This window comes from Methylophaga sp. (assembly GCF_048266885.1).
In the GTDB taxonomy this organism is placed as follows: domain Bacteria; phylum Pseudomonadota; class Gammaproteobacteria; order Nitrosococcales; family Methylophagaceae; genus Methylophaga.
Window position 1 is genome coordinate 56,996 of sequence record NZ_JBLWYR010000010.1, and the last position, 50,686, is coordinate 107,681.

The following is a 50,686-nucleotide window of genomic DNA, read 5'->3' on the forward strand; positions in this document are numbered from 1 at the left end:
CACGCTCCCCAAGGATTTTGGCCTTTATTAAATAATGGTGAATTAGCCGCTTTGTTCAGCTTTATCTTTTTATATTTGTTTGTCGCTGGTGGCGGTGTTTGGAGTCTTGATAACGTGCTTAAACGTAATTCATAAAATCGATTAAATACAGTTCGTGAAAATGCAAAAAAGCCAGTTGTTCAATACAACTGGCTTTTCCTTCAAGTACATTTATTTCAGAAACTACATATTTTGAAATAACGCTAATGCTGCGGCATATTCCTCACTGTTTTCATCCAGCTCGACAACACTGATACCCGTATCAATTCCCAATTTACGGAATGCCATAACCTTATCTCGGGTATTTGGATCCAGCGCTTTATTGGTATTGAAATAACTTTGTAAATTGGCAACTTGAACCACATCGGTTAAATCGGGGCCATTTTGGCTGTTGCGATTTAAGTTGGCATGTTCAGCTGCGACAGTAATAAGGTTTTCCGGGAAGTCCCAACTTTTAAGAATCGCTTCACCGATTTTCGGATACAGGTTGTCGATTAAAATATCTAATCGGCGGCTGTCTTCAAGAAGTTCCGGCATATCTGCGGCTTTCATTAAAATTGGCAGAGCGCCAATTTGATGCAATAGGCCAGCAAGCATCGCTTCATCATTGGCAATATTAGGCTGTTTAGAAGCAATGACCTGACTTGCTGCGGCAACCTCAATACTGTGTTGCCATAAATCGCGCATGCGTTTTTCAAGCCGTTTGTTGGTAGGTCGGAACATTTGTTCCATCACCAGACTGGTGACTAGATTACGAACCATCGGAATGCCGAGGCGGGAGACCGCTGTCTGTACAGATTCGACTTCAACTCGGCCTCTATAGAGAGGACTGTTCGCGACTTTTATCAGGCGAGCTGATAAAGCGGCATCAGTCGTAATAACGTCAGCAAGTTGTGCCGCACTGACATCCGGATTGTTGGCAACTTCACGAACCTTGAGGGCAACCTCAGGGAGTGTAGGTAGTACCAGTTTGCCCTTTTGGAGATCATTAATGATCGTCGTGTACAATTGGTCTTGTTGACTCATATTAATCCACTGTATTAAATCAATTTGAAGTGTGAATGATTTTCAGTTATTTTGCTTGGTTTGCCAACCGTTTTAGCTAATAGTAGGTGCTCAGTTGAACGACGAATTTCCTAGAATCAAACGTCTTCCGCCATACGTTTTCAACATTGTAAATGATTTGAAGGCAAAAGCGCGTGCGCGCGGCGAAGATATTATCGACTTTGGCATGGGGAATCCGGATAAACCGGCACCCGCGCACATTGTGGAAAAATTAGTCGAAGCGGCACAAAGACCCGATACCCACCGATACTCTGTTTCTAGAGGTATTCCACGTTTGCGTAAAGCGATTTGCGACTGGTATCAGCGTAAATACGATGTGACCCTTGATCCTGATTCAGAAACTATCGTCACGATTGGTTCTAAAGAAGGTTTGGCGCATTTAGCCATGGCAACCGTTGGGCCAGGCGATGCGGTTTTAGTACCTAATCCAGCTTATCCGATTCATCCGTATGGTTTTGTTATTGCTGGTGCGGATATTCGCCATGTGCCATTAATGCCGGACGTCGACTTTTTTGCCGAATTGGAAAAGTCGGTTAAAGATTCTTGGCCTAAACCGAAAATGCTGGTATTGAATTTCCCTGGCAATCCCACTACACAATGCGTGGATCTGGATTTCTTCCAACGGGTTGTTGATTTTGCTAAAGAGCATCAGATTTGGGTTATTCATGATTTGGCCTATGGTGAAATCACTTTTGATGGCTATAAAGCGCCATCCATTTTGCAGATCCCTGGTGCAAAAGACGTTGCGGTTGAGTTTTATACCTTATCCAAAACCTACAATATGCCCGGCTGGCGCGTAGGCTTTATGTCAGGCAATCCGACATTAGTTGCGGCGTTGGCACGCATGAAGTCTTATCTGGATTACGGCATGTTTACGCCGATTCAGGTGGCCGCAATCACCGCACTGGAAGGTCCACAGGAATGTGTAGCGGAAATCGTCGAAACCTATAAACAGCGTCGTGACGTGTTGTGTGACGGGTTGAATGCGATTGGTTGGCCTGTTGAGAAACCAAAAGCAACGATGTTTGTTTGGGCCAAGATTCCAGAGCAGTTCCGTGAAATGGGCTCGTTAGAATTCAGTAAAAAATTGCTTAAAGACGCTAGAGTCGCGGTATCACCAGGCATTGGTTTTGGTGAATACGGCGACGAATATGTTCGTTTCGGACTGATTGAAAATCAGCACCGTACCCGGCAAGCAATCCGTGGTATCCGTGACATGATGAAAAAAGGGTAGGGGGCAAAAAGTGCAATCAGTCAAAATTGGTATTCTTGGCTTAGGCACTGTTGGTAGTGGTACTGTCAGTGTTTTAAAGCGAAATTCAAAAGAAATTAGCCGTCGCGCTGGCCGTGGTATTGAAATTGCGCGCGCAGCGGATAAAAATCTGGACGCACCTAAAACCTGTGACTTAACTGGCATTGATTTAACCGATGATGCATTTTCAGTGGTGAACGACCCTGAAATCCAGATTGTTGTTGAATTGATTGGTGGCACGGGTATCGCCCGTGATTTAGTCATGCAGGCGATTGAAAATGGCAAGCATGTGGTGACCGCCAACAAAGCGTTGATTGCGATGCATGGCAATGAACTGTTTGCCAAAGCGCAGGAAAAAGGCGTCACCATTGCTTTTGAAGCAGCCGTTGCTGGTGGTATACCTATTATTAAAGCTATTCGTGAAGGTCTGGCTGCTAATCGTATTGAGTGGCTGGCGGGCATTATTAATGGGACTGGCAACTTTATCCTGACTGAGATGCGTGACAAAGGCCGTAATTTTGCCGATGTACTGGCTGAAGCCCAAGCGTTAGGTTATGCCGAAGCCGATCCAACATTTGACGTGGAAGGTATTGATGCGGCGCACAAATTGACCATTATGGCGTCAATTGCATTTGGTATTCCGTTACAGTTTTATAAAGCCTACACCGAAGGTATTAGCAAAATTTCCCAGGAAGATGTGCAATATGCCGAAGAACTTGGTTATCACATCAAACATCTGGGCATTGCTAAGAAAACAGCACAAGGTGTTGAGCTGCGTGTACATCCGACCTTAATTCCAAAACGTAGGCTGATTGCCAATGTTAATGGCGTTATGAACGCTGTAGTGGTGAAAGGCGATGCGGTTGGCCCGACATTATATTATGGTGCTGGCGCTGGTGCTGAGCCCACTGCTTCAGCGGTTGTTGCGGATATCGTTGATATTGTTCGTGCGCTGACCACGGATCCAGAAAACCGTGTTCCCCATCTGGCTTTCCAACCTGATTCGCTAAAAGACACGCCAATTTTGCCAATGTCTGAGGTCATCACCTCTTATTATTTGCGGATCAACACAGAAGATAAACCGGGCGTGTTGGCTGACATTACCCGTATTTTCAGTGAGCAAGACATCAATATTGAAGCGATCTTGCAAAAACAACCGGAAGAAGAAGAGGGCACAGTGCCTATCATTATGCTGACGCAACCGGTAGTTGAAAAAAATATGGATGAAGCGATTGCTCAAATCGAAGCATTGGATACTGTCAAACACGCGATCATGCGCATCCGCATGGAATCGCTGGGCTGATAAAAACGCCCGTTAAAGAATTAAAGAGGAAACATTTATGTCATTTCGTCCACGTTACACTGGCTTGATTGAACGCTATCGTGACCGTTTGCCGGTTAATGATGACACACGTTTGATAAGCCTCGGTGAAGGTAATACGCCACTGTTGAAGCTCAACAACATTCCTAAACTGATCGGCAAAGATGTTGATATTTACATCAAATATGAAGGTTTGAATCCAACTGGATCATTCAAAGACCGTGGCATGACCATGGCAGTAACCAAAGCCGTTGAAGAAGGCAGTAAAGCTATTATTTGTGCTTCAACTGGTAACACTTCAGCTGCTGCCGCTGCCTATGCGGCACGTGCTGGTATTACTGCTTTTGTTATTATTCCGGATGGCAAAATTGCTCAGGGAAAATTAGCTCAGGCTATGATGCATAATGCCGTTGTTATCCAAATCAAAGGTAACTTTGATGAAGGCATGCAATTAGTTAAAGATGTTGCAGAGCATGCACCGGTAACTATCGTTAACTCGATAAATCCATACCGTCTGCAAGGCCAGAAAACTGCAGCGTTTGAGATTATTGAAGAACTGGGACGTGCTCCTGATTATCACTGTTTGCCTGTGGGTAACGCCGGTAATATCACCGCCCACTGGATTGGCTATTGTGAATATTCATCAGCCAGCGGTGATCATGTCACCGAAGCCTGTGCTTATTGTAATGGTCATTGTAAATATGCGGGTGGAGCCATTGTTGGTAATCGCCCGAAAATGGTGGGTTATCAAGCAGCGGGTAGTGCGCCGTTTATGCGTGGAGCCATGGTTGATGATCCTGAAACTGTTGCTACTGCTATTCGCATTGGTCATCCACAAAGTTGGGATATGGCCTGGAAAGTTAAAGAAGAATCTCAGGGTTGGTTTGATGAGTGCTCGGATGACGAAATATTAGCTGCCCAGAAGTTACTAGCCGAAAAAGAAGGTATTTTCTGCGAACCGGCTTCCGCAGCATCAGTCGCTGGAGCCTTGCGAGACATTCAAACAGGTAAGATTCCTGAAGGAAGTACAGTTGTTTGTACGTTGACAGGTCACGGTCTGAAAGACCCGGACATTGCCATCAAGCAAAGTAGTTCACCCGTCATTACAGTTGATGCTACATTGGATTCAGTACGCGAGGCGATCATCAACAACTTGGCCAGATAATATGACTGAAATGACGGCACCAGAGGATAAGGAAAGAGCGGCGGCAAGAACGCCGCACGATATCTTTCTAACGAACCTGATTGCTAACCACATCCTGTTGTTTACAGCGATTGCTGCAACGGGCAGGAGCTATTTTGAGTTTATCGTGTTGGTGCCGCTATTGTCTTTTTCGTTTATGGGATATACGTTTATTCGTTCCAGCCGAATTAAACGGGAAGACAGTGAATTTGTTTATATCCATTGGCAGATTGCTCGTCGCTGGAGCTTTTTCTTTGCCATAGTGTTATCGGTAGTAGTGACTGTGGCTGTTCTGGGTTGGCTAAGTTACACCTATCTGGGATTAATGAAAGAAGCAGCTTTCGCCTTGGTTGGTGGTCTGAGCTTTTTACCGACGTTGGTCAGCGTGCTGATATTGATTGTGATTGAAATGGACTCGTTAAATCACGCCAGAGTAGGCACATTACCAGCATGGGCAAAGCGCCGTTTTCTAGGCGAAGAATAAGATTTTTACTACTTTTCAGCTTGGCGATGCACCACTGAGTGGATGACCAGCTGATTTTCAAAGTACACATCAAACTTTGAATATTGCCAGCGTGTAATGGCTGGGGTGCCTTTAGGGGCGTATTGTTGTTCTGCTTTGCCAAATTTCTGTTCTACCTGCTGCATCGTCATGCCTCGTGTTGGACGCAACACTCCTGACGCTGAATTAGGGGTGTTATAGGTTGGTTCAGAGATTGATAACACATCGGCTTGTAATGGCGTCGCCACAATCAACGTTATACTGGCAGCAATAAGATAGCGTTTTAACATGATAATAACTCCCTCAAAGACCTGCCACAGCTTATTATTCCGGCAGAAATAGTTCAATCAAACTGTTTAAATAACGTTGGCCTAATTCTGTAGGGCGAATCCACTCGACCGAATAATCAATCAGCCCACGTTCTTCAGCTTCTGCAAGTTGGTTTTTTATCGTTGCCAATGGCACACCGCAATGTTGCATAAATAACGGTGTGGCAAATCCCTCGGTCAGGCGAAGCGCGTTAAGCATAAACTCAAACCCGATTTCGTTGATGCCAACCTGTTCTTGTTTCAGAATACGCTGAGGGCTGTTGACCCTTTCCAAATAAGCTTGTGGCTGTTTTTGCTTAACGAGCCGTTCGATTGACTGTGTAGCGGCACTGGTTAATTTTCCATGTGCGCCCGCGCCAATACCCAAATAATCTCCAAACTGCCAGTAGTTGAGATTGTGGCGGCTCTGACAGCCTTTTTTGGCATACGCTGAGACTTCATATTGCAGATAGCCAGCTTCAGCAAGCCGTTGTTGATTAGTAATCTGCCAGTCATATATCGGCTCATCATCAGGTAATTGTGGTGGGGATTGATGAAAAAACGTATTGGGTTCAATGGTCAGCTGATAATAGGAAATATGCGTCGGTTCAAGTGCGATGGCTGTTTGCACATCTTTTTTGGCGAGCTCTGCTGTTTGTTTGGGTAAACCAAACATCAGATCCAGATTGAAATTATCAAACCCCGCCTGATGGGCGATCTCTGCAGCGCGAATCGCCTGTTTGCCATCATGAATCCGCCCTAAGGCGGTTAATGAATCGCCATTAAAGCTTTGAATGCCAATCGATAAACGATTAATGCCTACAGCACGATAGTCAATGAACTTGGCGGCTTCAAAGGTACCAGGATTGGCTTCCAGCGTAATCTCGGCATCGGCGCGGATAGGCAATAGTGCTCGCAAAGCGGAAAATAGACGGTCATATCCTTCTGCACTGAACAGACTTGGAGTACCACCACCGATAAAGATGGTTTGAATCGTTCGTCCCCAGACCAATGGAAGATCCTGTTCGAGATCTTTAATCAATGCATCGATATAGGTCTTTTCAGGGATCTCATCACCGGCCTGATGTGAATTAAAGTCGCAATACGGGCATTTGCGCACACACCATGGCACATGGATATATAGGCTGAGTGGCGGTAGAGCCGTAAAGTTGAATCTGGCAGCATCAGCCTGAATGATTTTAGTCTGCAAGGCTGAATGGCTCGCGAATTGAGTAGAGTTTTAACACCAGCTAACTCTTAAGGTTGGTGGCGGGTATATTTAAATTCTTCCATGAACTGTCGCATAGCTTTACCACGATGACTAATCGCATGCTTCTGTTCAGGAGAAAGCTCGGCCGCGGTGCAATCTGTTTCGGTCACCCAGAAAACTGGATCATAACCAAAACCTTCATCACCACTGGGGGATTGCAAAATTTGTCCCTGCCAACTTCCCTGACAAATCAGTGGGGTAGGATCTTCGGCATGACGCATAAATACCACTACACATTGAAAACGGGCCGTTCGTTCATTCTCCGGCACATCTTTCATGGCGTTAAGTAAGGCGTGAATATTATCGGTATCGGATGCATCGGGTCCGGCATAGCGCGATGAATAAATACCAGGAGCACCATGCAATGCATCAACTTCAATACCAGAATCATCGGCAATGGCCGGTAAACCAGTCACTAAAGCGGCATTACGAGCTTTGATAATGGCATTTTCAACGAAACTGAGGCCGGTTTCTTCGGCCTCAGCAACGTTCAAATCGGATTGGGCAATCAGCTTCAATCCTAATGGGCTAAGGATCTGCGATAACTCACGCAGTTTGCCAATATTGCCGCTGGCCAGAACAATTTGTGACATTAGTTTGCCAAAGCTTCGCGTTGTTTAATCATCAGCTGTTCAATCCCCTTAGCCGCTAGATCCAACATGGATTGCAATTCATCGGCACGAAACGCATGGCCTTCCGCTGTGCCCTGTAACTCAATATAAGCCCCGGCATCATTCATGACAACATTCATATCCGTTTCAGCAGTAGAGTCTTCTGCGTAATCCAAATCCAGTACCGCTGTACCGTTATGAATACCCACTGAAACAGAAGCGACTTGGCCATGTAATGGGCTTTTTTTGATTTTGCGTTTTTTAATTAAAAAATCAACCGCATCATGTAATGCTACAAACGCTCCGGTAATTGACGCCGTACGCGTTCCACCGTCAGCCTGAATTACATCGCAATCAATAGTAATAGTGCGCTCACCTAGCGCTTTTAAATCGATGGCAGCACGTAATGAACGACCAATTAAACGCTGGATTTCCATAGTGCGACCGCCTTGTTTACCACGGGCAGATTCACGCTGCATACGGGTACCGGTAGAGCGAGGCAACATGCCATATTCAGCCGTAATCCAGCCTTCGCCCATGCCACGCAAAAAAGGTGGAATACGTTCTTCTACAGAAGCTGTGCACAATACTTTAGTGTCACCAAACTCGACCAAAACGGAGCCTTCCGCATGTTTTGTGTAATTGCGGGTAATGGTGATCTCACGGAGTTGATCGGGTTGTCGGCCACTTGGACGCATCTGCTTTATCCTTTACGAAAAATACGATGATTATACTGATGCCACCCAACTCTCGCGTGCTTTTTACGTTCAGTTTTCGTTACCATAGGCGCTCAATAGCTATAGGACAACCACCGTGATACGAAGCATGACCGCCTTTGCCCGCCATGAGCAAGTAACTGAATTTGGTACGCTGATCTGGGAAGTCCGATCGGTTAATCATCGCTATTTAGAACTCGCATTGCGGCTAGAAGAAACATTTCGTCCTTTAGAAATGGATATCCGCAAAATGTTTGCCGAACGAATGGCGCGTGGAAAGATTGAAGCTAGCTTGCGCTATCATCCTTCACAGCAACAAACGGCTTTGCATATTAACGAAAACCTTGCTCAATCGGTTATCAGCGCTTGTGAACAATTAACCCAAATGGCCAATCAGACTTTGCCGATTGATCCGCTACGATTATTGCAATGGCCGGGTGTAGCCGATACTGAACAAGTTGATTTAGCAACATTGAAACAACAATCTGTAGAAGCTCTTGAAATGGTCTTGGCAGATTTTATCAGCGGCAGAGAGCGAGAAGGGCAAGCGCTGGCGGAAATGATTTTGCAACGTTGTGAGGAGATTTTACAAATCGCAGAAGCAGTAAAACAACGTATGCCAGAGATTTTAGAACAACAACGCCAACGTCTGGCACAAAAAGCTGCCGAGCTTGAAATTACTTTGGAACCTGAGCGGCTTGAACAAGAAATTGTATTAATCGCCCAGAAAAGTGATGTCGCCGAAGAGTTGGATCGTTTGCAAAGTCATGTCGATGAAGTCAAACGAGTGCTGCAACGTGATGAGCCAGTAGGCCGCAGGCTCGACTTTCTTATGCAAGAGCTTAACCGGGAAGCCAATACCTTGGGCTCCAAATCGATCGATACTGACACCACACGTAATTCAGTTGATCTAAAAGTATTAATAGAACAGATGCGAGAACAGATCCAGAATATTGAATGATGTGATTTACCCGTTAAAAATGGTTCTCAAACAGAAAGTTAGATTTCTGAATTCTCAGGACTAACTAATACTTTTCGTAAGTATTAAAGACACGGTCTTTTCTGCCGCTATTTGGTTGTGTGTTCGGAACGTTCAAGATGAGGTTCTGGTTTATCAAGCGCTCTACAAGGATGATTGAAAGAGCACTCATTAAGAGCGGCGAATGAAAAAAATAATAATATGTTCTTTAGGGCTTTTTGCTGGTGCTAGCCATGCCACTAACGGTATAAACCTGATTGGCTTTGGTGCTGAATCAACGTTAATGGCGGGAGCGGATATTGCAGTTGCACGCGACACCAGTGCACTGAACACCAATCCGGCTGGGCTGACGCAAATCCAAAATAAACGCTTTGACCTGTACGGCTCCTTATTACGAATTACCGATTTGTCCCATGAAGATCAATTTGGTAATGATAGGCATGCCAGTAATCTTTACACCGGTTTGGGCGGCATGGGCTATGCACAAAATCTGCAAAATACGCCGTGTACTGCTGGGCTGGGTCTTTTTGCCCAAGGTGGTTCGGGTGGGGTGTTTGAAGATATGAATACGGCTTTTGGCACGGAGGACGAGTACTCTGGCTTATTTGCCGTGGGCAAACTCACGGCGGGTTTAGGTTGTAAAGTTAGTGACAAGTGGTCGGTCGGTGGCAGTTTTGGTCTGGTTTATGCGCAGGCCGAGCAAAAGATTTTTGCCGATACATCCGTGCCGCCGACATTCTCAGGTATTGAAATTGAAGATGCCAGCAGTCTACGCACCAGTTTTAAATTGGGCATCCAATATCAGGCAACCCCCAAACTCACGTTAGCTGCGACGTATACTGGAAAGACTGAGCTGCCATTGACCGATGGGCAATTAAAACTCAATATGACCGGTGCCGGTTTGGGCATAGTGAAATACGACGATGTCACGTTAAAAGGATTGGCTTTACCCGAGGAAATTGGGGTGGGTGCTGCCTACCAGATGAATGATAAGTTATTGTTATCACTGAAAGTAAACTGGATAAACTGGTCAGATGCGATGAAAGACAGTGTGTTGAGTGCCAGTAATCCAAGTAATCCTGCATTACCCGATATTAATAGTACTTCTACCATGAACTGGGATAATCAAATAGTGATTGCTACCGGCTTGGCCTATCGTTATAACGATAAAACGACCTTGTATGCCGGCTATAACTACGGCAAAAACCCAATTCCGGATGAGCATATCAATCCGGCAGTTGCTGGGATCTTTGACCACCATCTAACCTTTGGTGGCAGTTACCAGCTCAACAAAGAATGGACCTTTTACAGCGGTATTGAATACGATTTCCGTAAAAAAGTGGATTACACCAATCCCGAACTGCCGTTTGGCAATGATGCTCAATTGCGTAACGAAGCCGTTTGGTTACATATGATGGTTAGTAGACAATGGTAGGCTAATGAACCAGCAGAGTGTCTCTGAGTCTGTTGATCGTTCATCGTTACCTCTAAAAGATCAACAGACCGTCTGATTATTTGTTTATTAAATCAGTGTTAAAGTTAAATACTTTGCCAGCCCAGATGAAGATGACCCAGGCCAATATACCAAACGGCATATAACCCATATAGCCAAGTAGTGGCATCTCTGAAAAAATATGGATGACATTAATATAGGGAATATCGTAGACCCAATAATTTGGATTGGTCACCGGCTGGACGGGATGCGCACTGCCGTAATTCCAAAACTCCCAGAAGAAGCCATTTAACATGGCGGAAAGCGCCATCAGTAAGGCAGGGGACCAGTTACCTTCAGCCATTGCGCTAAACGGTGACCAGATATTGGCACGGATCAATACACCAGAAAATACCAATAACGGCCCAATCCATAGCACCCAGAACAAGGGGTAAGGCCAGAAAACCATTAACGTTAATAATACCAATCCAAGCAGAATTAATAGATTGCCATTCAGACTGAGTTTTGGCCCATTAGCAAAGCGACTGACGAGGCGAGGGCAAGTGTTTAGTAGGGTGTACCACTGGAAAATGGCGGGCCATACCGTGGTATATGCCAACAGAAAAATAATCACAATGGTCTGGTGAGATAACTCGGGCATAGTACTGTTTGGGTAATACCAATTGCCGAGCGCAAAATAATTAAAGTATTCAAATAGATACCAGCCAACCAGTGAAACAATGGCGGTCATCAAAAAGGTTTTAGGTTTACTGGCAAACAACGATTGTCCGTTTGAATAACGATAGACCAAACCATCCAGCACAAAGATAAATCCCCACCACATCGGCGTAAAGGCGTAATAAACCAAATCGCCAAAAACGGTTTCCCGGCTCCACATCAACCACCAGAAAAATAAAGTCACCACTAAGCCAATCCAGAACCAGATGGGCAGTGCGACTGTTTGAGCTCGTGGATTAGGAGCCACTTTTTTAAATCCAAATAAAGCCGGAATCAAATAGAGGGTAATAACCAGAATTTCAGCCAAGGCAATGACACAAAACACCGTGAGATTAAAGCCTGGAGCATCGGCAACATATTGTGGAGGAAACACACCAAATTCAGGTGGCAAATGGGTTTCAGGGTAGGCAAACCAACTGGCTACTAACGGTAACAGGAGTGCCAGTAAAATTGGAAAAATAAGTTTTTTCATATGAATCCTTTCAAATTAAGCTCTATGCCCATTGCGGGTCATTGTTCCTGCGTTTATGTTGATACATGCGTTGATCTGCCAGCATTCGCAGATCATCCACATTCAGTGTTTCTATCATGTTAGCCGATCCATAACTGACGCCCGCTTTTTCAAAACCATTTTTCTGCATGTAATCAATGGTTTCGGCAATCACTTGCTTAATTTTTTCTGCATAGTCAAAGCTTTCACTGGTGATAGCAAACTCATCACCCCCCATCCGATGCAGCACACCAAGAGTGTCTAATTTTGAGGACAAAATAGTGGCAAACATTTGTAACATTTCGTCGCCTTTATGGTGCCCATAGGTATCGTTGTAAGTCTTTAAATTATCCATATCCAGCAGCGTTATCATGCCGTTGGAAGGAAGCTTTTCCAATGTAAGGTCTAATGCATAACGATTTGGCAGACCCGTTAAGGCATCATGATGAGCGATTTGTAAACTATGCTGGATAAGAGATAAATTATTTTCTTTTTCCTTATAAATTTCGGCAAACTGATAGCCCAGCACTAGGCCGATTAGTAATACTTCAACCGTGACGGCTAACAATCCGATGTGCTCGATATAAATGGTATAAACACCTACTAAATCTTTACTGGAAATAGCAATAGAGCCAATCACAAAAAACGCTGCAATCGCCACGAGATAAAAGTAGGCAATTTTATAGCCTTCAAAAGCACGAACCAGCGCAGCAATCAATCCATAAAGCATCATTAATCCCACACCATAGCGAGCACATTCCAATATTAAATGTTTATTGAAAATCGCTACGGCAAGTAAAACTGCCAAAATCCCTAAAATTAATTTCGCTAAATTGTATAGCTTAGGGTGGGTATTGGCCCTTATCTGTAATAAATGCTGGGCAAAAAGGAGGTAAGCAAAATTGCTCAGTAAAATGGGGGCTCCGGCAAGGTAAAACCAATTGATATTAAATAGGTCTGGCGTGATGAGCAGGCTGGTACCATTGAAAATTACATTCATCCAGATAAAAAAGGCGTACATGGTCTCAGTTGTTCGTCTTCTGACATAGGCCAGAATCGCGTAATACACTCCCAAGCTTATCAATACGCCAATACTGACTAAGGTGATGACATTGCCCCATTTTATGGCTTCCCGGTAATGGGAAAGTGAATCCCAATAGGGTTGGGGTTCGGCAATAAAATAGGTTGAAACTAATTCGGTTGTGAGCTGATATTGACCTGGTGGTAAGCGGAATTCACGGCCATGACGCAGAAAAAAAGTATTTTTTGAATCTGATTCAATACCGCCACTAGCCTCGGCGAGAACATTGCCAGTTGAATCGGAAATATAGTGATGAAATTTTCCCAATACACTGGCATTTTTAAAATCTATAACAATCGTTTCATCTGTCTCAGTGATATCAAATGTCGAGCGAAAGACAAAATGGCCGCCCGTTAAATAAGGCGCATTGATAGTGTTGATAGGGGGATCTGGGAAACGCCAATCGGATTTAACTTCATACCACTGACCGATAAATTGTTGCTGAGCAAAACTAGTCGCGGGGGCAATAAAAAAAAGTAACCACAATAGGCTTATGAACAAATACCGAGAACGACCCGCAGCAAATTGCATAAACCGCATCATAATCCGCTATTCGAAAGTCTGATAAATATCAGTATATTCATGTAGTTATCTGTTATTGTTGTTCGGTATGAACTTTAGGGAATTTACCACAATTTAGATGCTAATGTAACAAGACTCGAACCGGGATTCTGTACCTTAAGTCGCATTTTTCCTTTCTTTTACATGGGGCGAATATAAATAAGCTAGCTTATGCTGGTTTCAAACAATTCAATTATCAGAATTTAATTAAGAAAAAATGACAAGTACAAGTCGTTCTAACAAGAATATGTTCTTAGTCATTCAGGCGGATGATGCTGAAACGTGTTGAAGTTAGTTTTTTTGAATATCCATTGATCGTTTATCTAATTGTGCAACCGACAACGGTCTACTGAGATAATAGCCTTGGACACTTTGACATCCGATGTCCGCTAAAGTCTGCATCGCAGCATGATTTTCAATGCCTTCAATGACCGTTTCATAACCCATATCATGCAGCATGGTCAGGAGTGCTTTTACCTTACGACGTTTGTGTGAGTCTTGTTCAAATTGATAAATGACCGAGCGATCTAGTTTCACCACTTTAATTTCACTGAGTTCGGTAATATAGCCAAAGTTAGAGTAGCCTGAACCGAAGTCATCAATGGCAATGGAAACGCCGAGATCGGTGAGATTTTTTAACGCCAATTTGGCATTTTCAAAATGGGCTAACAAAGCAACTTCAGTGACTTCGATAGTGAGCCAGTTTAGTGGTGCTTGTTTTTGCAGTTTTGTTAATAATTCACTGTTATCCGGATCATGTAGTCGATTTAAATGTGCTGGATGCATGTTGATAGAGATACAGAGTTTTTCTGCTTTTTCAGGATGATCCTGCAACCATTGTTCACGCTGTTGAATGACTTGATCGATGACCCATTCATCAAGTTCTGCAGTGAGTTTAGACATCTGCACAATCGGAATCAGCTCTTTGGGCATAATGTGGCCCAGTTGTGGATGATGCCAACGAATCAATGCTTCCAGGGACGCTTCCACATCAGGATTACTGCAATGAAAGATGGGTTGGTAAACCAGATGCAAACCAATATCCTCGCCATCCACCAAACCTCTTTGTAATTCGGCTTCAATTTGTAATTGTTTTCGGAGTTCATCAGAGCGCTCTGGATCAACAAAACCAAAATAGCCTTTACCATTTTCTTTAGCTCGGTACATCGCAATATCTGCATTACGCAATAGAATATCGGGCAAATCTCCATCTTCTGGATAAATCGCAATACCAATACTGGAGGAGATAAATAGAGTTTGGCCGGTAGTCTGATATGGCTGTCTCAAACTTTCAATAATGCGCTGAGCAAAAATTTGTGCATCTACTTCAGATTCAATTTCTTCAAGCAGAATGACAAATTCATCGCCACTGATACGGGCAAAAGTATCACTCTCACGCACCAGTTCGGAAACGACATGAGTGAAATATTGCAAAACATCATCACCGACGGCATGCCCCAGCGAATCATTAATGCGTTTAAAGTTATCCAGATCTAAAAACAATACTGCAAACTTAGTTTGTTTACGTTGGCTGCGCGCCACAGTATCTTTCATGATTTGATTAAGATGCATACGGTTAGGTAAACCCGTCAACTCATCAAACAAAGCCAGTCGATGCAGCTGTTGTTCACGACGTTTCAGTTCTTCAATATCGCTGGCAAGCATTACATAACAAACCTCACCATCTTGCTGATCTTCAACGCGGCTGATTGATACCATTTGAGGTTTTAACTTGCCCTGGAAATAAAAGTTCAGCTCTCCACGCCAAGACCCCATCTGATCCAAGGTTTTCCAAAGTTGATTTATCGTCAGCTCACTCTCTTCATCACAACGCAGAAAGTCATTAATATTCGTTGCCAGAATTTCATCATTTTCAATATCCAGCGTGGTGAGCATCGCGTGATTAGCATAGAGAATTTTCTGTTTATGATTGATGACGAGAATATTATCCTGCGTATTATCAAATACCGATTGAGCCAATGACATTTGCCGGTTATCTAGAATGGACTGGGTAATATCGGATTGCAGCCCGATAAAGTGCGTTACTTGGCTATCTTCATAAACTGGCGCGATACTTAGTTGATTCCAGAAAGTCGATCCATCTTTTCGATAATTCAGAATAGTTGTTTGCAGTGGTTTACCTTCGTTAATGGCTTGTTTAATTGCCTCAATGGCGGATTCCTGGGTGTCTTTACCTTGTAATAGACGACAATTCTGGCCAATAACTTCTTCACTTTTATAGCCCGTCATCCGAGTGAATGCCGGGTTGGTGTATAAGATAGGCATTTTTTTAGTGAGTGCATCAACGATGATAATCCCTTGCTGAGCCGCTTCCATCGCTCTGGCCTGCAAGTTATTTTCGATAAGCGATTTTTTTAAACGATCATAAGTTTGAACTAATTCGGTATTTTCCCAGAACAATAAAACGGCACCATTGATATTGCCCAGATTATCCAAATAGGAATTCACCGAAAGTAAGTAATGTCGTTCACCGGTAATTTGAAACGTAATGGTCTCACTCGTTTGATGAGCTGTTTCAATCAGTTTGACTAGATCAGGAAGACTATAGTCGCTACGCAATTGAGTCAGACGTAAACCCACATTTTCATTTTCCAGCTTGAACAATTGTTTTGCAGCGGGATTAAAGTGCGTTAACAACAAGTTTTCATCTACCACAATTAGAGGATGAGATAGACTGTTTTGCATATTTTGCAGATCAGTATTAAGTGAAATGATCTCAATGCTTTTAACTTGTAATTCTTCATTAACCGTAGTCAATTCTTCATTTGTCGATTGCAACTCTTCATTAGAGGTTTCCAATTCCTCATTGGTTGATTGCAATTCTTCGTTGGCTGACTGCATTTCTTCATTGACCGATTGCAGTTCTTCGTTTGCGGTTTCTAATTCTTCGACAACGGTTTGTAGATGTTCTTTGGTTGAAGATAACTCTTGCTGCAATTGCACGATGCGTTCGTAATTTGCAGATTCGGTTTCATCTACCTGATCGTTATCCAAATAAGTTTGCTCAAATCGAATCAGATATAACGCATCATTAATATCTTTGATTTGCAGAGGCATAACTTCAAACATAAAGGCTTCGTTGCCAAGACGAATGATACGACTGCGGTAGGATTGAGGTTCTTTTTTGGCTTTATAAACCAGACCTTTTATTTCCAACTGAAATTCACTGCGAACCATACTCTGCAGATTAAGACTGGCACGACCCGGCCCTATTTGGGTGATAGGGGAAATATCGCCATAAATAAACCGTATTTCCATATTGTCATCGACCACAAAGGCGTTGGAAATGATGTATTGGGTTACCGCTTTTAAGACTCTGTCATCCAAGGTTTCGACAGTTCGCTTTAAGGTTTTATTTGGCTGAGCCAAAACCCCAACGGGTTGATGCTTAATTTTGTGTCTTCGATATACTTCAAGACTATTCACATTACGGCGAGAAAATGTGCGACCCTCATTCGAATCAATATCGAACAATTCACTATTGGGTAATGATTCGGATTTACCTAAAAACAAAAAGCCATCTTGATTTAACGCGTAATGGAAAGTGGCTTGTACTTGCTTTTGCAGAGGTGCTTTCATGTAAATCAAAACATTACGACATGTCACCATATCCAGTCGCAGAAATGCCGGATCTTCTACCAGATTCTGTTTGGCAAACAACACCATATCGCGCAAAGGTTTTTTGACTATGTAGCCATCACTCAGTGGGGTGAAATGACGATCCAGGCGTTGTTGGGACAAGCCTTTTACTGCCGCTTGTTCGTATTTCCCTTTACGGGCAATAGCCAATGCTTTCATGTCGATATCAGTCGCAAACACCTGAGCACGATAATCATCCAATTCGTGCCCGAGAATTTCACGCAATAAAATCGCGATACTGTAGGCTTCTTCGCCTGTCGCACATCCGGCGACCCAGATACGAATTTCATCGCCTTTATTTTTACGTTCAATAATTCTGCGTAGGAGTTTTTCTAATTCATCAAAAGCCGTTTCATCCCGGAAGAATGCCGTGACCGAAATCAACAAATCCTGATAAAGATTATCTAACTCATAAGGGTGTTCATGAACGAATTGCTCATATTCGTTCCAGCTTGTGGTATCTGTTGCTACCAGTCGGCGATGAATCCGCCGACGCAACGTATTATCCTTGTAATTAAAGAAACTAACGCCCGAGTGTTTTGCTAATAAGCCAATAATGTTATCCAGTGAATCCAACTGACTATCGGCATTTTTAGGTGATTGACTGATTTCTTCATAATTTGCCAGACGTATTAACTCATTGGCTATTTTGGCTGCACTTAATACGCGATCCACACAGCCAGTATCAATGGCCGCTTTCGGCATACCCTCGTACTTGGCTTCGGTAAGCAGCTGAGCAAAAACAAATCCATCGCGTGCTTTAATCTCCCTACAACCACGAGCACCATCGCTACCGGTACCAGATAAAACGACTCCTACGGCACGCTCTTGATATGTTTCAGCCATCGAAACAAACAGATCATTTGCTGAAGGTTTAGGTACACCATGTTTATGAGTGGACTGCAGAAATATTTTATCGTCACTTACCGTGCCGTTATAACCTGGTGGAATAACGACAGCTGTTCCAGGCGTTAAAGGCATACCATCTTTTGCAGTTAAAATTGGGAAATTACTCTCACGAGCTAATAAATTAACCAATAAACTTTCATGATCTGGCGAGAGATGTTGGGCGATAACAATGCACAAACTGTCATGTTTCTCAGTATTTTTTAGCAGGATAGTTAATGCTTCCAGTCCACCTGCTGATGCCGCCAAACCAACATAAAGTGGCTTTCGGCTATTTTGTTTAAGCATGGATTTCTCCATTTAGATCTATGCCCGAACACATCCGTAGTTCGCCATTGCTAATTTTGAGATAGCAGGGTGAGGGGATTAGGCATTGAAGAGTTGTAGAGGTTGAATTTTCGACAACATTACCATTGAGTTAAACAGGTGGGCTTTAACTTAAATTAATAGCGGGAACTCAATCAGATAAAGAGTTAACTGAAATTTTTGCGGTTATTAAAAATTGCTATCAAGGTTGATTTTGATTGTTCCAGATAAATAAAAGCCGTGATAAACACGGCTTTTATCAGGGTTGGAAACTAGGTTATTTAGCTAAACGACGTCTCATTCCCAGCAACCCCATTAAAGCCGGTGCAAATAACCACAATGCTGCAGGTATTGGCACTTCCGAAACGGATGTATTGAAATAGGCAATATGTGAAACATCTTTTCCATCATGCGTTAGGAAATCCACGCTAGATATTGGGGTATCGAATAGGCCGATTAATGTGGTTGTTCCGTATTTCATTAAGAATCCGGAAAATGCCAAGCCTAAAGAAGAGGTATCCAATGTGTTTGAAATGGGATCTTCGATTTTAAAAAAGTCCGTTACCACAAAGCTTGAGCCCGCTGCTGACAATGCAGTTTGTAAATGAGCAGCACTAACCGCTGTTGGATTAGGTTTTGCAAGATGAAAACCTTCTGACACACCCGGCAGAAAATCATTGATATTTATAACCTGAGAAATGTCCCCTGTAAAACCGTTGGAGTCATAAGAGACAGTACCCGCTAATGATAATGTTGCTGCGTTGACTGCAAAAGAAAGGGTTGCCAAGCCTGCCACTAAAAGCGATTTAATGTAGTTTTTCATATAGTGTGCCCCCCAGCGGTTATTAGAATTATTGTGAACTACGTCTCACAATCTAGACCGCCAAAAACCATTTTCATACTGTACTTTGGTACTAATTCCCGACTTTATATGTGAAAAATTCCTGTGTGCACCTTTAGGATTGAAGCTTCAGACTTGACTGAGTTGCACTTGATGCCGTGATGTTGAGGTTTTGACAGGCAAAAAAAAGCCGTGCAGGGCACGGCTTTACAAATACATAAGTAAATTTTGATTATTTAGTCAGGCGGCGTCTAAAGCCTAAAAATCCCATCAATGCTGGAGCAAATAACCATAATGCTGCTGGTAAAGGTACTTCTGAAACAGACGTATTAAAGTAGGCGATATGTGAAACGTCTTTGCCATCATGTGTCAGAAAATCCAGACTTGAGATCGGTGTACTAAACAGACCAATCAATGTCGTTGTACCGTATTTCATCAAGAATCCAGAGAAAGACAAACCTAATGATGAAGTGTTTAAAGTATTGGTAGTAGGATCATTGATTTTGAAAAAGTCTGTTACCAAAAAGCTTGAGCCTACTGCCGTTAAAGCAGTTTGCACATGTGCTGCACTCATCGCGGTAGGATTAGGTTTTGGAACATAAAAGGCTTGTGAGGCGCCTGGCAGAAAATCATTAAAATTCAGTACTTCCGAAATTGTGCCTTTAAAACCATTTGCATTGTATTTGGTTGTACCGGTCAAAGATAAAGATGCCGCGCTGACACTGAAGCTCAATGAAACGCTAAGTGCTAATAGTAAAGCTTTAACAAAAGACATTTTTCTCATACAGGTTTGCGCCTCCGGGGGCAGGTATTTATGTGAACCACAGCGCATAATTTAAAGATAAGGGTAATTATTAGATAGTGTACCTTGGTACTACTTCCCGGTTTTTTATAGGATAAATTCCCACATCACATTCAAGTCAGGTCTGAAAACACAGCTAAATGGTCGGCTTCAAGCCTTATTCCAAGTAATTCGCCGATATCATGCTGATGATGACTTTGTACCAGACAAAGGATTTGCTGACCGCTTTGCAGCTTTAATGTGTAGAGATAGACGGCACCGCGAAATGCTCTGCCGACAATTTCGGCTTTGAGTGGACTATTATCATCATGAATAATATCGTCTGGTCGTAATAGTAAATTTACTTGCTGTCCTGAAGCTGCTGAAGAAGTTATCTTGCCACTGACAATGCCTAGTTCGGTATGGATTTTATTATCGGCTATGATTTCACCGGGTATTAATACACCTTGCCCGATAAAGTCAGCCACAAAACGACTACTTGGGCGATGATATAAATCGTAACCATTACCCCATTGCAACAGTTTTCCTTGGCCTAGAACACCAATTTGATCCGCCATGGCAAAAGCTTCATGTTGATCATGAGTCACCATGATGGCCGTAACCCCATCACGTCGTAATAAATCTCGTACTTCTCTGGCAAGTTGTTCACGTAATTCAGTGTCCATACTAGAGAAAGGCTCATCTAGTAACAGAATGTCCGGACGTGGGGCCATGGCTCTAGCTAGAGCGACACGCTGTTGTTGACCGCCAGAAAGTTGATGGGGATATTGATCTTTAGCATCAGTTAACTCAACCAATTCGAGCAATTCTGCCACTCGTTGCTGACGTTGTTTGCGAGACAATTTTTGCAGTCCAAACCCGATGTTTTTCGTAACCGTTAAATGTGGGAATAACGCAAAATCCTGAAACACCATGCCGATATGACGTTTTTCAGGTGGCAAGAATATCGCTGAGGAGCTGACGGTTTTGCCATGCAAGGTAATACTTCCTTGCATTAACGGTTCAAACCCGGCGATAGCTCGCAATACTGAGGTTTTACCGCAGCCGGATGGTCCAAGTAAACAGGCGATTTCACCAGGCTTTAATTGGAAAGAAATGCCTTCTACAACCGTTTTATCGGCATAGCCAATACTGATATTGTCGATTTGTAATTGGGGTATTTGCATGGGGATATCAGTTTTCATCAATAGCCAATTTTAACTTGCGTGATCGGGTAATGGTTTTACTGAGCAGAATTACCGGAATAATACCGGCAATAACAATTGCTAATGCTGCAGGAGCCGCTTCGGCCAATCGCTCATCTGACGCCAGTTCATACGCTTTGACGGCAAGCGTATTAAAGTTGAATGGCCGCAATATCAACGTTGCAGGTAGTTCTTTTAAAACGTCGACAAACACTAATAGTAAAGCGGTCATCAGTGAAGCACTTAACATTGGGATATGAATTTGTCTGAGGATTTGTAGTGGTCTGAAACCAAATGAACGACCGGCTTCATCCATCGAATGGGTAATACGTGTTAAACCACTGTCCACGGTTTGTAATGAGACGGCTAAAAAACGTGTCAGATAAGCAAAAGTCACGGCAACCAACGTTCCACTCAGTAATAGTCCAGTGGAATAATCAAAATGGCTACGGGTAAGATTATCAATAGTGTTATCAAACCAAGCAAATGGGATCATTACCCCAACAGCAATAACGGCTCCTGGCACCGCATAGCCCATTCCTGCAACCCTTACGGCGCCACTGACTAGTCTGCCGGGATAAAGCCGTTGGGCGTATGCCATTATGATGGCTAACAGTAACGCCAATACTGCCGCAAACGCTGCCAGGGAGAGACTGTTCATCAGTAATCTTACAAACTCGGCATCAATCACCGCATCAGCCACATGGATAGTCCAGCTAAGCAATTGTAATGCTGGTAATAAAAAACCCAGACTAAGAATGAATAGACAAAAAGCAAATGCCAGAAATGCACGACCTCCAGTTAACTGAAATCGACGAAGATCCTGATGCCGACGGCTAGTGTGATGATAACGCGCTTTACGGCGTGAATAACGTTCAATCAGGATTAAAGCAAAGACAAATACCATCAGTCCTGCGGCCAATTGAGCCGCGGCTGCTGCACTGCCCATTCCAAACCATGTACGGAAAATACCGGTGGTAAACGTGCTGACACCAAAGAACTGTACGGTACCGTAATCGGCCAAGGTTTCCATTAAAGCTAATGATAAACCGGCAATAATCGCTGGACGAGCCAGTGGCAGGGCCACTCGCCAAAATGTTTTCCATGGGCCATTGCCTAAAGTCCGACTGACATCTAACACACAAATTGATTGATTGAGAAACGCGGCGCGGCTCAATAGATAGACATAAGGATAGAGCACCAGCGTCAACATGGCGACTGCACCGTTCAATGAACGGATCTGGGGAAACCAGTAGTCTCCATACTGCCAGCCAAACCATTCACGCAACGTCATTTGGACGGGACCGGCAAAATCCAGCATGCCAGTGTAAGTATAGGCAATGATATAGGCGGGCATAGCCATCGGAAGCAATAATGCCCATTCAAATATGTTGCGTCCTGGAAACTGACACATGGTGGTAAGCCAAGCAGCTGTGACACCAATTAACAACGTACCGATAGCCACTCCCAACATGAGTAACAGGGAGTTACGAATATAGTCGGGAAGGACAGTGCTGCTCAGGTGCTGCCAGATATCACCACTAGGCACAAACACATGAGCCAATACCACCACAACCGGCATAGACAGTATGACTGCCAATACAAGAATGAATAGCGGATAGGGGCGATATTGACTTATGGATAACATGAAATTGTAAAGTTGGCAGTTGATTTGGCAAAACCGCCAACTTTACGCATGCAAATACTTATTGCCAACCTGCACGATCCATCAGCCGTAATGCATCAGCATTAAATTCGCCTAATTTGTCCATGTCTAATGGATCGGCACGGAAGTCTCCCCACTCTTCAAGCAACTCGCCTTTTTCAATATCGGCTCGAACAGGATATTCACCATTGGTTTCGGCATACCAGTGCTGGGCACTATCGCTGGTCAGAAATTCCAACAGTTTTATTGCGTTATCACGATGTTTGGCGTCCTTAATAATTGCAGCGCCCGATACGTTGATATGTACACCACGGTCATCCTGGTTTGGCCAGAAAACCGCTAATTTTTCGGCTGCTGCTTTTTCGCTAGCATCATTGCTGGTCAACATACCTGCTAAGTAATAAGTGTTGGCAATAACAATATCGCACTGACCTGCCGCTGCCGCACTTATCTGATCCCGATCTCCACCTTGTGGCGAACGGGCGAAATTAGCGACCAAACCTTTTGCCCATTCTTCAGTTGCCGCTTCACCATTGGCCACAATCATTGAGGCAACCATGGACTGGTTATAGATGTTGCTAGAAGAACGAACACAAATTCTGTTATTCCAACGCGGATCTACTAATGCTTCATAAGTTGAGAGTTCAGTAGGATCGACACGATCTTTAACATACATAATTGGACGCGCACGAAGCGATAAACCAAACCAGTAACCTTCAGGGTGACGGTACGATGAAGGGATTCGTTCTTGCAAAATTTCGGATTCAATTGGTTGCACCAAATCGACTTCTATGGCGCGATGCAAACGGCCGGCATCGGTGGTTAACAACATATCTGCGGGGGTATTGCGACCTTCGTTTTGTAAACGTTGCAATAATTCATCCGCGTTACCGGTAACCAGATTGACTTTGATGCCTGTCTCTTCGGTAAATTCATCGAGTAGAGGTTTAATAAGTGACTCAATTCGGGCTGAATATAGATTGACCTCTTGGATCTCTTGTTGAGCGTCGTCGCTACAACCTGAAACGAGCAATACCGTTAGACCCAGCCAAACACTCAGAAAAATACCTGCTTTGCGCATAGAACACTCCGTGGTTAATAACTGATTCAATGATAATGAGATTTATTTTTGTTTGGAATAGTTGAATAAACTTTTTCTCAAACGATTCACATTGCAAACAGTGGGGCTGACTGTAGTTAGCTCCCACATAGCCTGCTTTTAGCTTTGTAAAAAACTGGCACAAAAAAGCGTAAACCAGTATTGTTTTCATAAACAAATACAGGTTTCAAAACTGAAACTGCGCAATCTGCAAGGTATCAAAATGTCTGGAAGTTTATTTATTGTGGCGGCACCATCCGGTGCGGGGAAAACCAGTCTAGTACGGGCATTGGTCAAACAAGATCCCCATGTTCGGTTGTCCGTTTCCCATACTACCCGGGTAGCCAGAGCGGGCGAAGTCGACGCAGAAGATTACTTTTTTGTCAGTGCAGAACACTTCAATAAAATGCGAGATGCCGGGGACTTTCTTGAATCGGCAACGGTATTCGACAATAGCTACGGTACTTCTTCCGCGGCGGTTCATCATCAATTACATGCCGGAAATGATGTCATTTTGGAGATCGACTGGCAGGGTGCCCAGCAGGTTAGAAAAAACTTTCCCGACAGTAGCAGTATCTTTATTTTGCCACCCTCCAAGCAGGCGCTTGAGCAGCGTTTAAGAGGTCGTGGTCAGGATGATGAAGCGACTATTTCGCGCAGAATGCGTGATGCAGAGAGTGAAATGTCCCATTACGTTGAATTTGATTATTTAATTGTAAATGATGACTTTGATCATGCACTTGCCAGCCTGACTGCGATCGTGATGGCAAGTCGTCACAAACTTGTCGTGCAGCAGTCAAATTACAGCACCTTACTAGCTGACTTGCTGGCGTAAGCCGCGTATCTCTCGTAAAATTACAGGTTTTAACCACAGGACAAATTATCATGGCACGTACTACCGTTGAAGATTGCCTCGAAAATGTAGATAACCGTTTTCAATTGGTGCTAGTTGCAGCAAAACGCGCTCGCCAAATCGCCATGGGTGATGATGCGATGGTGCCGGTTGATAATGACAAACCCACTGTTCTGGCTTTACGCGAAATTGCAGCAGGTCTGGTTGATCGCAGTATCTTGACTAAAACCTCAGCTCGTCAACATGCTGAAACAAGCATGGTCAGCGACGAAGAGCTGCAAAGCGAAATCTAAATTATTGTGAGCGCAAAGCCTTCTGTCGCCTCTGAGCTCGACTTCATTCAGGAGTCCGAGCCTAAGCTCACGATAGATGATCTGTGTTTTGCGACCTCAAATTACCTAGAAAGTCATCAAGTCGAGTCGATTCGACGAGCCTATCATTTTGCAGAACAATGCCATGAAGGACAGACTCGACGTAGTGGTGAACGTTACATCACCCACCCCTTAGCAGTAGCGCATGTACTGGCAATGATGCATATGGATTACGAATGCATCATGGCCGGTTTATTACATGATGTTATTGAAGACACGGAAATGTCTAAACGGGATGTGATTGCTGAATTTGGTGAACCCGTTGCCGAGTTGGTAGAGGGTGTTACCAAACTCGCTCAGGCAGCCTTTGAAACCAGGCAACATGCCCAAGCGGAAAATCTGCGGAAAATGTTGCTGGCCATGTCGCGTGATATTCGCGTCATCATCGTCAAGCTCGCTGATCGACTTCATAATATGCGTACGCTCGGTCATTTGCGACCGGAAAAACGGCGTCGTATTGCCAACGAAACTCTTGAAATATATGCACCGATTGCCCAGCGTTTGGGGATGAATTTGATGCGCTGTGAACTGGAAGATCTTGGCTTCCATGTTCTGTATCCGATTCGTTACCGAGTATTGGGTGATGCCATACGTAAAGCACGTGGTAATCGTAAAGAAATTGTCAGTCAGATCACTGCTTCCATTCTGAACCGTATGGAACAGGAAGGTCTCAGTGCCGATATTCAGGGACGCGAAAAAAATCTCTACAGTATTTATAAAAAAATGGTCAGCAAACAGCTGTCATTTTCTGAAGTCATGGATGTATATGCCTTCCGTATTATTGTTGATGATGTGGATGCCTGTTACCGCATGCTTGGTGTGGTTCATAATCTTTACAAGCCAGTTCAGGGCAAATTTAAAGACTATATTGCTATCCCCAAAGCCAATGGTTATCAATCATTGCATACCGTTTTATTTGGTCCCTACGGTGTTCCAATAGAAGTACAGATTCGCTCACGTGATATGGATCAATTGGCGGAAGCGGGTGTTGCAGCACATTGGTTATATAAAACCGGTGAAGCAGCAGGCAATACGTTAGCGCATCGGAAGGCCAGACAATGGTTGCATGGCATTCTGGAAATGCAGAAAGGTTCTGGCGATTCAATGGAATTTCTAGAAAATCTGCGAATTGATCTTTTCCCTGATGAGATATATGTCTCCACTCCAAGAGGGGAAATTTTAACCTTGCCGCGCGGCTCTACCGCCGTGGATTTTGCTTATGCCGTGCATTCAGATGTGGGTAACAGCTGTGTTGCGGCCAGAGTTGGCCGTCATCTGGTACCACTTAGCTCGCAGCTGGAAACCGGACAATCTGTAGAAATCATTACCTCACCAACGTCCCATCCTAATCCAGCGTGGATGAATTTTGTGGTGACGCCGAAAGCACGAACCAATATTCGTAATTATCTCAAGCATCTGCAAGGCGAAGAGGCAATTCAGTTAGGACAACGGTTGTTGAATAAACACCTAACGGCGTTTTCAACTGCACTGGAAAATATTCCTACCAAACGTATTACCGCCTTGTTGAAAGAATATGAGTTGGAAAATTTTGACCAGCTGTTAAGTGATCTGGGTCTTGGCAATATGTCAGCCTTGTTGGTCGCACAGAAATTATTACAAGAAGAAACCCCCAATAAAGAACCTCAGGCACTGCTGATTGCCGGCACAGAAGGCATGGTGGTTAACTTTGCCCGTTGCTGTCACCCAATTCCTGGCGATCCCATTCATGGCTTTGTCAGCGCCGGACGTGGCATCATCGTGCATCAACGCAGCTGTAAAAACACCACGCATTTACGTGAACAGAATGAAAAATGGCTGGATGTTGCCTGGGCTAAAGAGATCACTCGTGATTTCCCGGTAGATTTGATGATGCATTTACGCAATCAACGCGGGGCATTGGCCACCATTGCATCGGTGATTTCAGAAGCGGAGTCCAATATCGACAATGTCGTGGTCGATGAGCGTGATGGTGGTTATACCCATTTACGCTTAACAATTGAAGTCACCAATCGTCAGCATTTGGCTCGCATAATCCGTCGACTGCGCCAACTGGAAATGGTCGAACGTATTAACCGTATTAATAACTAAATTGTTTAATCTGTCGCCTACAGGGCGACTTAGCCGGAGTTTTTATGTCCCGAGAAATTATCCACACCAACAATGCACCTGCAGCTATTGGTACTTATTCACAAGCCGTCAAAGTGGGCGATGTTGTTTACCTTTCAGGTCAAATTCCCTTAGTGCCGGAAACCATGACTGTCATTGAAGGTGATTTCGCTACACAAGTGCGCCAAGTGTTTGATAATTTATCGGCTGTTGCTACAGCTTCAGGTGGCAGTTTACAAGACGTCGTCAAACTCAATATTTATCTGACCGATCTGGCTTATTTCGGCACCGTGAACGAAATTATGGCCGAGTATTTTCAACAGCCTTATCCTGCTCGTGCGGCGATTGGTGTGGCATCGTTACCCAAAGATGTACCAGTTGAAATGGATGCTATTTTGCATCTTGGCGCATAACCTCGATCGTTAAAGGCAGTGATTGGTGACTGAACTGGCCATAGCCGATCCGGTCACCTCGCTAAAAGGTGTCGGCGCAAAACTCGCAGAGAAGCTGGATAAACTTGGGATACGCCAGATCCAGGATCTCTTGTTTCATCTGCCCTTACGCTATCAGGATCGAACCCGATTAATGCCTATCGGCAGTTTGCGGCCGCAACAAGAAATACTGATTGAAGGTGTTATTCAACTGAGTCAGGTAAAGTTTGGCCGGCGCCGATCTTTGCTTTGTCATATCAGCGATGGCACAGGCGCGCTGGTATTACGCTTTTTTCATTTTTCCAAAAGCCAACAACAGCAATTAGCAAAAGGTCAGCGAATTCGCTGTTTTGGTGAAGTACGCAGTGGCCCATCAGCTTTGGAAATGGTGCATCCCGAATATCAACTTATTCACGGTGAGGCGCCATTTGCTGTTGAAGAAGCCCTGACACCGGTGTATCCGACTACTGAAGGTTTGCATCAACTTTCCTGGCGTAAATTGCTAAATCAGGCTTTGCAACTATTGGATCAGCAAACCATGCCGTCTTATTTGCCGGAAGTTTTGTTAGATCCGCGAGTTGCGCATTTTGATCTGACGCAAGCATTGAAATATGTACATTTACCGCCTCAGGATGGTGATGTTAGTCAATTAATCGCTCGCGAACATCCGGCCCAAAAACGGCTGGCGTTTGAAGAATTACTGGCTCAACAACTGAGCATGCGGCAAATCCGCTATCGCGCTCAGCAACATAAAGCGCCAAAGTTTAATGCTGATATGTTCAGCGAAAAGTTTTTACAACAACTGCCATTTCCATTAACCGGCGCGCAACAACGTGTCATCAAAGAAATCCGTGCTGATCTGCAACAAGCTATTCCGATGCAGCGGTTGGTGCAGGGCGATGTCGGATCAGGCAAAACGGTGGTGGCTGCTTTATCAGCGTTAATGGCTGTTTCCAGCGGCTATCAAGCGGTAATGATGGCACCCACAGAGTTACTCGCAGAGCAGCATTATCAAACTTTTCGTAACTGGCTTGAACCACTAGGAATTCAGATTGGCTGGTGTGCCGGCAAGCAAACAGCAGCGCATCGACGACAGGTTATCGCCGCATTGGCTGCTGGTGAAATCAATATTGCAGTGGGTACCCATGCATTATTTCAGGATGAAGTAACGTTTAATAAACTGGGTCTGGTAATTATTGATGAACAGCATCGGTTTGGTGTGCATCAGCGTATGGCGTTACGCGATAAGGGCAAAGCGGTGGATATCCTGCCACATCAACTGGTGATGACCGCCACACCGATTCCTCGCACGCTGGCGATGACAGCGTATGCGGATTTAAATGTATCAGTAATTGATGAACTGCCGCCGGGCAGGCAACCGATCACCACCGTGGTGGTGGCCGATAACCGTCGACAGGAAGTGATTGAACGCATTCATGTGGCCTGTCAGCAAAAACGTCAGGTTTACTGGGTCTGCACCTTGATTGAGGAGTCTGAGCATTTACAATGTCAGGCTGCAGAAGATACCGCTGAACAATTGCAGCAGGCGTTGCCTGACTTACGGATTGCACTGGTGCATGGCCGGATGAAGTCAGCTGAAAAAGAACAAGTGATGCAGGCGTTCAAACAGGGTGAGATTGATTTGCTGGTAGCCACCACGGTGATTGAAGTGGGTGTGGATGTTCCAAATGCCAGTTTAATGGTGATTGAAAATGCCGAGCGTCTGGGACTGGCACAATTGCATCAGTTACGCGGCCGGGTAGGGCGTGGCAAGGTACAGAGTCATTGTGTGTTGATGTACCATCCGCCGCTGTCGGAAAATGGTCTGGCTCGACTGGCTTGTTTACGTGAAAGTAATGATGGTTTTGTGATTGCCCAGCGCGATCTGGAAATTCGCGGCCCGGGCGAAGTGTTGGGCACACGGCAAACCGGTTTGCCGCAATTCAGGGTAGCTGATTTACTGGCCGATCAGGATTTATTGCCAGCGGTGACTAAAGCAGCTGAAACCTTAATCACTCAGCACCCGGAAAATGTCGTGCCGTTAATCAACCGATGGTTTGGTACCAAACTGAACTTCGGACAAGTATGAGTTCCAATTTTTTATGTTGAAAAGCCAAGCACACTGGCATCCTGCTGCGACCGCCAACCTGCCAAACGAACTGGCTGGCTGGCTGACCGATAAAGGTTCGTTGACCTTGCGATTGCAGCAGACCAGTCAGCAGCTGTTCAGCGTAGATCTACAGCAGTCCGGTTGGCAGAAACCATTAATTGAAGAGTCATTGAAGCTTGAGCAGCCCTTACATGAACATGCCTATTGTCGTGAGGTGATATTACGCGACGGGGATGACGCACGTGTATTTGCCCGTACCATTGTGCCGCGTATCAGCTATCAGGCTTTGCAAGCCCATTTGCATATTCATCATTTGGGAAACCGTTCTTTGGGTGAAATTCTGTTTACAGATCCGGCAATCAAACGCGGCCCGCTTGAAGTGACCAGTTTAAGAGCAGGACAAAGCCTGTTCGAGCAGGCAAAACACCACGGTATTGAACTGGATGATCAAGCGATTATGTGGGCAAGGCGATCCTGTTTTTATTTTGCTGAGAACAGCTTACTGGTCTGCGAAATGTTCTTACCAAATCAGGATTGGTTGATATGACAAGTTTATGGAATCGCCTGCAGCCTTATTGGCAACTGACCCGAATGAATCGTCCTATCGGTATTTTATTATTGCTATGGCCAACCTTAACTGCATTATGGATAGCCGCTGGTGGACTGCCAGATATCAAGATACTGCTGATTTTTATCGCTGGTGTCGTGCTGATGCGAGCCGCAGGGTGTGCCATCAATGATTATGCTGATCGAGATATTGATGGACAGGTGTGGCGAACTGAAAACCGGCCTTTAGCCACTGGTGCATTAACGGCAAGGCAGGCGGTCCTGACATTTGTGACCTTGGCCTTAGTAGCATTTATCCTGGTTTTGCAGCTTAATACCTTCACTATCGCACTGTCATTAATAGCTGTTCTGCTGGCTGGGATTTATCCATTTATGAAACGATTTACCTATTTGCCTCAGCTGGTATTGGGCATGGCGTTTGGCTGGGCGATTCCGATGGCGTTTGCTGCCCAGACCAACGCTTTACCAGCTATCGTTTGGTGGCTGTTTGTCGCCAATATTGTATGGACCACCATGTACGACACTTTTTACGCAATGGCCGATCGCGAGGATGATCTGCAAGCCGGTGTGAAATCCACCGCGATTTTATTTGGCAAATATGACTTGTTAATTCAAGCTTTATTGCAACTGGGCTTTTTGTTGATCCTGATCCTGATAGGTCTGCAATTGCGGCTTAGCGCGGTGTTTTATTTTGGCTTATTGATAGCGGCTATGTTGTTTATTTATCAATTACACCTGAGCAAACATCGTGAGCGAAATGCCTGTTTAAAAGCCTTTCTGAATAATAACTGGGTAGGCGCTGTGGTATTTTTCAGTATTGTTGTGCACTACAGCCTGGTTTGATTGATGGCGAGATATTGTTATTCGGTTTTTCTGCTGTTTTACTTATCTGTCTCGGTCGGTGCCACCGAGATTTATCAATGGACTGATGATAGTGGCCGGCAAATATTTTCTGATCAACCAACCGATCCTGCAGCAGAAATCCTTGATGTCACACCCAATTCGAATCGTTATTTATTTAATGTAAAACGGGTCTATGACGGCGATACATTGGTGCTGGAAAACAATGAACGGGTAAGGCTGCTCAGTGTAAACACACCGGAAATCAGCTCACGGCATCGCGAAGCTGAACCCGGTGGTATTGCAGCCAGGGACTGGTTAAAAAAGCAGTTAAAACAGGGGCAGGTTTATCTGCAATATGATGCTGAAAAACGTGATCGTTATGATCGGTTGTTAGCCTATGCCTGGACACCTGAGGGCGAATTTATTAACGAAAAATTGTTGCAACAGGGGTTGGCAGCACTGACTTTGCAACCACCTAATTTACACTATGCAGATCAGTTGATTGCTGCTCAGCAACACGCCTTGGATCAGAAAAAAGGTATATGGGCAGATAAATATTATCAGCCTCGTAAGGTGTCAACAATTAACGAAAATGACTACAGAGGCTGGCATCGATGGCGATTAATGGCCAAATCACAATCGCAAACCCGGGATTACTGGGTATTAAAGGTCAACAACACGATAAGCTTGCGTATTGCCAAAAATCATCAAGCGCTGTTTCCGTCATTAGAAGACTATTTGAACAAGCCTCTGGAAGTCCGTGGCTGGATGTCGAAACGGGGTGATCAATACAGTTTGTACGTGCATCATCCCAGTGCAATCAAGCTATTGGATTAACGTTTTATTCGATTTCGCTTAGCAGTTGTTCCATGATGTCATTCATTGCCACCAAACCAACCAGGTCGTTATTATTCACCACTAATAAACGTTTCACACGATGTGTTGTCATCAAAGTAGCGACATGCTTAATCGACAAATCTTCTCCCACCGTAATCACTGGCTTAGCGCAGATATCGTAAACATTGAGTAAATCAATATCACCTTCTTCTGCAATGACGGTTTTCAGAATATCGCTATAGGTGACCAAACCAAACGCATCATGATGATTCTGTTTGTCCACCACCAGGGATTTAATTTTGTGGCGTTTCATCAGGCTTAAGGCTTCACGCATTTTGGCAAACGGTGAAATAGTCACCACGTCAGTAATCATAATATCTTTAACTAATCGCATCGGGCGCAATCCTTGATGATTAAGAAGTTTCTCGTAAATGCTGCTGAAATTTTTCCACCTGAGAAGTATCAATACCGGCAAGATGTTCAAGAGGCAGCGTAAAAACCAAACCTTTCGAATCTTGATTATCGGGCATTAGAATTTTTTGGATGGCTTTAAGTACTTGCAGGGACAAGCCTTTTTCCAGCACCATCACTAAAACACTTTGACTGCCATCGTAGCTAAGTCCAAAGAAGGTTTTTTTGGCGTTATTACTGATACCACGAGCTGTCATCAGGGTAATGCCGCCCGCTCCTAAATCCCTCGCTGCATCAATAGCAGCTTGTTCGCTTTCTTCTGGAACAATAGCGACCAGTACTGAAAATTTCATGCGTTTACCTTTTTCAATGTCGTCATGATCTGCATCGCGATAGCATAGAGCATGACTGTGATGATTGGAAAGATAGAGGCAAAGGCGATCAAGCCAAAGCCATCCATTAGAATATTTCGACCTTCGATATGCGTGGCTAGGCCGATACCGAGTGCCGTGACCAATGGTACGGTGACTTCTGATGTTGTCACACCACCTAAATCATAAGCAAGCGGCACAATATATTTAGGCGCAATCAACGTGAGCAAAATGACGAGAAAATAACCGCCGATGATGTAATGATGTATTGAATCACCCGCAATAATGCGGTGTACACCTATAGTTATGCCAACTGCTACACCAATAGCCACCAGAATTCGGATGACATTGCCATTTATCCCACCTGAAGCAGCTTCTTCTGCTTGTTGTCCAATAGCGATCAAAGCCGGTTCAGCCATGGTTGTGGCAAAGCCAATGGCAAAAGCAAACAGATAGACATACACAATATGCTGATTTTTTATTAGTTGTTCAGCCATGCTGCTGCCGATTGGGAACAAGCCCATCTTGAGACCAACCACAAATGCATATAAACCGAACAGCACCATGGCAAATCCTAAAACCACTTTGCGTGGATTATTTAGAGGACGTTTTAGAACTAGATATTGGAAGAAAAGAATCGTGATAATAATGGGCAAGACATCGCCCACCATGCCCAGCAAATCCATCAGCATAGTCATCGGGCCGGAAATCGCCTCTTGCTGAGCGGTATCAATACTGAAATCTGCTGCCGAAGCGGTTTCAGCTCCGCTAAATACGACAATGCCATAAAGCTGTACCGTTATCATTGGCACCATTACTGCCATTGCCACAATACCAAATCCATCAATAAGCGGGTTACGGCCACGAATTGATGTGGCTAAACCAATACCTAAAGCGGCAATTAACGGCACAGTGACGATATTGGTGGTGACACCGCCAGAATCATAGGCCAAGCCTACAATTTCAGCCGGAGTAAAAAAGGTAATGGTCACAACGGCAAGATAGCCAATGATCATGAACCAATGCAGTGGATAACCAAAGAGAATGCGAAACACCCCAAGCGCGACCACAAAGCCTACTGATATGGCCACCAGAAAACGTAGGATTAGTGCATCAATTCGTCCTTCACTGATTTCTTGAGCTTGTTCAGCAACTGCAATCAATGCCGGTTCGGCAACCACCGCAGAAAAACCCAGAGCAAAACCAAACGACAATAAAATCCACAATGAACCACGTTTGGTAAATTGATTGGAAAGACTTTTACCGACCGGGAAAATACTGAGCTCAAGGCCACGCAGGAATAAGGCGACACCAATGGCGACGACAAACAGGCCAATGCTAATTGATAGGGTGTCTTCGGGAATGCTTTGCAATACAAAGGTTTGAAAAATAACCACTACAATGACAATAGGCAGTAAATTTTTCAACGCATGCACAAATGCATCTGAAAACGCTTTCAGTTGATTCACCAGATCCTCTTCAATAGGGTTTGCTTTTGATTGTAGAGACTACCGTCCAACATACAAGCTGTTCTCACGCTTCGGCACTGACCTTTACCTGATTGCGGCCCGATAATTTAGCTCCATAAACCGCCTGGTCAGCAGACTGTAATAAGCGCTTAACTGTCATAGTGCTGCCTGGTTCTAACGTTGAAACGCCAACAGACAAAGTAACTCGTAAGGTTTTACCGATTGAGGAATTGAAATCGGTTTCTGCAACCGTTTTCCGCATACGTTCTGCAATGTCTGCTGCTACTGAACGACTGGCGTCTGCCAGCAATACAACAAATTCCTCGCCACCATAGCGAGCCAATACATCACCTTGCCGGAGGCTATCATTAAGCAGTTGTGCGACATGTTTCAACACTTGATCACCAGTTTGATGGCCATGGCTATCATTAATACGTTTGAAATAATCGAGATCGACAAATAAGCAAGACAAAGGCGTTTTGTTGCGATTAGCTCGACTGAATTCTTCAGTAATACGTTGATCAAAAAAGCGGCGATTGTTCACGCCGGTTAAGGGGTCTCGTAAACCAACCAGTTTGACTTCTTCATGTAAACGCGCATTTTCAATACAGGCCGAGACCACCGCAGCCAAATGCTGCAGGAATTGTGTACCAATATTGGATTGAAATCGGTTGGGGTTGCGGCTGCCTAAGTTCAGGCTGCCAATTAACTGATTTTGACGTATTAATGGTAATAGGGCGACTGAGCCTAATTCACTGTTTGAGGGGAAAAGTTGCTGATGCTGATGCGGTGAAAAGCTCGTCAGACGGGGCACTCGTCTTAAACTGAAGAATTGTTCCAGGCGTTGTACAGATTCTGTAAATAACAGATCGTTCTGCCAGTGTTGTGTCTCAGGCAATGATTCCAATAAACGTTGAAATTCGTATTCAGGATCATGCAACATCAATGTGACAGCTGTCAGCTGAAAACGATGTTTATGTTCTTCCAGGATCAGTTTCAGTAACGGCTCAAGACCGCTGCTATTAAGCAGGCTTAGTTCATATTGCTGAAAATTGAGCTGTTTCCGCTCATTGCTTTTAGCAATACGAATTAAATCATCCAAACGATCTTGAAGCGTCGTCACGTCTTTTTGAGGCATGCAACAGCCTTGAGCACTGAAATTAGTGTGATTGGCCTAATAATGGCGTATTGCGCGGGCAATTGTCCATACTTCTACAGTCTCAACGCCGTTTTGTTGCAAACAGCGACAAGCTTCAGCAACCGTATGCCCCGTGGTATAGACATCATCGACCAAAGCGACATGTTTGTATGGCAATGTTTTAGCGACGGCAAAGGCCTGTTTTAAATTACGTTTGCGTTGTTTGCCGCTTAGCCCCGCTTGTGGTGTGGTGTTCCGCTGGCGAATCAAACTTGTCTTATCAACTTTTACCCTAAGTTTCTGAGCTAGCCCGTCGGCTAATTGAGCGGATTGATTGTAACCACGTTCACGGATTCGGCTGGCATATAAAGGAATGGGAATGATTATTTCGGGCAACGGTTGTTGCTGCTGGCGAACTTTATCGGCAAGCAATCTGGCAAACAGTTGAGTGAATACCAGGTGCTGATGGAATTTAAACGCGGCAATACAATGGTTGATAGGTGTTTCATAACGAAATAACGCCAAACTGGATTGCTGAGGCGGCGGTTGTTGTAGACATTGGCCGCAAATTCCATTTTCATTTAGCGGCAGCGAACATCGTTGGCAATACTGGTCCAGCCACGGCAGGTCGTTGATACAAGCTTTGCAAAGTGCATCGTGCTGACTAAACTCGCCACATAGGAAGCAGGGAATCGGCAACAGTTTGCTGTATAATTCCGCCAAACGATGCGTCAATACGGCACTAAAGTTTCTGACCATCATGTTATTAATCCATTAAATCTGATGAAGAAGCCCATGACTGAAAATATAGCAGAAAAGACCGCACCGCTTCGCCATGACTGGCAGCAGGCGGAAATTGAAGCCTTGTTTGATTTGCCATTTGCGGATCTGATGTACAAAGCTCAAACCATTCACCGGCAGAATTTTGATGCCAATGCTGTGCAAATCAGTACCTTGCTTAGCATCAAAACTGGTGGCTGTGCCGAAGATTGTGGTTATTGTCCACAAAGCGCGCATCACGAATCTGCGGTAAAAGCCGAACCGTTAATGCCTCTGGATAAAGTTCTTGAATCTGCTGCACAGGCCAAATCCACCGGTGCCAGCCGTTTCTGTATGGGAGCTGCCTGGCGTAATCTGAAAGATCGCGATGTGGATCGTGTTGTGGCGATGATTGAAGGTGTAAAGGACATGGGGCTGGAAACCTGTGTCACGCTGGGCATGCTGGAAAATCACCAGGCCAAGCGTCTGAAAGATGCTGGTCTGGATTACTACAATCATAACCTAGACACCTCACCTGAATTTTATGGTGAAATCATTTCCACCCGTACTTATCAGGATCGTCTGGATACCTTAAGTCATGTTCGTGAAGCCGGTATTCATGTCTGCAGTGGCGGTATTGTCGGTATGGGCGAAAGCCGTAAGGATCGTGCTGGTTTATTAATCAGCCTGGCCAATCTGCCAAGTCATCCTGAGAGCGTGCCGATCAATCTACTGGTGCAAGTCGAAGGCACACCGCTGGATGGCATTAACAATCTGGACCCGTTTGAATTTGTTCGTACCATCGCGGTAGCGCGCATCATGATGCCGCAGTCGTTTGTCAGACTCTCTGCCGGTCGTGAAAACATGACCGATGAATTACAGGCAATGAGTTTTCTGGCCGGTGCCAATTCAATTTTCTATGGTGAAAAACTGCTTACTACAGACAATCCAGATACCGATCATGATCAACGTTTATTCAAACGTCTGGGGATCACACCGTTACAAGTCGGTCAGCAGCAACAGGAAGATAAACACTGTTCAGCTGCATAAACCTTTTCATAACTAATTGGATGCTCTGTGTGGTCTTGCCGCACAGAGCATTTCACTTAAAGGCAATCGCCTTTTTAATTGCTTCACGTAGCTGATTTATCGAGGCGCTTTCGTGTCACAACTTCCCTGGCAATCACAACTTCAACAAGCATTAAAAGAACGACAAGCTGCTGGTTTGTATCGTTGCTCGCGTTTGCGTGATGGTGAACAGGGTGTTGAGGTCGTATTGGATGGCCGTAAATTATTGTCGTTCAGCAGTAATGATTATCTAGGCCTCGCTGCACATCCCACATTAAAAAAAGCCTTTACCAACGCATTGGATCGCGAAGGCGTGGGTAGTGGCGCCGCGCATTTACTCACCGGACACAGCCGTTATCACCACCAGCTTGAAGAAGCTTTAGCAGAGTTTACCGGTCAACAGCGGGTTCTTCTGTTTTCGACCGGTTATATGGCCAATATCGGTGTGATTGACGGTCTGCTGGGTAAAACCGATGTGTTGGTACAGGATAAATTGAATCACGCCTCATTACTCGATGGTGGCCGTCTTACCGATGCTCAGCAATTACGTTATCCCCATGCCGATATGACGTTACTGCATCAACGACTGCACTCCGCGACCAACTCCCGAAACAAACTGATTGTCAGTGATGGTGTGTTCAGTATGGACGGGGATATTGCGCCATTACCTGAAATCATGGACTTAGCCGAACAGCACAAAACAGGGGTGTTGATTGATGATGCACACGGTCTTGGGGTGCTTGGTCAAAACGGCGGCGGTGTGATTGAGCATTTTGAATTAACACAGCAAAAGCCGATTTTAGTCGGCACCTTTGGCAAAGCCTTTGGCACGGCAGGGGCTTTTGTTGCCGCTGATGAGGTGGTGATTGAGACTCTGGTGCAACAGGCTCGTAGTTTTATCTACACCACTGCTCAGCCTCCGGCAATTGCAGCAGCAACGCTTGCAAGTTTAAAACTGGTAAAACAGGAGACCTGGCGGCGAGAAAAATTACAAAAAAATATCAAACAATTTCGTGATGGTGCGACTCAATTAGGTTTACCGCTAATGCCCTCACAAACGGCGATTCAGCCGCTGTTGATCGGCGATGATAAAAAAGCGCTTAAATTGGGACAGGATCTGGAACAACAGGGCATTTTAGTGGGCATTATCCGTCCGCCGACAGTACCGAAAAACACCGCCAGATTGCGTATTACCCTGTCTGCTGCACACGAAGCCGAACATATTAATAAATTACTTGATGCACTGGAGCTTAGTTATGTTCATTAAACGGATTGGCCAAGGGCCAAATCTGGTGATGGTGCATGGCTGGAGCATGCATAGTGGCGTGTGGCAGCCACTAACTGATTTACTGGCTGAACAGTTCACCTTACATCTTGTTGATCTCCCCGGACATGGTGACTCAGAATGGCATTCCGACGCATTGCAAATCGACACTATCCTCAGTGAATTAGCGCAAACGGTTCCCGCAACTGCTGCTTGGCTGGGCTGGTCGTTGGGCGGCCAATTGAGCTTGGCATTTGCGGCACGTTTCCCCGAGCGGGTCAGTAAACTTATTCTGATGGCAGCAAACCCGAAATTTGTGACGTCGGACGATTGGCCAGATGCCATGGATTCAGCTGTGTTTTCGGTGTTTTCTGGTCAGCTTGATCATAACCAACGGGAAACCCTCAAACGCTTTGTTATGTTACAGGCGCGTGGTGCGGAAGGTAGTCGGGAGACCATCCAGCTACTGGCTGAGCAAACTGCCGATAATGTGGCCCATCCCGAAGCATTACAGGCAGGTCTAGATTTGCTTGAGACACTCGATTTACGTACAGATTTAGCACAATTAACGCTGCCCGTGAAATGTATTTTCGGTGAGCGCGATCAGCTGGTACCGATAACGTTGGCGGAAACCATAGCCCTTTTAAATAGTACTATTTCAATCGATCGTATTGCCGGAGGAGGGCACGCACCGTTTATCTCTCAACCACAATTGTGTGCCAATAAGATCATTGAGTTTCTCCATGACTGAGCAAACTCTGCGACCGGAAAAAAGCCGGGTGGCGCGTGCCTTTGGCAATGCAGCGAACAGTTATGATGATGTGGCTATATTGCAACGCGATACCGCTGATGAAATGCTGGATCGTCTGGAATTGGTCAAAATCAAACCGCAGCAGATCCTCGATTTGGGTACCGGCACCGGACGTAATCTGAATTTGCTGCAACAGCGTTATCCGGCGGCCCAGCAAGTTGCATTAGACATTGCACCGGCTATGCTGAAACAGGCGAGGCAACGTTATCGTCATGATCAGGGATTACGGCGCTGGTTGCCCGGTCAGCAGATACCCTTGTTCATTGCTGGTGATGCCGAACAGTTACCGTTAGCTGATAACAGTGTAGATCTGGTGTATGCCAATCTAGCCTTACAATGGTGTGATTTGACTGCTGCGTTTACCGAGATACAACGAGTATTACGTCCCGGTGGTTTGTTAATGTTCAGTACGCTTGGCCCTGATACCTTGCAAGAGCTGCGTCAAAGTTGGGCTGCTGTAGATCAATATCCGCATATCAATGTATTTCTGGATATGCATGATGTGGCAGAGGCAATGTTTGCCGCCGGACTCAGTGACCCCGTGCTGGACAGTGATCGGCACAGTCTTTTGTATAGCGATATTATCGGCATGATGCGCGATTTGCAGCAATTGGGTGCCCGCAATGTTAATCAGGGACGGCGCCGGGGATTAACCGGAAAAAATACCTTAAACAAGGTCAAAGCTGCCAGTGAACAATTCCGGGTCAATGGACAACTTCCAGCCACTTATGAAGTGATTTATGGACATGCCTGGGCGGGTGAAAATTCTTTGCATTTGACTGAAGAGGGATGTGTGCCAGTCAGTCTTGAAAAGTTGAGAAGCAAGCTCTGATGACTAAACATGTATTTGTGACCGGTACCGATACTGAAGTCGGTAAAACCCGTATCAGCGTCGGACTAATCAAAGTCTTGCAACAGCAAGGTCTAAAGGTCGCTGCAATGAAACCGGTGGCCAGTGGTTGTGAATGGCAGGATGGTCAATGGAAAAATGAAGATGCGCTGGCTTTAATTCAACAGGCAGATATCAAATTACCCTATTCGCAGGTCAATCCTTACGCATTTGAACCAGCAATTGCGCCCCATCTCGCAGCAGAACAAATTGGCCAGACTATTTCGCTGAATAGAATTGAAACCCAATTTGCTGCCATGCAGTTACAGGCAGATGCCATCGTAGTCGAAGGTGCCGGCGGCTGGCTGGTGCCATTAAATGATAAGCAAACGATTGCCGATTTGGCGAAAGCATTACAGTTACCGGTAGTGCTGGTGGTGGCGATAAAACTGGGTTGTATTAATCATGCTCTGTTAACCGTTCAGGCAATCGCGGATTCTGGCCTGACTCTGGTGGGGTGGGTAGCCAATGATTTTTTGCAGGATCACCAGTCAACAGCGATTATCCAGAGTTTGACAGACCGTATTTCTTCACCATGTCTGGGGATAGTGCCCAAGCTTGCGGATAATGAAGATGCCAGTGCTTATCTGAATTTATAGCGATGATTGTTATGGAGTTGCTGGAAAAACAGTGACTTCATCTCCCGCCTGCCATTGCGGGTATTTATGCATAATTTTTTCGAACAAATCAGACTGGAGATATCCATTTAACCAGTTCTGCAATTTTGGATAATCCGCCTGGCTGAACCAGTCCCAATCAACCAAAGCAAATTGTCGGATAAACGGCAACACTGCAAAATCGACTAAGGTCAGTGAATCGGTCATTAAACTAAGCTGTTGGCTGAGCCGTTGTTCTAATTTTGTTAAAAACTTTTCGCCCTGTTCACGGTAATACTCTGCACTGTGTTCAGGATAACGATCGGCATATTTATACCGATCCAGTATTTGTTTGAAGCTGACATCATTCTCTTCAATTAATATTAACGTTTCTTTGCGTTGTTGCTCATCAAGAGATTGCCAGATGGCGTGGTTTCCCGCGGCCCAAAGCATAATATCCAGACTTTCTTCCAGCAGATCACCATTGTTTTGCCACAGCACCGGAACAGTTCCTTTTGGCGATATCTCCAGCAATTCAGCCGGTTTATCTTTTAATACCACTTCGCGTATTTCCACCTTACGTCCGGCAATCGTGATGGCTAATCTCGCTCGCATGGCATACGGGCAACGTCTGAAACTGTATAAGATGGGTAGGGTAGTCGACATTTAACGTTCTCTTTTAATAGCTCAGAACAACACTATGAATGGAGAGTTGTACGTTGGATGTTGGCGAAAAGGTGAACCGGGTTAAACCTGCTTGCTGTTACGCAGCTCTTCGGCCTGACGATTTAATGTGTGTTTTACTAGAATATTTCTATCAGTTTCACTCATATGAGTAAACGCCATCCGCAGATAGAAGCTTTTACCTTGAGAGCTTTCAATTAATTGATCACAGGCAATAACTTTGGCAATGGCGCGAATATGTAAACCGCCCGGTAATAACTGCATTCTGATTTCCATTGCCGAACGGGGTTGAAAAACACTGTCAGTCATTAACGCCAAACCGCCGGCACTAAGGTTTACCTCATTTGCTGCTTCCGCATTAAGTGGGGTATGCAGCAATTGGACATTCTGGGCCAGTAGATTCACCTTTTCATCGAGCATTCGCAGTGCTCTGGCGACATCTCTATTGGTGTGACCAATTTGGTCGGTCAAATGATTAAAGCTTTTTTGGATAGACGACATTTGTTGAGTCAATTGACCCGATTCAGGGGTGGCATCAATAATTGCCTGACCGATTTGCTCGGCTTCAGCAGTGGTAAGTGGAACGACGGACATAACCAGACGATCATTTATGCGAAAAAATGCTCTGCGATCAGCACCGGTTGTGGATGTATCGTTCATCTTATTTATTCCTGTCTGCTTGAGATCCAGTTATGAATCAATGCTGTCTTTAACTAGTAAGTATTAAACTCGGACGGCACAAAGATTACAATCTCAGTGCCGTCCGATGTCATTTAATGATGCAACAGATTACAAGTTTTCTGAAGCAAAGTCAGCCAGACGCGAACGTTCACCACGCATCAGAGTGATATGACCACTGTGTGGCCAGTTTTTAAAATGATCCACAACGTAAGTCAGGCCCGAAGTAGTCTCGCTCAGATAGGGCGTATCAATCTGCGAAATATTACCCAGACAGACAATCTTGGTACCTGGGCCGGCACGGGTAATCAGCGTTTTCATCTGTTTAGAGGTTAAGTTCTGTGCTTCGTCGATAATGATGAAACGATTGAGGAAGGTACGACCGCGCATAAAGTTCAACGAGCGAATTTTAATCCAGCGCTGCAGTAGGTCATTGGTAGCCTGACGACCCCAATCTCCGCCATCCGTTTTGTTGAGCACTTCGAGGTTATCCATTAATGCGCCCATCCACGGCGTCATTTTTTCTTCTTCAGTACCGGGCAGAAAACCAATATCTTCCCCAACTGGAACGGTGACACGGGTCATGATGATTTCACCATAACGTTTGTGTTCGATACATTGGGTTAATGCAGCTGCCAGCGTCAGCAAGGTTTTACCGGTACCGGCCTGACCCAGCAGGGTGACAAAATCGATTTCCGGATCCATTAACAGATTCAATGCAAAATTCTGTTCGCGATTACGTGCTGTTATGCCCCAGACGGAATGATTTTCGCGCCGATAATCGTGAATTAATTCAATATCCGCAGTGGTGTCATTGCTATTACGCACCACCGCTTCAATCGCGCGTTCCTCACCTGGCGAGTAAATCAGTTGGTTCGGATACCAGTCTTTGACCACATCGCCTTCAACTTGATAGAAGGTGCGGCCATCTTCGGTCCATGATTCGAGGCGATTTAAATCTTCCCAGAAATCGGCTTTCAGTTCACTGGAACCGCGATACAGCAAATCCACATCGTCGAGTACTTTATCGTTGTAATAATCTTCGGCGCAAATACCTAAAACCGTGGCTTTGATACGCAGATTAATATCTTTGGAAACCAGAATAACGTTGGTATCGACCTGAGCCTGTTGCAGATTGATCGCAACCGCCAGAATGGCATTATCAGCTAGTTGTCCGGGTAATTCTTTAGGTAATTCACCGGCCATTTGACGGGTTTGGAAAAATAAACGACCACTGGCATGAGGTACATCGCTATTGATCACGCTGGGGAGTGGGATACCCAGATTTATTGCATCGTTATCTTCTGCTTGTTCGAGTAAATCATCTAGGAAACGACTTACCTGGCGCACATTACGGGAGACTTCTGATAAACCTTTTTTGCCTCTGTCGAGTTCTTCCAATACCACCATTGGCAGGAAAATATCGTGTTCATCAAAGCGGAAGAGAGCAGTAGGATCGTGCATTAGCACATTGGTATCGAGCACAAACAGACGTTTTGTCGCGTCGGGTCGTTTAATCATTCGGAGTAGATCCTCTTGTTGTATTGACGTGCCTGCGTTTGATTATGATCGAAGAATGAGCGTCTGCAAAGGGTGCTAGCAGGATTAATTGAGCTAAATCAATTAGGTCATTGAATAGGATATAAATAATTCTGCTTTGATGATTAATCTCAGTAGGTTTTTAGTAGTTGGACGCTTAAAGCTTAAGCCTTTGGCAATTAAATTAGTTAGTGTCCATCGCTATCAATAGAAAATCGTTCACTTTATCTCACCACTTAACCTTGGCGGCCTATCATTCGGTGTAACATTGCGTATTATTTAGTAACGTTAAAACTAGGTTTATTTAAATGAACGAAAAACTTGGAATTTCACAGGAAACCTTTGCGTTTTTTCTGCCTATTATCAGCTTATTCGGCAGCACTTTTATCTTGTTGCTGGTGGTCCTGGTTTTAAATTCTTTAGCTTCTCGGTTTATTCGCCGGACAGTGACTTCCACCGAATTGCGCCGTAAATGGCTGGTTCAGACGCGTAATGGCATTATTTTAATATTCATCCTCGGGCTGATTTTAATCTGGGGTGAAGAGCTCAGAACTCTGGCCTTATCCGTTGTGGCGATTGCTGTAGCGTTTGTCGTTGCCACTAAAGAACTGATTTTATGTGTCACGGGATCATTACTTAAAACCGGTGCGGGTTCTTTTGATATTGGCGACCGGATTCAAATCAAGGATTTTCGCGGTGACGTTATAGACCAAACGTTATTGGCCACCACCATTCTAGAAGTGGGCCCAGGAAAATTGACCCATCAACGAACCGGTCGGATGGCGGTGATCCCAAACGCCTTATTTGTTTCCGAACCAGTAATAAATGAGAGTTATACCCGGCAATATGTATTGCATGTGTTCACTGTGCCATTTAAACGAACAGATAAATGGCAAATTGCACAGCAAGCTTTATTGGTCGCTGCTTCTAAACATTGTCAGCCTTATTTGGAAAATGCCCGGATTTACATGCAGCGACTCAGTGATGAACGAGGTTTAGATGCGAGTTCAGTTGATCCACGAGTGACCATTCAAGTGCCTACAGCCGCTGAAATTCATCTGGTGGTACGGTTTCCAGTGCGTGCTTCTCAACGCAGTTATATTGAACAACTGATTCTCTCAGAGGTGTTTACCGAAGATTTTTCTGGTAAAGGCAAAAGTACAGAGGAAGAAGAGGAAGACGAAAAAGGCTAACATCTCCTGCCACACAATAGCTTGTTAAGGTATTGTTTTAAAAGTTATTTAGGTTTAGTGTCGCGATTGATGCCTTGAGCAGCTAGCGTGATGACAAAGCTGTAACCTAAGGCTTTGCTGCTGGATAAAACAACCGACGGAGTGCGCTGATGACAAAGCGGATAGTGGTCTGTGCAGACGGTACCTGGAATAGACCGGAAAAAGATCTGGCTAAAGATTTCCCCACCAATGTGCTACGAATGGCGCGCTCAATCGATCCACGAGGCTCTGCTGGCATCACGCAGCAAGTATTCTACGATTGGGGCATCGGCTCTTATTATGAACAAGTATTGGGTGGCGCCACCGGTAAAGGGTTGAATAAAAATATCATGGACGATTACCGTTATATCGTTCAAAACTATCAACCTGGTGATGAGATTTTTCTGTTTGGTTTTAGTCGTGGCGCGTATACCGTTCGCAGCTTAAGTGGTTTGATTTATAACTGTGGCATCCTCAAACGACCGGATGCCAGATTGATTGAAGAAGCGTTTGAACACTATAAAAAACCAGGCTATAGCTATGCGCCAGATGGCGAAAAATCGATTGCCTTTCGAGAAGCGCATTCACATAAAAGTCGGAATATTAAATTTGTAGGGGTATGGGATACTGTCGGAGCATTGGGAATTCCTATTTCATTTTTAGGGTTATTAGACAAAAAAGACGAGTTTTACGATACCAAAATCGGCCCTAATGTTGATATCGCCAGACATGCAATGGCAATAGACGAAGTACGTTCTGACTTTGAACCTACCATTTGGGATCCTCGGGAAAACTTAGATCTAAAGCAGGTTTGGTTTGCTGGTGTTCATAGCAATATTGGCGGCAGTTATGCGCCAGATAAACAAACCGGTGGCTTGTTATCCGATATTCCACTTGAATGGATGATGCAACAGGCTGCTGAAGCGGGGCTGGTGCTCGAACCCCATCTCAAAGGTGGTTTGAACGGCCGTTTTGATGCGACTTTACATAACTCTCGTAAGCATATTTACCGATCCAAAAGTCCGTTATATCGGCTCATTGACCATGATAAAGGCGAGATATTGATGCATCAGTCGGTGAAAAAGCGTTGGGATAACGATAAAGAATATCGGCCTAAAAATCTGCTGGCGTTTTTAGAAAAAAATGGCAGCTGGCCCACATTAGTCAAATAAAGCAACATTCTTACAGATATAACCATTATTCCTGATACTTGGGTTTATCCGTATTGTCATCTTCATCAGTGGTTTTTTCATCATCAACTGGATCATCTGTTACGGCTGTGCCCGCACCGGATTGGTCGCCTGTTTGAGACTCTTCAATAGTGACCGATTTTTTACCTTCTTTGCTTTCTATTTCGACTTGTTTGCCTTCGCCATCTTCAGCAAATGATAAGGTTAAAAAACACAGGGAAAACAAGGTGACCAGAAAAGCCTTACTAAGCAATGACTGCATATTTGATTCCTTTTCATCAAAAAAATCTTTCGATTTTGGACATAAGTAGCCCACATAAGAGCTCATATGTGATTTACGCTTTACCACCAGTTGTAAATCATGATGAGATAAAGCGCGTTAACTTCAGTTAATCAGCGTAACAGAAGTGTTCAGGTTAAGATCAAGAGATAGGCGTAAGCCTCCCTTAAATGGGGTTAATTATTCAGCAAGGATTCAATAGGTGACACGTCTTGCATTAGAGAAAAATCAGTTATTCATTTACCTGGGGGCCTTATTACTTGGGTTAATTTTGGGGTTGATGGCTCCTGAAATTGGCAGCCGTCTAGAAATCGCCATATGGCCATTATTAGGTATTTTGTTGTATTCAACGTTTACGCAAGTTCCATTAACGCACTTGCGAGAAGCTTTTTATAAACCTCGATTACTGTGTGCTGCAATAGTCGGAAATTTTATTATCATCCCGATGGTTGTTGTGGGTCTTTTGCTATTAGCACCAAACGATGCGGCCGTGCGATTGGGCATTTTATTAGTATTATTGGTGCCTTGTACTGATTGGTTTATTACGTTTACGCAACTTGGCGGTGGTGATACCAATGGTGCGATAGCTTTTTCGCCAATCAGCTTGTTGATGCAAATGCTTTTGTTACCGTTTTATTTGTGGTTGCTTTTAGGCAATGAAATGACGCTCAACTTGGCTCAAGGTGAGATGGTTTGGGCATTTATTGGTTTGATTATGTTGCCCTTATTACTGGCATGGATCAGCCAAATTTGGGCAGAGAAACATGCCTATGGCGAACAGGTCATCACTATTTTAGGGTGGTTCCCAGTGATGTTGTTGGCAGCGGTAATTTTTATTATGACAACATCACAGGTGGGGGTAGTGATCGGCTCAGTAGATTTACTGGCAAACCTATTACTGATTTTTGTGTTGTTTTTAGTCATGTCTGCAGGAATTTCAAAATTTTTATCTAGGTTATTTCAACTGTCATCTTCACAAGGTAGGGTGTTGGCATTTAGTTTTGGCACCCGAAATTCATTTGTGATGTTGCCACTGGCTTTGGCCTTGCCAACAGGTTATGAGTTGACAGCCGTGGTCATTGTATTTCAATCAATAATCGAACTGATTGGCATGATGGTGTTTTTGTGGTGGGTACCAAAACGGCTTTTCCCTTAAACAGGTGAGTATCAATGGGTAAGGATCAACAACTAACAAATCTCGAACAATTGTTTGATTGTATCGGTGACGCGGCTGCACAAAAACCTGATGAGAAAGTCTCCATTGATAGCATCATGGATCTGATCGGCCGCCGTTCATTCGGCCCTCTGTTGTTGGTGGCTGGTTTAGTTATATTAGCCCCAGTCATTGGTGATATCCCTGGTGTGCCCAGCATTATGGGAATGTTTGTATTTTTAATTGCTATCCAATTACTCATCGGTCACGAACATTTTTGGTTACCCAATTGGTTATTGGAACGCGCTATTTCCAGTGAAAAACTGGCAAAAGCTGTTACTTGGTTGCAAAAACCCGCACATTTTATCGATAAGCTTATTCGCCCTCGCTTGTTGATTTTTGTTAATGGCACGGCCAAGTACATGATTGCTATAGTCTGTATTTTGATAGCACTGATGTTGCCGTTTATGGAAGTTATACCATTCAGCGCCAATGCGGGCGGTCTTGCATTAGTGGCTTTTGGTCTAGCATTGATTGCCAAAGATGGCCTGCTGGCACTGCTATCGTTTATCTTAACTGGATTAACAGCTTGGCTGATAATCAGTAATTTATTTTGATAACAACTTAACAGCATGAACCAGTTATCCACTTCCAATAGGTAGTTGATAGCATATTCAGCAACGTTAGCTATTTGTTAATCCGGCACCACCGCGCGGCCAATAGTATGTGCATCAGTGCCGAACCATATTGCATTGCTGGCTTTATCAAACACCATATGTCTCACTGTCTGACCACCAGAGGGGACTTCATCAATGGCGATAAATTGTTCCGTTTTGCTATCAAAACCGATAAAGCGATTGGGTTGTAGACCTGTTTCGACATACCAGATCCGATCCTGACTATCGACAGCCATGGCATATAATCCCGCTGCTTCACCGCCCGGTGTTTGCCATTGCTGCATGGATTTATCCTGTGGATTGTATACACCAACATAGCCCATACCTGCATCTACCCACCAGACTCTGTTATCAGAAGTCAGCCCGATCCGGCGGATAATGCTTTCTTCATGCGGTGTGGGGATGATGTCCAATTGCATCGAATCAGGATTGACGGTGCCAATAGCATTAGTGCCCATAAAGGCTATCCACGGGCGATCTTGTTCATCAACCACCAGACCATATGGCCGCATATTGCTACCGTCAACTTCAATAATTTCCACTTCGCCTGAGTCGGTTGCTAATTTACCGATAAAACCGGCTTTACCCGAGCGTTGAACGGTAAACCAGATATTGCCATCCGACGTCCACGCCATGGTATGCGGATCATTGACACCTTCAGGCATTTCAAAACGGGTCACTTGACCGGTTTCGGGATCAAGTCGACCAATATGTTTATCTTTGTTGCCGGCATACCAAGGATAGCCTTCGTCATCGACAATAACGTTATGTGGACCGGCTTTAGGAATTTCATAACGTTGCATCTCACCTGATTGTGGATCTAGTCTGGCAATGTAATCACCCTCTTGTCCAACAAACCAGATATGAGCATCCGCACTGACATAAGGATCGCGTGGCCGGGTATTTTTCCATTCAACTTTCCATTCGGTGAACTCCAGAGAGACTCTTTGATCTGCGTTGAGGATGTTGGTAGGTTTGGCTTCATCGGCTGTCACGAAACTACTGATTATCAGGCAAAAAAATGCTGTTATAGAACCGACCTGAAATAAGTGTAAAGGTGAGTGATGGTTGACGATTGTCATACTGGCTCTCCAAAGTGGCTCTTAGGAATCTGTCATGATGTTGACTATTAAAGAGAACTAAAAGTGCTGACTAACCAAATATCAGCCTAGCCAGCCTAATATGTAATGAAGAGAGAAAATGGATACTGAAACGGTATTAAAGATTGTCATACTCACCACTGCTGCAGGTGTTTGTATACCTATCGGTGGCTGGGTGGCCTCATTTGAACGGGTGCATTCACAGTGGCTGGAGAGAGAACTAAGACATTTCATTATTGCTTTTGGTGGTGGGATTTTATTGGGCGCGGTAACGATAGTGCTGGTTCCTGAAGGCATAAACAATATGCACAACTCTCTCTGGAGTATTCCAGTGATTTTGTCGGGTGGCCTGGTTTTTTTCGGTGTTGAGCGGTTAATGGCAAGACATCAAAATGAATCTCCTCAATTGATGGGCATGATTTTGGATTACATTCCCGAGGCCATCGCGCTGGGAGGATTGATAGCGTTAAATCCAGCAGCGGGACCTTTGCTAGCATTATTAATCGGGCTGCAAAATCTACCCGAAGGTTTTAATTCTTACCGCGAACTCAAACAGCACAACAAACACGGTAACGTGATCCCCAAAATGACAGCACTGGTGGTGCTTGGACCCATTTCTGGTTTACTAGGGTTTTGGTTTTTATCAGATCATCCGACGTTATTGGGGGGCATCATGTTATTTGCTTCGGGAGGAATTCTATATCTCATTTTTCAGGATATTGCCCCACAGTCCAAATTAGAAAAGCATTGGGCTCCACCGTTAGGTGCGGTATTCGGTTTCTGCCTAGCTTTGTTTGGCCACTTAATGATGACAAGCCACTAAGCGATTAAGCACAAATTTCTGCTGTATTCGACATTATCAACGTGAATATTTGTTGAAACTTTAACCTATGTAATATCAGCCCGCAGATTAGCTTGCTACTTTAAACCCCGTAGCGTCATAAACATTCTTTTCAACGTTGACACTACGGTGCTTTTCTTCGTGTTCATGCATGCTGAAAAGTCTCCGTTGTATATCTAGTTTATTCATTAAAGCCTCAGCGAAAATGTTGGGCTCTACTAAATAAGTAAATCCTAGCAGCAAGGCTAACGCCATTTTACTTAGACAAAACAAATCCGGACTTGAAAGTAAATTATAAGGAACACACTATGGAAACTCTCTCAGCAAATAACAGCAGCGTCTCATGGGCAGCCATTTTCGCCGGTGCTGTCAGCGCAGCTGCTATGACCTTAATCATGTTAATTCTTGGTTTTGGATTAGGTTTTTC

General features: G+C 44.5%; 48 protein-coding genes (1 of these 48 only partly in view). 25 read left to right on the forward strand and 23 right to left on the reverse strand.

Translation table 11 applies throughout. The features are described 5' to 3' along the window. Positions 1-135: the 3' portion of a DoxX family protein gene (locus ACN0V2_RS06630; RefSeq protein WP_417550012.1), read on the forward strand. Its footprint begins 261 nt before the window's first position; the window shows 135 of its 396 coding nt (coding positions 262-396); its start codon lies beyond the left edge, outside the window; the stop codon is at positions 133-135. A gap of 87 nt (positions 136-222) precedes the next feature. Here ACN0V2_RS06630 and ACN0V2_RS06635 read toward each other — a convergent pair whose 3' ends face one another. Then, positions 223-1,065, reverse strand: a complete 843-nt coding sequence (locus tag ACN0V2_RS06635; protein WP_417550013.1) for an HDOD domain-containing protein — start codon at positions 1,063-1,065, stop codon at positions 223-225. A 94-nt stretch (positions 1,066-1,159) separates the two neighbouring features. Here ACN0V2_RS06635 and alaC point away from each other — a divergent pair, with 94 nt between their 5' ends. From alaC to ACN0V2_RS06655, 4 genes are read left to right on the forward strand one after another with little or no spacing between them, the layout of a single operon-like run. Then, positions 1,160-2,338 (forward strand): alanine transaminase, encoded by a 1,179-nt coding sequence (gene alaC / locus ACN0V2_RS06640; protein WP_417550014.1) that lies wholly within the window; start codon positions 1,160-1,162, stop codon positions 2,336-2,338. 10 nt (positions 2,339-2,348) lie between these two features. Further along, the gene (locus ACN0V2_RS06645; protein ID WP_417550015.1) at positions 2,349-3,659 is read left to right on the forward strand and encodes a homoserine dehydrogenase; all 1,311 of its coding nucleotides are present in this window, start codon (positions 2,349-2,351) and stop codon (positions 3,657-3,659) included. A 37-nt stretch (positions 3,660-3,696) separates the two neighbouring features. Continuing rightward, a complete protein-coding gene (gene thrC / locus ACN0V2_RS06650; protein WP_417550016.1) occupies positions 3,697-4,842 on the forward strand; it encodes a threonine synthase in 1,146 nt (381 codons plus the stop codon). A gap of 1 nt (position 4,843) precedes the next feature. Beyond that, the gene (locus ACN0V2_RS06655; protein WP_417550017.1) at positions 4,844-5,344 is read left to right on the forward strand and encodes a hypothetical protein; all 501 of its coding nucleotides are present in this window, start codon (positions 4,844-4,846) and stop codon (positions 5,342-5,344) included. Between the two features lie 8 nt (positions 5,345-5,352). On the opposite strand, the gene ACN0V2_RS06660 is transcribed toward ACN0V2_RS06655, so the two are convergent. The 4 genes from ACN0V2_RS06660 to rph are packed head-to-tail and all read right to left on the reverse strand — an operon-like array spanning position 5,353 to position 8,249. Next, the gene (locus ACN0V2_RS06660) at positions 5,353-5,652 is read right to left on the reverse strand and encodes a hypothetical protein (protein WP_417550018.1); all 300 of its coding nucleotides are present in this window, start codon (positions 5,650-5,652) and stop codon (positions 5,353-5,355) included. A gap of 34 nt (positions 5,653-5,686) precedes the next feature. Further along, a complete protein-coding gene (gene hemW / locus ACN0V2_RS06665) occupies positions 5,687-6,880 on the reverse strand; it encodes a radical SAM family heme chaperone HemW (RefSeq protein WP_417550019.1) in 1,194 nt (397 codons plus the stop codon). Between the two features lie 47 nt (positions 6,881-6,927). After that, a complete protein-coding gene (rdgB, locus tag ACN0V2_RS06670) occupies positions 6,928-7,533 on the reverse strand; it encodes an RdgB/HAM1 family non-canonical purine NTP pyrophosphatase (RefSeq protein WP_417550020.1) in 606 nt (201 codons plus the stop codon). Further along, the gene (rph, locus tag ACN0V2_RS06675) at positions 7,533-8,249 is read right to left on the reverse strand and encodes a ribonuclease PH (protein ID WP_417550021.1); all 717 of its coding nucleotides are present in this window, start codon (positions 8,247-8,249) and stop codon (positions 7,533-7,535) included. Before rph ends, rdgB begins: the two co-directional genes overlap by 1 nt. A gap of 115 nt (positions 8,250-8,364) precedes the next feature. Here rph and ACN0V2_RS06680 point away from each other — a divergent pair, with 115 nt between their 5' ends. Together ACN0V2_RS06680 and ACN0V2_RS06685 are read left to right on the forward strand one after the other, a co-directional pair. Further along, positions 8,365-9,228 (forward strand): YicC/YloC family endoribonuclease, encoded by an 864-nt coding sequence (locus ACN0V2_RS06680; RefSeq protein WP_417550022.1) that lies wholly within the window; start codon positions 8,365-8,367, stop codon positions 9,226-9,228. A gap of 202 nt (positions 9,229-9,430) precedes the next feature. Beyond that, complete coding sequence (locus ACN0V2_RS06685) at positions 9,431-10,681, forward strand: OmpP1/FadL family transporter (RefSeq protein ID WP_417550023.1); 1,251 nt, start codon at positions 9,431-9,433, stop codon at positions 10,679-10,681. Positions 10,682-10,757: 76 nt separating this feature from the next. Here the strand turns inward: ACN0V2_RS06685 and ACN0V2_RS06690 are convergent, their stop codons facing one another. The 8 genes from ACN0V2_RS06690 to ACN0V2_RS06725 form a co-directional block, all read right to left on the reverse strand. Then, positions 10,758-11,888, reverse strand: coding sequence for a hypothetical protein (locus ACN0V2_RS06690; protein WP_417550024.1), 1,131 nt, complete (start codon positions 11,886-11,888; stop codon positions 10,758-10,760). A gap of 22 nt (positions 11,889-11,910) precedes the next feature. Continuing rightward, entirely contained in the window at positions 11,911-13,518 is a 1,608-nt protein-coding gene (locus ACN0V2_RS06695) for a diguanylate cyclase domain-containing protein (protein WP_417550025.1), read from the reverse strand. Between the two features lie 321 nt (positions 13,519-13,839). Beyond that, entirely contained in the window at positions 13,840-18,402 is a 4,563-nt protein-coding gene (locus tag ACN0V2_RS06700) for an EAL domain-containing protein (RefSeq protein WP_417550026.1), read from the reverse strand. A gap of 295 nt (positions 18,403-18,697) precedes the next feature. Beyond that, positions 18,698-19,243 (reverse strand): VPLPA-CTERM sorting domain-containing protein, encoded by a 546-nt coding sequence (locus ACN0V2_RS06705; protein WP_417550027.1) that lies wholly within the window; start codon positions 19,241-19,243, stop codon positions 18,698-18,700. A gap of 250 nt (positions 19,244-19,493) precedes the next feature. Then, positions 19,494-20,036, reverse strand: a complete 543-nt coding sequence (locus ACN0V2_RS06710; protein ID WP_417550028.1) for a VPLPA-CTERM sorting domain-containing protein — start codon at positions 20,034-20,036, stop codon at positions 19,494-19,496. A gap of 140 nt (positions 20,037-20,176) precedes the next feature. Continuing rightward, a complete protein-coding gene (locus ACN0V2_RS06715; protein WP_417550029.1) occupies positions 20,177-21,247 on the reverse strand; it encodes an ABC transporter ATP-binding protein in 1,071 nt (356 codons plus the stop codon). After that, positions 21,237-22,895 (reverse strand): ABC transporter permease, encoded by a 1,659-nt coding sequence (locus ACN0V2_RS06720; RefSeq protein ID WP_417550030.1) that lies wholly within the window; start codon positions 22,893-22,895, stop codon positions 21,237-21,239. Before ACN0V2_RS06720 ends, ACN0V2_RS06715 begins: the two co-directional genes overlap by 11 nt. 58 nt (positions 22,896-22,953) lie before the next feature. After that, positions 22,954-23,994 (reverse strand): Fe(3+) ABC transporter substrate-binding protein, encoded by a 1,041-nt coding sequence (locus tag ACN0V2_RS06725; RefSeq protein WP_417550031.1) that lies wholly within the window; start codon positions 23,992-23,994, stop codon positions 22,954-22,956. 241 nt (positions 23,995-24,235) lie between these two features. On the opposite strand from ACN0V2_RS06725, the gene gmk reads away from it, so the two are divergent. Genes gmk through ACN0V2_RS06765 form a run of 8 tightly spaced genes read left to right on the forward strand, consistent with a single transcriptional unit; the run spans position 24,236 to position 32,130 of the window. Further along, the gene (gmk, locus tag ACN0V2_RS06730) at positions 24,236-24,847 is read left to right on the forward strand and encodes a guanylate kinase (RefSeq protein WP_417550032.1); all 612 of its coding nucleotides are present in this window, start codon (positions 24,236-24,238) and stop codon (positions 24,845-24,847) included. A 50-nt stretch (positions 24,848-24,897) separates the two neighbouring features. Next, the gene (gene rpoZ, locus ACN0V2_RS06735) at positions 24,898-25,158 is read left to right on the forward strand and encodes a DNA-directed RNA polymerase subunit omega (RefSeq protein WP_417550033.1); all 261 of its coding nucleotides are present in this window, start codon (positions 24,898-24,900) and stop codon (positions 25,156-25,158) included. Positions 25,159-25,203: 45 nt separating this feature from the next. After that, complete coding sequence (locus ACN0V2_RS06740; RefSeq protein WP_417550061.1) at positions 25,204-27,324, forward strand: RelA/SpoT family protein; 2,121 nt, start codon at positions 25,204-25,206, stop codon at positions 27,322-27,324. Positions 27,325-27,368: 44 nt separating this feature from the next. Then, positions 27,369-27,755 (forward strand): RidA family protein, encoded by a 387-nt coding sequence (locus tag ACN0V2_RS06745; RefSeq protein WP_417550034.1) that lies wholly within the window; start codon positions 27,369-27,371, stop codon positions 27,753-27,755. Positions 27,756-27,780: 25 nt separating this feature from the next. Further along, complete coding sequence (gene recG / locus ACN0V2_RS06750; RefSeq protein ID WP_417550035.1) at positions 27,781-29,862, forward strand: ATP-dependent DNA helicase RecG; 2,082 nt, start codon at positions 27,781-27,783, stop codon at positions 29,860-29,862. A gap of 13 nt (positions 29,863-29,875) precedes the next feature. Further along, positions 29,876-30,430: a chorismate--pyruvate lyase family protein gene (locus ACN0V2_RS06755; protein ID WP_417550036.1), complete on the forward strand. Its 555-nt coding sequence runs from the start codon at positions 29,876-29,878 to the stop codon at positions 30,428-30,430. Next, positions 30,427-31,293 (forward strand): 4-hydroxybenzoate octaprenyltransferase, encoded by an 867-nt coding sequence (gene ubiA / locus ACN0V2_RS06760; protein ID WP_417550037.1) that lies wholly within the window; start codon positions 30,427-30,429, stop codon positions 31,291-31,293. Before ACN0V2_RS06755 ends, ubiA begins: the two co-directional genes overlap by 4 nt. A 3-nt stretch (positions 31,294-31,296) precedes the next feature. Continuing rightward, positions 31,297-32,130 carry a thermonuclease family protein gene (locus tag ACN0V2_RS06765; RefSeq protein ID WP_417550038.1) on the forward strand — a complete coding sequence of 278 codons (834 nt, stop codon included), beginning with the start codon at positions 31,297-31,299 and terminating at the stop codon, positions 32,128-32,130. Positions 32,131-32,134: 4 nt separating this feature from the next. Here the strand turns inward: ACN0V2_RS06765 and ACN0V2_RS06770 are convergent, their stop codons facing one another. The 5 genes from ACN0V2_RS06770 to ACN0V2_RS06790 all read right to left on the reverse strand — a co-directional run bounded on the left by ACN0V2_RS06770 (position 32,135) and on the right by ACN0V2_RS06790 (position 36,281). Then, entirely contained in the window at positions 32,135-32,524 is a 390-nt protein-coding gene (locus ACN0V2_RS06770; protein ID WP_417550039.1) for a CBS domain-containing protein, read from the reverse strand. 19 nt (positions 32,525-32,543) lie between these two features. Further along, positions 32,544-32,894, reverse strand: a complete 351-nt coding sequence (locus ACN0V2_RS06775; RefSeq protein WP_417550040.1) for a transcriptional regulator — start codon at positions 32,892-32,894, stop codon at positions 32,544-32,546. After that, a complete protein-coding gene (locus tag ACN0V2_RS06780) occupies positions 32,891-34,381 on the reverse strand; it encodes a DUF1538 domain-containing protein (protein ID WP_417550041.1) in 1,491 nt (496 codons plus the stop codon). Before ACN0V2_RS06780 ends, ACN0V2_RS06775 begins: the two co-directional genes overlap by 4 nt. Positions 34,382-34,445: 64 nt before the next feature. Then, on the reverse strand, positions 34,446-35,519 hold the full coding sequence (locus ACN0V2_RS06785; protein WP_417550042.1) for a DUF484 family protein: 1,074 nt from the start codon (positions 35,517-35,519) through the stop codon (positions 34,446-34,448). Positions 35,520-35,555: 36 nt separating this feature from the next. Then, positions 35,556-36,281, reverse strand: coding sequence for a ComF family protein (locus ACN0V2_RS06790; RefSeq protein ID WP_417550043.1), 726 nt, complete (start codon positions 36,279-36,281; stop codon positions 35,556-35,558). A 33-nt stretch (positions 36,282-36,314) separates the two neighbouring features. Between ACN0V2_RS06790 and bioB the strand changes: the two genes are divergently transcribed. The 5 genes from bioB to bioD all read left to right on the forward strand — a co-directional run bounded on the left by bioB (position 36,315) and on the right by bioD (position 40,909). Beyond that, positions 36,315-37,328 (forward strand): biotin synthase BioB, encoded by a 1,014-nt coding sequence (gene bioB / locus ACN0V2_RS06795; RefSeq protein WP_417550044.1) that lies wholly within the window; start codon positions 36,315-36,317, stop codon positions 37,326-37,328. 112 nt (positions 37,329-37,440) lie between these two features. Then, positions 37,441-38,613, forward strand: coding sequence for an 8-amino-7-oxononanoate synthase (gene bioF / locus ACN0V2_RS06800; protein WP_417550045.1), 1,173 nt, complete (start codon positions 37,441-37,443; stop codon positions 38,611-38,613). Further along, the gene (bioH, locus tag ACN0V2_RS06805; protein ID WP_417550046.1) at positions 38,603-39,361 is read left to right on the forward strand and encodes a pimeloyl-ACP methyl ester esterase BioH; all 759 of its coding nucleotides are present in this window, start codon (positions 38,603-38,605) and stop codon (positions 39,359-39,361) included. The genes bioF and bioH overlap by 11 nt, the downstream gene beginning before the upstream one ends. Next, the gene (bioC, locus tag ACN0V2_RS06810) at positions 39,354-40,253 is read left to right on the forward strand and encodes a malonyl-ACP O-methyltransferase BioC (RefSeq protein WP_417550047.1); all 900 of its coding nucleotides are present in this window, start codon (positions 39,354-39,356) and stop codon (positions 40,251-40,253) included. Before bioH ends, bioC begins: the two co-directional genes overlap by 8 nt. Further along, a complete protein-coding gene (gene bioD / locus ACN0V2_RS06815; RefSeq protein ID WP_417550048.1) occupies positions 40,253-40,909 on the forward strand; it encodes a dethiobiotin synthase in 657 nt (218 codons plus the stop codon). The genes bioC and bioD overlap by 1 nt, the downstream gene beginning before the upstream one ends. A gap of 9 nt (positions 40,910-40,918) precedes the next feature. On the opposite strand, the gene ACN0V2_RS06820 is transcribed toward bioD, so the two are convergent. From ACN0V2_RS06820 to ACN0V2_RS06830, 3 genes are all read right to left on the reverse strand, one after another. Next, positions 40,919-41,572, reverse strand: a complete 654-nt coding sequence (locus ACN0V2_RS06820) for a glutathione S-transferase (protein WP_417550049.1) — start codon at positions 41,570-41,572, stop codon at positions 40,919-40,921. 81 nt (positions 41,573-41,653) lie between these two features. Beyond that, positions 41,654-42,250 carry a PilZ domain-containing protein gene (locus tag ACN0V2_RS06825; protein WP_417550050.1) on the reverse strand — a complete coding sequence of 199 codons (597 nt, stop codon included), beginning with the start codon at positions 42,248-42,250 and terminating at the stop codon, positions 41,654-41,656. Between the two features lie 129 nt (positions 42,251-42,379). Continuing rightward, positions 42,380-43,789, reverse strand: a complete 1,410-nt coding sequence (locus ACN0V2_RS06830) for a PhoH family protein (RefSeq protein WP_417550051.1) — start codon at positions 43,787-43,789, stop codon at positions 42,380-42,382. 326 nt (positions 43,790-44,115) lie between these two features. Between ACN0V2_RS06830 and ACN0V2_RS06835 the strand changes: the two genes are divergently transcribed. Then, positions 44,116-45,000, forward strand: a complete 885-nt coding sequence (locus ACN0V2_RS06835; protein ID WP_417550052.1) for a mechanosensitive ion channel domain-containing protein — start codon at positions 44,116-44,118, stop codon at positions 44,998-45,000. A gap of 149 nt (positions 45,001-45,149) precedes the next feature. Continuing rightward, the gene (locus tag ACN0V2_RS06840) at positions 45,150-46,190 is read left to right on the forward strand and encodes a DUF2235 domain-containing protein (RefSeq protein WP_417550053.1); all 1,041 of its coding nucleotides are present in this window, start codon (positions 45,150-45,152) and stop codon (positions 46,188-46,190) included. Between the two features lie 25 nt (positions 46,191-46,215). Here ACN0V2_RS06840 and ACN0V2_RS06845 read toward each other — a convergent pair whose 3' ends face one another. Then, the gene (locus ACN0V2_RS06845; protein WP_417550054.1) at positions 46,216-46,470 is read right to left on the reverse strand and encodes a hypothetical protein; all 255 of its coding nucleotides are present in this window, start codon (positions 46,468-46,470) and stop codon (positions 46,216-46,218) included. A 220-nt stretch (positions 46,471-46,690) separates the two neighbouring features. On the opposite strand from ACN0V2_RS06845, the gene ACN0V2_RS06850 reads away from it, so the two are divergent. Both ACN0V2_RS06850 and ACN0V2_RS06855 read left to right on the forward strand, forming a co-directional pair. Then, a complete protein-coding gene (locus tag ACN0V2_RS06850; protein ID WP_417550055.1) occupies positions 46,691-47,644 on the forward strand; it encodes an arsenic resistance protein in 954 nt (317 codons plus the stop codon). 14 nt (positions 47,645-47,658) lie between these two features. Continuing rightward, positions 47,659-48,258, forward strand: a complete 600-nt coding sequence (locus tag ACN0V2_RS06855) for an exopolysaccharide biosynthesis protein (RefSeq protein WP_417550056.1) — start codon at positions 47,659-47,661, stop codon at positions 48,256-48,258. Between the two features lie 77 nt (positions 48,259-48,335). Here ACN0V2_RS06855 and ACN0V2_RS06860 read toward each other — a convergent pair whose 3' ends face one another. Further along, entirely contained in the window at positions 48,336-49,400 is a 1,065-nt protein-coding gene (locus ACN0V2_RS06860; RefSeq protein WP_417550057.1) for a lyase, read from the reverse strand. Between the two features lie 118 nt (positions 49,401-49,518). On the opposite strand from ACN0V2_RS06860, the gene ACN0V2_RS06865 reads away from it, so the two are divergent. Then, a complete protein-coding gene (locus tag ACN0V2_RS06865; RefSeq protein ID WP_417550058.1) occupies positions 49,519-50,241 on the forward strand; it encodes a ZIP family metal transporter in 723 nt (240 codons plus the stop codon). Positions 50,242-50,686: the final 445 nt, after the last annotated feature.

What these genes read in the sequence shown, in the direction of transcription:
- bioC (WP_417550047.1), top strand. Translation starts at nt 39,354, where the DNA reads ATGACTGAGCAAACTCTGCGACCGGAAAAAAGCCGGGTGGCGCGTGCC.
- ACN0V2_RS06655 (WP_417550017.1), top strand. Translation starts at nt 4,844, where the DNA reads ATGACTGAAATGACGGCACCAGAGGATAAGGAAAGAGCGGCGGCAAGA.
- ACN0V2_RS06785 (WP_417550042.1), bottom strand. Translation starts at nt 35,519, where the DNA reads ATGCCTCAAAAAGACGTGACGACGCTTCAAGATCGTTTGGATGATTTA.
- ACN0V2_RS06705 (WP_417550027.1), bottom strand. Translation starts at nt 19,243, where the DNA reads ATGAAAAACTACATTAAATCGCTTTTAGTGGCAGGCTTGGCAACCCTT.
- ACN0V2_RS06775 (WP_417550040.1), bottom strand. Translation starts at nt 32,894, where the DNA reads ATGAAATTTTCAGTACTGGTCGCTATTGTTCCAGAAGAAAGCGAACAA.
- ACN0V2_RS06720 (WP_417550030.1), bottom strand. Translation starts at nt 22,895, where the DNA reads ATGTTATCCATAAGTCAATATCGCCCCTATCCGCTATTCATTCTTGTA.
- ubiA (WP_417550037.1), top strand. Translation starts at nt 30,427, where the DNA reads ATGACAAGTTTATGGAATCGCCTGCAGCCTTATTGGCAACTGACCCGA.
- bioH (WP_417550046.1), top strand. Translation starts at nt 38,603, where the DNA reads ATGTTCATTAAACGGATTGGCCAAGGGCCAAATCTGGTGATGGTGCAT.
- ACN0V2_RS06695 (WP_417550025.1), bottom strand. Translation starts at nt 13,518, where the DNA reads ATGCAATTTGCTGCGGGTCGTTCTCGGTATTTGTTCATAAGCCTATTG.
- ACN0V2_RS06635 (WP_417550013.1), bottom strand. Translation starts at nt 1,065, where the DNA reads ATGAGTCAACAAGACCAATTGTACACGACGATCATTAATGATCTCCAA.
- ACN0V2_RS06765 (WP_417550038.1), top strand. Translation starts at nt 31,297, where the DNA reads ATGGCGAGATATTGTTATTCGGTTTTTCTGCTGTTTTACTTATCTGTC.
- ACN0V2_RS06755 (WP_417550036.1), top strand. Translation starts at nt 29,876, where the DNA reads ATGTTGAAAAGCCAAGCACACTGGCATCCTGCTGCGACCGCCAACCTG.
- gmk (WP_417550032.1), top strand. Translation starts at nt 24,236, where the DNA reads ATGTCTGGAAGTTTATTTATTGTGGCGGCACCATCCGGTGCGGGGAAA.
- ACN0V2_RS06820 (WP_417550049.1), bottom strand. Translation starts at nt 41,572, where the DNA reads ATGTCGACTACCCTACCCATCTTATACAGTTTCAGACGTTGCCCGTAT.
- ACN0V2_RS06770 (WP_417550039.1), bottom strand. Translation starts at nt 32,524, where the DNA reads ATGCGATTAGTTAAAGATATTATGATTACTGACGTGGTGACTATTTCA.
- ACN0V2_RS06825 (WP_417550050.1), bottom strand. Translation starts at nt 42,250, where the DNA reads ATGAACGATACATCCACAACCGGTGCTGATCGCAGAGCATTTTTTCGC.
- ACN0V2_RS06830 (WP_417550051.1), bottom strand. Translation starts at nt 43,789, where the DNA reads ATGATTAAACGACCCGACGCGACAAAACGTCTGTTTGTGCTCGATACC.
- bioD (WP_417550048.1), top strand. Translation starts at nt 40,253, where the DNA reads ATGACTAAACATGTATTTGTGACCGGTACCGATACTGAAGTCGGTAAA.
- ACN0V2_RS06790 (WP_417550043.1), bottom strand. Translation starts at nt 36,281, where the DNA reads ATGATGGTCAGAAACTTTAGTGCCGTATTGACGCATCGTTTGGCGGAA.
- ACN0V2_RS06660 (WP_417550018.1), bottom strand. Translation starts at nt 5,652, where the DNA reads ATGTTAAAACGCTATCTTATTGCTGCCAGTATAACGTTGATTGTGGCG.
- ACN0V2_RS06840 (WP_417550053.1), top strand. Translation starts at nt 45,150, where the DNA reads ATGACAAAGCGGATAGTGGTCTGTGCAGACGGTACCTGGAATAGACCG.
- ACN0V2_RS06835 (WP_417550052.1), top strand. Translation starts at nt 44,116, where the DNA reads ATGAACGAAAAACTTGGAATTTCACAGGAAACCTTTGCGTTTTTTCTG.
- ACN0V2_RS06865 (WP_417550058.1), top strand. Translation starts at nt 49,519, where the DNA reads ATGGATACTGAAACGGTATTAAAGATTGTCATACTCACCACTGCTGCA.
- ACN0V2_RS06855 (WP_417550056.1), top strand. Translation starts at nt 47,659, where the DNA reads ATGGGTAAGGATCAACAACTAACAAATCTCGAACAATTGTTTGATTGT.
- ACN0V2_RS06710 (WP_417550028.1), bottom strand. Translation starts at nt 20,036, where the DNA reads ATGTCTTTTGTTAAAGCTTTACTATTAGCACTTAGCGTTTCATTGAGC.
- thrC (WP_417550016.1), top strand. Translation starts at nt 3,697, where the DNA reads ATGTCATTTCGTCCACGTTACACTGGCTTGATTGAACGCTATCGTGAC.
- bioB (WP_417550044.1), top strand. Translation starts at nt 36,315, where the DNA reads ATGACTGAAAATATAGCAGAAAAGACCGCACCGCTTCGCCATGACTGG.
- rdgB (WP_417550020.1), bottom strand. Translation starts at nt 7,533, where the DNA reads ATGTCACAAATTGTTCTGGCCAGCGGCAATATTGGCAAACTGCGTGAG.
- ACN0V2_RS06860 (WP_417550057.1), bottom strand. Translation starts at nt 49,400, where the DNA reads ATGACAATCGTCAACCATCACTCACCTTTACACTTATTTCAGGTCGGT.
- ACN0V2_RS06725 (WP_417550031.1), bottom strand. Translation starts at nt 23,994, where the DNA reads ATGCGCAAAGCAGGTATTTTTCTGAGTGTTTGGCTGGGTCTAACGGTA.
- ACN0V2_RS06690 (WP_417550024.1), bottom strand. Translation starts at nt 11,888, where the DNA reads ATGAAAAAACTTATTTTTCCAATTTTACTGGCACTCCTGTTACCGTTA.
- ACN0V2_RS06685 (WP_417550023.1), top strand. Translation starts at nt 9,431, where the DNA reads ATGAAAAAAATAATAATATGTTCTTTAGGGCTTTTTGCTGGTGCTAGC.
- ACN0V2_RS06715 (WP_417550029.1), bottom strand. Translation starts at nt 21,247, where the DNA reads ATGAAAACTGATATCCCCATGCAAATACCCCAATTACAAATCGACAAT.
- ACN0V2_RS06845 (WP_417550054.1), bottom strand. Translation starts at nt 46,470, where the DNA reads ATGCAGTCATTGCTTAGTAAGGCTTTTCTGGTCACCTTGTTTTCCCTG.
- rpoZ (WP_417550033.1), top strand. Translation starts at nt 24,898, where the DNA reads ATGGCACGTACTACCGTTGAAGATTGCCTCGAAAATGTAGATAACCGT.
- rph (WP_417550021.1), bottom strand. Translation starts at nt 8,249, where the DNA reads ATGCGTCCAAGTGGCCGACAACCCGATCAACTCCGTGAGATCACCATT.
- ACN0V2_RS06745 (WP_417550034.1), top strand. Translation starts at nt 27,369, where the DNA reads ATGTCCCGAGAAATTATCCACACCAACAATGCACCTGCAGCTATTGGT.
- ACN0V2_RS06700 (WP_417550026.1), bottom strand. Translation starts at nt 18,402, where the DNA reads ATGCTTAAACAAAATAGCCGAAAGCCACTTTATGTTGGTTTGGCGGCA.